The sequence below is a fragment of the Flavobacterium sp. SM15 genome, from assembly GCF_022012335.1.
Taxonomy (GTDB): domain Bacteria; phylum Bacteroidota; class Bacteroidia; order Flavobacteriales; family Flavobacteriaceae; genus Flavobacterium.
The window spans coordinates 1-57,671 of sequence record NZ_JAKLTO010000005.1 but is presented as its reverse complement, the minus strand read 5'-3'; the positions used below and the strand labels follow the sequence as shown (position 1 = coordinate 57,671).

Sequence of the window (57,671 nt, the reverse complement as noted above, 5' to 3'; positions counted from 1 at the left end):
AATTCACGATACGGAAGTTGATCATGAAATTGACAACTATTTACCGGCTATCTATGAAGTTTTCCAAGACTTAACCAAAGAAGAATTGGTAAAAAGAATGGTATCTGTTGAATTCAACCGTTTCTTATCGTACTACAAATCTAAACGCGACTTATCAAGCCAAGGCGGCGACAGAGAAAGAAGTTCAGAACCAAGAGAAATTAGAGCCGGAGACCCGGTTCGTTATTTCATCAACATTGGCGCAAGAGATGATTTCGATTGGATGCAGCTGAAAGATTTCTTGAAAGAAACGTTAGATTTAGGTCGTGACGATGTATTCAAAGTAGATGTTAAAGAAGGATTCTCTTTCTTCAACACCGACGGAGAACACACCGCTAAAGTAATGGAAGTATTAAACGGATACGACTTAAACGGAAGACGCATCAACGTAGAAATTTCTAAAAACGACGGTGGAAGCAACTCAAGTCGTCGTGACCACAATGGTCGCGGTGAAAGAAGAGGCTTCGGTGGAGGAAGAGACAGAGACTCAAGAGGCGGAGACCGTGACAGAGCACCACGTGGAGATAGAGGTTCAAGAGGCGAAAGCCGTTTTGGAGGCGAAAAACGTTCGGACAGAAGAAGTGGTTCGGATGACAGAGCTCCTAGAAACGAAAGACGCAGCAGCTCAGCGCCTCGTCGTTCCGATTCAAACGCACCTAGAGAAAGAAGACCAAGAAGAAGCTAATTCTTTTGTTAATTTTCTTTAAATTCTTATAGAAACTACAAAATATCTAGTACTTTTAGACCATTCTAAAAACAAGTATGAAATATTTTGTAGTTTTTTTATTTGCCTTACTTTCCATTACTGCTTCTGCTCAAGAAGAAGGTTACACAAGAATATCGGGTATCGTTGTAAACGAAGCAAACCTGCTTCCTAAAAAAGACGTGAACATCATCAACCTTAATACCGTAAAAGGAACCACCTCCAATGGTAAAGGAGAGTTTGAAATTGATGCCAAAGTAAACGATACACTTCACTTTTCATTCATCGGGTTTCAATCGATTAAAATTAGGGTTTCTGCCGACTGGATAAAAAACAAAACCGGTTTTAAAGTAAAACTTACTGAAAAAGCTTATGCACTTGAAGAAGTGTTCATTCCAAGATATTTACTTACCGGTTATATCGAAGTAGACACCAAACTACTAGCTTTAAACGAAGCACAACGTTACAGTATTTCCGGTTTACCTTACGGCTACGAATCCGGCGGAAGTTCTTCCTCACAGGTTAGTAAAGTATTGGGTTCACTTTCCAATCCGGCCGATGCGCTCTACAATGTTTTCGGAAAAAAACCAAAGGAGATGAAAAAGCTGCGCGAGTTTAAAAAAGACGAAACCATTCGTAATGTACTGGCCTCAAAATACGACCGTGAAACCGTTTCTGCCATTTTGGGAATCGACAAAAAAGAAATCAAAGATATTTTAAAAGGATGTAATTATTCGGATGCGTTTATCGAAACCGCAAACGATCTTCAGATTATGGATGCCATTAAAGGCTGTTATGAAGATTATAAATTACTTAAGAAAACCAAATAATCTTTGTTAAAACTAAATCGACAACAATCCTCAATCAATTTTATGAAAAAAATCTGTTTGCTTTTTTTAAGCCTTTCCTTGTTTTCTTGCAGTTCAGATTCTGAAAGTAGTAATTCTTCTTCTTCGCAACTGGTAAAAATGGAACAAAAAAGCTATTATGATAACGGAGATCTTGAAGAAACCATTGTGCATGAATACGCCAATCAGAAGCCAACTAAAATGTCGTTTTACGATGAAAACAATAATTTGAGTGGTTACACAGATTTTCAATATAACGCAAATGGGGTACTAAACAAAATAAAGGATTACAGCGCACCGGGAAACCTAATACAGGAGTCCACCATTTCCTATGACAGTCAGAACCGAATTAGCAGCATTATAAAAATCTACACCGCGAGCCCAGGTAACCCTGAAATTTTAAGGTTTACTTATAACCCAGACAACACCATAACCAGTTCTTATGATCCAGCTGGAAGCGATCAAACCAAAATCTTTGAACTAAACAGCAATGGAATAATAGACAAGGAACTTGTAAACGGAACGGTTGTAACAAGTGTTCAATACAATAATTTAAAGCCTTTATCAAAAACAAGTTATTCTACAACTTATACTTACAGTTACAATTCAACAGGAAGTCAGCCGTTTCCTTTACAAAATGTTTTCGGATCTTACCTTCCAAACTCCGTATTGTTTAACAACAGTTTAGACGATGGTTGTGATGAATTGACAACCGAATTAATCTCTGAAATAAGTACTTCAGGCGAAACGCAAGAATTTACTTATACTTTAAATAGTTCGGGTTTCCCACTGACAAAGACAAAAAAACGAAACGGAACTATTTCAGACACTTACACTTATACCTATCAATAAAAAAAGCCCTTAATTGGGCTTTTTTATTGATCTGAACTTTCAGGATATTAAACTTGATCTAAATATTTTTTGGTAATAAAGTCGATGTCTTTGATTGATTTTCGGGTCCAGTCGATGCGCTTTTCAATCAATTCCAATTCGGATAATTTCCAATCGATGTCAGAGTGTCTTAATCGGTTGGTAAGTGCCTGAATTATAATCGCTGCTGATACTGAAATATTCAGACTCTCAGTAAAACCCACCATGGGTATTTTCAGAAAACCATCGGCTTGCTGCATTACTTCTTCTGAAAGACCTAATTTTTCGGTTCCGAAGAAAATCGCGGAAGGCTTTGTTATGTCGAAATCCTCCAACATACAATCGTTTTCGTGCGGGGTTGTTGCAATAATCTGATATCCTCTTAATTTTAAAGCATCGATACAATCCTGATTACTTGAAAAACGATTAATATCCACCCATTTTTCAGCGCCTAAAGCAATTTCCTTGTCAATTTTTTTTCCGTAACGTTCTTCAATTACGTTCAGTTCCTGAATTCCAAACACTTCACAACTGCGCATCACCGCACTGGTGTTATGCAATTGATAAACATCTTCGCAGGCAACAGTAAAATGTCTGGTTCGGTTCTGGAGTACTTTTAAAAAACCTTCTTTGCGGTTTTCGGTTATAAATTCTTCCAAATACTTTAAATAATTGGCATCAGCGAAAAGGTTTTCCATCAAAAAAGCGGATTTATGAAATTTGTTTCTTATTTTTAAGGGATTAATTCCTACTTATGACTCAAGAAGAATTACTGGAGCAAATTTATAAAAAAGACAACAAAGCCTTCACGCTTTTGTATGATATGTATGCTCGAAGTCTTTTCGGTGTGATTTTCAACTTAATTAAAGACAAAGAGGAAGCCGAAGACGTACTACAGGAAGTTTTTATTAAAATCTGGAAAAACATAGACAGTTACAACGAAAACAAAGGCCGTTTTTTTACCTGGATTCTGAATATTGCCCGTAATGCTGCCATTGACAAGTTGCGTTCCAAAAACTTTAACAACAACCAGAAAAACTTATCGGCGGATAATTTCGTACATATCCTTGATGATCCTTCGAAAATCAATAATAAAATAGACACCATTGGTATTCAGGAATTTGTCAAAAAATTAAAACCAAAATGTATCCAGTTAATTGATTTGTTGTTTTTTAAAGGTTACACCCAACAGGAAGTTTCTGATGAGCTTGAAATTCCTTTGGGAACCGTAAAAACGCAAAACAGAAACTGCATAAACGAATTAAGAAACCTTTTGAAAGTGTAATGAACAGTAGAGAATATATAGAAAGTGGTATTTTGGAGCTTTATGTTTTCGGAAAACTTTCGGAGACAGAAATGCAGGATGTGCAACAAATGGCAGCTGACAATCCGGCGATACGAACTGAAATTGCCGCAATTGAAAAAGCGGTGATCAATCTTTCGTATAGTGTTTCCCCAAATATCTCTTCGGAAACGTATGATAAAATACGTGAGGAATTATTAGGCGGCGATCCTAAAGTTATCCAAATGAAATCCAAAACGAATTGGTCACAATATTTGGGATGGGCTGCCTCTTTGGTAATTCTTTTAGGTGCCGGAATGATGTACCTTCAGATGAACAAAAGCATGAACGACACCATCAATGAAGAAATCAAAAAAAACAAAGCCGATTTCAACAAAATGCAGCAAACGATAACCACTTTGGAACAAAAAAACAAAACTACCGTAAACATGATGGACATCCTTAGAGACAAAAACAATAGGATTGTAACCCTCGACGGAATGGCTGCTATGCCGAGCGCTTCTGCAAAAGTATATTGGAACAAAGCCACTCGGGTAGTTTATATCGATGCCAAAGATTTACCCGATGCTCCACAGGGAATGGTCTATCAGGTTTGGTCGGTAAAAATGAACCCGCTTACTCCTACCAGCATCGGTCTATTGGATAAAACAGCTGCAACCTCCTCTAAAATGTATAAAGTTGACAACACCAGCGATGCGGAAGCCTTCGGAATCACCCTCGAACCTGCCGGAGGAAGCGAAAACCCAACGATGGACCGACTCTTTACATTCGGAAAAGTTTAATTCACGCATGAAAAAGAAAATCGTCATACTTTCAGGAGCGGGAATGAGCGCCGAAAGCGGTATTAAAACCTTTCGCGATGCCGACGGGCTTTGGGAAGGACATGATATCATGGAAGTGGCTTCGCCAATCGGTTGGGCCAAAAACCCTGAACTGGTTTTGGATTTCTACAACAAACGCCGTGCTCAACTTTTTGAAGTCCAGCCCAATAAAGGACATTTCCTTGTAGCCGAACTGGAAAAGGAACACGAGGTATTTGTGATTACTCAAAATGTAGACGATTTGCACGAGCGCGCCGGAAGTACCAACGTTTTGCATCTTCATGGCGAATTGCTAAAAGTAAGAAGCACCAAATACCACGACCTGATTTACGACTGGAAAAAAGATTTGCTTTTAAGCGATGTAGATTACGAAGGCAACCAACTGCGCCCGCATATCGTTTGGTTTGGAGAAGAGGTTCCAGCCATAGACCAAGCCATTGAAATTGTACAGGATGCCGATGTTTTAATAGTTATTGGCACTTCGTTACAAGTATATCCCGCAGCGGGTTTAATCAATTATGCAAACGATGAAATCCCGATTTATTATATCGATCCGAAACCCGCTACTATGTACGATATTGTCAATCCAGTAACCTTGATTCCTATGAATGCGAGTGAAGGGATGGAAAAAATTATGAGTTATGAGTTATGAGTTATGAGTTATGAGTTAATAATGAGATTTTTCTTTTGATTCTTTATTACAAAACAAACTGAAAACTATGACTATAACTGATACTGATATTGAAAACCAATTCTAAAAAAATTACAATTCATAATTTATAACTCATAACTTATAACTATTTTTGCAGCTTCAAAAACAACACATACAAACATGCAACTAACTGAACTGAATGCTATTTCACCCATCGACGGTCGTTATAGAAACAAAACGGTTTCCTTATCCCAATATTTTTCTGAAGAAGCACTAATCCGCTACCGTGTTTTGGTGGAAGTGGAATATTTCATTGCGTTATGCGAATTGCCTTTACCGCAACTTTCAGGAGTAGACAAAAATCTATATCCGGAATTGCGCAAAATGTATGAGAACTTCTCCACAGAAGACGCACTTTGGATCAAAGAAACTGAAAAAACGACCAACCACGATGTAAAAGCGGTGGAATATTTCATCAAAGAGGCTTTCGACAAGTTAGGTTTACAACACTACAAGGAGTTCATCCACTTCGGATTAACGTCTCAGGACATCAACAATACCGCGATTCCTCTTTCTACTAAAGAAGCTTTCGAAAAAGTGTATATGCCCTCTTTAATCAGTGTGGTTTCAAAATTAAAGGATTTAAGCATTGAATGGGCAGCTGTTCCGATGTTAGCCCGCACCCACGGACAACCGGCTTCCCCTACCCGTTTAGGAAAAGAAATCCAGGTTTTCGTAGAACGTTTGGAAGAGCAGATGCGTTTGCTTTTCAATGTTCCGTTTGCGGCTAAATTTGGTGGTGCGACAGGAAATTACAATGCACACGCTGTTGCTTATCCGAACAACGACTGGAGAAAATTCGGTAATGATTTCGTAGAAGAGATTTTAGGGTTACACCATTCGTTCCCAACAACACAGATTGAGCATTATGACCATTTTGCAGCCTTCTTCGACGCTTTAAAACGCATCAATACGATTTTAATCGACCTGGATCGTGACATCTGGACGTATGTTTCGATGGATTATTTCAAACAGAAAATCAAAGCGGGAGAAATCGGCTCTTCGGCGATGCCCCATAAAGTAAACCCAATCGATTTTGAAAACTCAGAAGGTAACTTAGGAATTGCCAACGCTATTTTCGAACACCTTTCGGCTAAATTACCTGTTTCCAGATTGCAACGCGATTTGACTGACAGCACCGTTTTAAGAAATATTGGTGTTCCGATGGGACATACTTTGATTGCTTTTGAAGCCACCTTAAAAGGATTGAACAAATTGCTTTTAAACGAATACAAATTCGCGGAAGATTTAGAGAAAAACTGGGCAGTAGTTGCCGAAGCGATCCAAACGATTTTACGTCGCGAAGGCTATCCGAACCCATACGAAGCATTGAAAGACTTAACCCGAACCAATACGGTTATCAATAAAGAAGCGATTCACAATTTCATCAGAACTTTAAATGTTTCGGAGGATATTAAAGCGGAATTGCTGAAGATTACACCTAGTAATTATTTGGGAATTTAATTCTTAACAATAGAAAAACTCTAATCCGCTACTATCTCCAGTTGCGGATTTTTTTTGCAATTTTATTCACAAGCAATAATACCAATACCAAACGTATTAAAAGAGGTTTCCAACACAGTAAAGCACGTTACACAACCTAATAAAAGTGGTTCCAAACGTATTAAAATACGTTATACAACGTGGTAAATGAGGTTCCGAACGTAGTAAAACACGTTACTTAACGTGGTAAATGAGGTTCCGAACATATAAAAACACGCTATTCAACGTGGTAAAAGCAGTTCAGAACGTGGTAAAAAACGTTACTTGACGTGGTAAATTGGGTTCGGAACGTGGTAAAACACACTATCCAACGTGGTAAAAGCAGTTCAGAACGTGGCAAAACACATTACTTAACGTGGTAAATGGGTTTCGGAACGTATAAAAACACGTCCCTCAAGGCATAAAAACCATTAACCCTAAAATGAATTTTTATTCAAAAATACCTCTATTTTCATAAATTCATCTTAAAAAAGCCCGTTTTTAGCGTAAAAACTTGAATAAAACGTCATTTTTTACTATTTTACGCCATATTCATTTTCCCACAATTCAAAAACTTATACGCCTATGTTTTTAACTGTTGCCACTACAACAACCACTCATCTTAAACCCTTAATAAGCGATTTAGGATTAATTTTAATGACGGCCGGAATCGCCGCGCTGCTTTTCCGTAAATTAAAACAACCTCTTGTTCTTGGGTATTTGATTGCCGGGTTTCTTGCCGGTAACCATTTCGATTTTTTTCCATCAGTTAAAGATACCCACAGTGTGGAAGTTTGGGCCGAAATCGGTGTTATTTTCCTGCTGTTTAGTTTGGGGCTAGAGTTCAGTTTCAAAAAACTGGTTAAAGTAGGCGGCACCGCTTCCATAACCGCAGGTACTCAAATTATTACCATGGTGGCTCTCGGGTTCCTGGTTGGAAAACTGATGGGCTGGAAATCCATAGACAGTATCTTCTTGGGAGTAATGCTTTCCATTTCCTCCACTACAATAATCTTAAAAACTTTTGATGAACTGGGAGTAAAAGCCCAGAAATTTGCCGGAAACGTAATCGGGGCACTGATTGTTCAGGATATTTTAGCCATTCTAATGATGGTATTGCTTTCCACCATTGCGGTAAGCCAGCAATTTTCCGGTAGTGAGCTTTTACAATCGGTTTTAAAACTTATATTCTTTCTTACTATTTGGTTTGTGGGTGGTATCTTCTTTGTTCCTACTCTACTTAAAAAAGCAAAGCATTTACTAACCGACGAAATGTTACTCATTCTTTCCCTTGCTTTATGTCTGACAATGGTGATACTGGCTTCCAACGTTGGATTTTCTCCGGCTTTGGGCGCCTTTATCATGGGATCGATCATTGCAGAAACTACTCAGGCCGAACACATTGAACACCTTGTAAAACCGGTTAAAGATTTATTCGGTGCAGTTTTCTTTGTATCGGTAGGAATGCTTATCAATCCGGAAACACTTGTAGAATATACGGTTCCGGTTATTATACTTACACTGGTTACGATATTCGGACAATCCATTAGCGCGACAATTGGCTCCTTGCTTTCGGGCCAACCTTTAAAACAATCGGTGCAGGCCGGAGTGAGTTTATCACAAATTGGGGAATTCTCCTTTATTATTGCCACCTTGGGAATGTCGCTAAATGTTACCAGCGATTTTCTTTATCCGACCATAGTAGCGGTTTCCGCAGTGACTACCTTTACCACGCCGTATATGGTTAAATTAGGAACTCCATTAGCGCTAATTCTGGAAAAAAAGCTACCTAGAAAATGGGTAAAATCCATTGCGAATTACAGTGCTAATGCCGAAGAAATCAAAACCGTCTCGACCTGGCAAATTGTACTGCGCTCTTTCCTGTTTCAGATTGTGTTACATTCTATTATTATTTTAGGAATCATTTTACTTTCCACCCGATATCTTTTACCACTGGTGGAAGGATCAAGGTTCGGGCATGCTTTGGCAGCTTTAGCTACACTTATTGTGGTATCGCCATTCTTATGGGCCTTATCTCTTAGACGAATTGCCATCAAAGAAGTGACCGAATTGTTCGACAACCGAAAATCAAGAGGGCCGATCGTGGTACTTATTTTCATGCGTATGGCACTAGGCTTATTTTTTATCGGATTCATCCTCAACAACTTTTTCTCTCCCGGAATTGCCTTTATTGCCCTTATTGTGGCATTAACAGCATACTTTCTGTTTCCAAAACAGCTTCATGCACGTTACCAACGTATTGAGAGGCATTTTATGAGCAACCTGCACGACAGGGAAATAGCAAAAGAAAAAAGAACCCGTCGCGACCTCACCCCTTGGGACGGGCATATGGCTACTTTCGATATTGCCAAAGAATCCAATTTAGCAGGAAAAACACTTGAGGAATTGCGCATGAGGGAAAAAATGGGGATAAACGTCGCCTTTATCAAACGTGGGGAAATCATCATTAATGTTCCGAGCCGTAACGAACGTTTGTTTCCGAGCGACGAGATTTGCGTAATTGGTACCGATACCCAAGTAAAAAAATTCAAAAAATACCTCGATCAAAATGAAATTGAAGCGCCGGAAGACACCGAGGACAAAGACATTGTATTACAACACCTTCCATTAAAGAATCAGGCGTTCATCGGAAAAAGTATTAGAGACTCTCAAATTCGTGAAAAAACAAACGGGTTGGTTGTAGGCATCGAGCGCGAAGGAAGACGTATGCTCAATCCCGAATCGCATTTAATTTTGGAAGAAGGGGATATCCTTTGGGTAGTAGGCGATAAAAAACTGTTATCGAGTTTGGAACACCGTTAATCATCAAGACACATCATATAAACAAAAAAAGGCAACAGTTGTTTAACTATTGCCTTTTCTATTTTTAGTTTAAAATTATCTTGAATAATTCGGAGCTTCTTTTGTAATGGTAACATTGTGTGGATGGCTTTCTCCAATTCCACTTGTGGTGATTCTTACGAAACGACCCGTAGTTTGAAGGGTTTCGATATCTTTAGCACCACAATAGCCCATTCCTGCGCGAAGACCCCCAATGAATTGCAACATACTTTCGTTTAATTCTCCTTTATAAGGCACACGTCCTACAATTCCTTCCGGAACCAGTTTCTTAACATCGTCTTCTACATCTTGGAAATAACGGTCTTTAGAACCTTCTTTCATCGCTTCTACGGAACCCATTCCACGGTACGATTTGAATTTTCTTCCTTCGAAAATAATCGTTTCCCCCGGAGATTCTTTAGTTCCAGCCAATAACGAACCTAGCATCACACAATCTGCACCGGCTGCAATCGCTTTAGGAATATCTCCTGTATAACGAATTCCTCCGTCTGCAATTACCGGAACACCAGTTCCACGTAAAGCTGCAGCAACTTCTAATACCGCTGAAAACTGAGGAAAACCAACTCCTGCAACCACACGGGTTGTACAAATAGAACCTGGTCCGATTCCTACTTTTACAGCATCTGCACCGTTTTCTGCTAAATATAAAGCGGCTTCCGGAGTAGCGATGTTTCCAACAACTACATCCAATTCTGGGAATTTTGCTTTTACTTCTTTTAAAACCGTTACCACACCTTTGGTATGTCCGTGCGCTGTGTCGATAATAACCGCATCAACACCAGCAGCCACTAAAGCTGAAGCTCTATCTACCGCATCGGCAGTTACTCCTAAAGCAGCGGCTACGCGTAAACGTCCGAACTTGTCTTTATTAGCGTTTGGTTTTTGAGTAAGTTTTGTGATATCTCTGAAAGTAATTAACCCGATTAACTTATAATCAGCGTTTACTACCGGTAATTTTTCAATTTTATTGCCTTGAAGAATTTCTTCTGCCTGAACTAAAGTTGTTCCTTCCGGAGCTGTTACCAAATTTTCAGAAGTCATGACTTCGGTAATCGCTCTGGTATTGTTTTTCTCGAAACGCAAATCTCTGTTGGTCACGATTCCTTTCAATACCTGATTTCCATCCACCACTGGAATTCCTCCAATACTGAATTCACGCATTACTTGTTTTGCATCACCAACTGTTGCAGTCAATGGTAAAGTAACCGGATCGATGATCATTCCGCTTTCGGCACGCTTTACTTTGCGTACTTCAGCAGCCTGCTGTTCGATGGTCATATTTTTATGTAAAACACCAATACCTCCTTCCTGAGCCATAGCAATAGCCATAGCGCTTTCCGTAACGGTATCCATAGCAGCAGATACAACAGGAGTGTTTAGCGTAATGTTTTTTGTGAATTTTGTTTTGATGCTTACTTCGCGCGGAAGTACTTCGGAATAATTTGGAACCAGTAGAACATCGTCGTAGGTTAAACCTTCTCCAACGATTTTAGTTGTGTGTGCGTTCATGTTGCAATTGTAGTTAAATTGCATGCAAATATACTCAATTTATTTTGAGTAACAAATCTTCAAAAACACAAATTAAAGTTAATTAATGGTAAACCGTAAAAATTTTAAGCGCCTCATTATAAGCACTCTCAAAACTCATCGGGCTTAAATTGGTATTTGCTTTCTCAGTAGTAAAATAGGAAAGCATCTTTTCGGTAGGCATATTTCCGGTCAAATCGTCTTTGGCCATAGGACATCCGCCAAAACCTTGAATAGCGCCGTCAAAACGTCTGCAACCTGCTTTATAAGCAGCATCAACCTTCTCAAACCATTTATCCGGCGTAGTGTGCAAGTGTGCTCCAAATTCAACGTTCGGGTACTTCGGAATAAGGTTAGAAAACAAATAATCAATAACTTCCGGAGTAGAACTTCCCACGGTATCGGAAAGCGAAAGGATTTTTACGCCCATGTTTGCCAGTTTTTCAGTCCATTCTCCAACAATTTCCACATTCCAAGGATCTCCGTACGGATTTCCAAAACCCATAGAAATATAAGTAACCACTTCTTTATTGGACTTATCGGCGATGTTTAGAATTTCATCAAGCGTTACTAATGATTCTGCAATCGTTTTATGAGTATTTCGCATCTGAAAATTCTCAGAAATCGAAAACGGAAACCCTAAATACTGAATTTCAGGATGGATGGAAGCATTTTCAGCACCTTGTGTATTGGCAATAATCGCCAACAATTTGCTTTGCGTTTTCGACAAATCCAACTTTGCCAAAACTTCGGCCGTGTCCTGCATTTGCGGGATGGCTTTCGCCGAAACAAAACTTCCGAAATCAATCGTATCAAAACCTACACGAAGCAATGATTGGATATACTGAACTTTTTTTTCTGTTGGAATAAAGTCTTTGATTCCTTGCATGGCATCGCGCGGACATTCGATGATTTTTACCTGTTCTGTTTTCATGGAAGCCAAATGTAAGACTATTTATGCTTTTTCTAAAATCTTTTTATTGATGGCTTTGATAAGCGCCGGACCTTCATAAATAAAGCCTGTGTACAATTGCACCAAACTTGCGCCGGCTTCTAATTTCTCGATAGCGTCTTCAGCGGTATGAATTCCTCCTACCCCAATGATCGGGAATGCTTTATTACTTTTTTCAGAAAGGAAACGAATTACTTCCGTAGAACGTTTCGTCAATGGTTTTCCGGATAATCCTCCCGCTTCAATCTTATTTACCGATTGTAAACCTTCACGCGAAATAGTAGTATTGGTCGCGATTACACCGGCAATTTTGGTTTCTTTTACGATATCGATGATGTCCAAAAGCTGCTCGTCGGTTAAATCGGGAGCGATTTTTAAAAGAATCGGCTTGGGATTTGACTTCGTAAGATTTAGATTCTGAAGCGTTTGCAACAATTGCGTTAACGGTTCTTTATCCTGTAAAGCTCTTAAATTCGGCGTATTTGGCGAGCTTACGTTCACCACAAAATAATCCACATAATCAAACAACGCATTGAAACAGATTTCGTAATCTTTAACAGCATCTTCATTCGGTGTTACTTTATTTTTACCGATGTTTCCACCAATTAGAACGCCTTTATTTTTTTTCAGACGTAAAACTGCTTCTTCTACTCCACCATTATTAAAACCCATACGGTTGATGATGGCCGAATCTTCACGCAAACGAAACAAACGCAGTTTCGGATTTCCGTCTTGTCCTTTTGGTGTAAGTGTTCCGATTTCAATAAAACCGAATCCGAAATTGGAAAGTTCCTGATACAGTTTCGCATCTTTATCAAAACCTGCAGCCAAACCAACCGGGTTTTTGAATTTCAAACCGAAAACTTCGCGCTCCAAACGTTTGTCGTTCACTTCATAAATGGATTTGAAAAGCGACGAAAAACCGGGAATCTTATTCGCAAAACGAACGGCAGAAAAAGTAAAATGATGCACTGCTTCGGGATCGAAACAGAAAAGTATCGGACGGATAAGTTGTTTGTACATGGTTGAGTTGTGTTGTGGTGCAAAATTAGAAATTAGAATTCAGAATTCAGAATTTAGATTCATTATTATTCTGAAAGCATGTTTTATAAAATACAACACATTTAATGTCAGCAATTTACATATAAAACCACAATGAATTAGTACTTTTGTTAGTCACTTTTGTTTCACTTAAATCAACTGATTATGTACATCGTAAGAGAAATTTTCCATTTACAGTTTGGACGTTACAAAGAAGCCAAAGCATTAATAGACGAAGCCAGAACCAAAGGACTGATGACTCAGCCAGAAGGCGGAAGAATATTAACCGATTTTACAGGACCGGGATATCGCTTAATTTTTGAATCGCCATACAAAACCCTTGCTGATTTTGAAGCAGATTTAGCCCGCGAAATGAATGCCGAAGCCTGGAAAGACTGGTACGAGCGCTTCAAACCGTTTGTAAGCCATTCGCAAAGGGAAATCCTGAAACAGGTTGGTTAATCTTCCTTCCCATTTCATCACAATCACTTCTATTTCAAAAGAATAGAAGAAGGTTTTTTTATGCCTACTGCGATTTCAAATAAACCGTATATTTGTTACTCTTAAAATAACACATTTATGCAACACATAATCGACCGTTTCATTAGTTATGTTACTGTAGATACGGAATCTGACCCAAATTCAAACACAACGCCAAGTACTGCTAAACAATGGGATTTAGCCAATAAATTAGTCGAAGAATTAAAAGCGATTGGTTTACAGGATGTTACCATCGACGACAAATCATACATTCAGGCAACCTTACCAAGCAATTTGGATTACGAAGTTCCAACAATCGGTTTCGTAGCCCATTTTGACACTACGCCAGATTTTACAGGAGCTAACGTGAATCCTCAAATCGTTAAAAATTATGATGGTGGCGATATCATCCTAAACAAGGAACAAAACATCGTACTTTCACCAAGTTATTTCGAAGATTTACTTTTATACAAAGGACAAACTTTAATCACTACAGACGGAACCACTTTATTGGGTGCCGATGACAAAGCCGGTGTAACTGAAATTGTTACGGCGATGGAATACCTGATCAAAAATCCGCAAATCAAGCACGGAACGTTGAAAGTTGGTTTTACTCCTGATGAGGAAATCGGACGCGGAGCAGACTTTTTTGATGTGGAAAAATTCGGATGTGAGTGGGCTTACACTATGGACGGAAGTCAAATTGGCGAATTGGAATACGAGAACTTCAACGCAGCTGGTGTGAAATTAAAATTCAAAGGAAAAAGTGTTCACCCGGGTTATGCCAAAGGAAAAATGATCAACTCAATGCTTTTGGCTACCAAGTACATTTCCAAATTACCAAAAGATGAAGTGCCGGAAAGAACTAAAGGTTATGAAGGTTTCTTCCACGTAGTACATTTAGACGGAAGCATTGAAGAGACTAACGTTCAACTAATTATCCGCGATCACGACCGTAAGAAATTTGAAAAACGCAAAAAGTTCGTTCAGAAAATTGCCGATAAACTCAATAAAAAATACGCAAAACAATTTGGTGCAGACATTGTAGAAATCGAAATCAAAGACCAATACTACAACATGCGCGAAAAAGTAGAACCGGTAAAACATATTGTTGATTTGGCGGAACAAGCCATGAAAGATTTGAATATTAAACCAATCATTCGCCCAATTCGCGGTGGAACGGATGGCTCTCGTCTATCGTTCATGGGATTACCTTGCCCGAACATTTTCGCAGGAGGACACAACTTCCACGGAAAATACGAATATGTTCCGGTAGAAAGTATGCAAAAAGCAATCGATGTTATCATTAGAATTGCCGAATTAACCGCAGAGAAATACAAAAAATAGTTTCAGCACTAAATCGTTTGCAACATGGGAATGAGCGAGAAAAACCCTTGGAACAAAACCAACCAGTGGGCCGAAGAACTTGATCTTTTAAAATCCATTATCGATAAAACCGAACTGGAAGAAATGACCAAATGGGGCGGTCCGGTGTACACAATCAACAAAAAAAATGTGGTAGGTGTTGGCGGTTTCAAATCTTATGTTGGGGTATGGTTTTTTAACGGTGTTTTTTTGAAAGACGAGAAAAAAGTTTTAGTAAATGCCAACGAAGGCGTTACCCGAGCATTACGTCAATGGCGCTTTGAATCTAAGGATGAAATTCTGAAAAACGAGAAATTCATTCTGCATTATATCAACGAAGCCATCGCTAATGAAAAAGCCGGTCTTGCGATCAAACCTGAAAAGAAAGAAGAAATTATTTCCGATTTTTGGCTTGCTGAATTAAAAACTGATAAAAAACTAAAAGCAGCTTTTGAAGCGTTTACTCCTTATAAACAAAGGGAATTTTTAGAATACATCGAAAGTGCCAAGCAGGAAAAGACCAAACTTTCCCGTATTGAAAAAATCAGACCAATGGTTTTAGACGGAATCGGTTTGAACGACAAATACAGATAACAAAAAAAGCCTCCAAAATTGGAGGCTTTTTATTTATACTTGAAAACAATTTAACTTGCTTTGTTTGCTTTCTGGCTCAATTCCAATGAAATCGCTGAACGCTCCATTTTAATTTTCCCCGCCATAGTTTCAACAATCACTGAATCTTCGTATAATTCGGCAATTTTACCGTGAATTCCTGATTTAGTGATGATTTTGTCTCCTACTTTTAAAGCAGCTTCAAATTCTTTTTCTTTTTTCTGTCTTTGTTGCTGCGGACGGATCATTAAAAAATAAACCACCACAAACATCAACATAATTGGCAAAAACTGACTGATTTGTTCCATTAAAATTAATTTTAGTGCATAGCCGGAGCTGAAGTAGCACCTGCTTTTGGAGTTATACTTGCTTTGATAGTTATCTTCTCTGAACCTTCTTTAGTGTTGGTTGTCAAAGTAACGGTTTTTTGTTGCTCACCAGATTTTCCATTCGGGTCGAACGTTACTTTCATTGGAGCAGATTCTCCTGGTTTTACAGGCTCTTTCGGATAGTCTGGAACGGTACATCCGCAACTTCCCTGAGCATTGATGATGATTAAATCTGCTTCACCTGTATTTTTAATGGTAAAAGTAGTTTCCACTTTTTCCGCATCCGAAATTTTGCCGAAATCGTGTTCGGTCTTATCAAATTCGATTACAGGTAATTTCCCTGTAGCAGCATTTTCTGCCATGGTTTTTTCAACGTTCTCCTGAGAAATTTTCTCAGAAGCATTTTCTTTTTTGCAAGATACTGACAACACTAAAGCAGCAACAGCCAATACTCCAAATGTTTTTCTAATCATAATTTTTAAAAAAGTTACTTACATTAAACCTCTTCCGGTCTTGATTAATTTATTTTCTTTTTGGTATTCCTTAACCAGATTATCCAAAATTCCGTTGATAAAAATACTACTTTTTGGTGTAGAATATTCTTTTGCCAATTCTAAATATTCGTTAATTGTTACTTTCACCGGAATAGACGGAAATTTCAAGAACTCACAAATAGCCATTTTTAAAATGATGGTATCGATCTCGGCAATTCGCTCTGCATCCCAGTTCGGGGTTTTGTCGATAAATTCTTTTGCTAATTCGGTATTGTTCAGAACGGTTTTTCTAAACAGGTTGCGAACGTATTCTTTATCGTCTGCATCTTTGAAAAGTTTCGGAACAAAAAAATCATCATTAGCCGATCTTATTTGCTTCAACTGTTTCACAATCATAGTATTTACAAGCGGAATATCGTCTACCCAAGTAATTTTATAATCCTCAAGATAGTCGTACAACTTTTCGTTTGGTGCAATAATTTCTGAGAACATAGAAACAACAAACTGTTTGTCTTGTTCGAAATCATTCACAGAATTGCTCATGTAGTTTTCATACAACTCGCTTTTCTTGATTTCCTCCAACAAAAGCAAAATATAATCGTCGTTATTCTTCCAGTTAGTTATTTTACGTTCCTCAATAGCAACGCTGAGCGAATTGTTTTCGTCTAAAAACTGTAATACTTTGTTTTGGATAAATTTTCGGTTGGGATTACGTTCTTCTTTGGTAGCAAGATGTTTTTTACTCGATTTTTCGATGAAATCTTCTTCAGCTTTTCTAATTTCCACTAAGGCAGAAAGCATGATAAGATAAAGATCCTGGACGTTTTCGATACTTTGAAACAGGAACTTTTCTTCCTTTTCCATATTATCTGAATTGTTTTGATGCATTGCGTAGATGGATTGCATCACTTTCACACGGATATGTCTTCTGTTTAACATCTTGGTAAGAACTTTAAAAATTAACGGAGCGAAAGATTGTCTTCCGCTCCGCAAAATTATGAAATATTATTGACAGTGGAAATTACTTTCCAGTGATTTCTTTTTTTCTGGCATCGATACGCTCCTGAGCCATTCTTAAAGCAGCTTGGTGTGTAGTGATGTTGTTTTCTTTTGCATAGTTGAAAATATCCAACGTAGTGTTGTAGATATTTTGTGTTCTGCGCATTGCTTCTTCTTTACCGTAACCAGCAATTTCACCATAAACGTTAATGATTCCACCTGCATTGATTAAGAAATCCGGAGCATATAAAATTCCTCTTTCCTGTAATCTAGCTCCGTGAACCTGTTCTACCGCCAACTGATTGTTTGCAGCTCCAGCAATAACTTTAGCTTTGATTTTCTCGATAGTATCGTCGTTGATGGTTGCTCCTAAAGCACAAGGTGCATAAATATCTACTTCTGCTCCGTATAAATCTCCACCAGAGAAAACTTTAGCTCCGTACTTAGCACCTACTTCTTGTAAACGAGCCTCGTTGATATCTGCAATCTGAACAATCGCTCCTTCTTTAGAGATTAACTCCACCAAAGTTTCACCAACGTGACCGATACCTTGAACCAAAACTTTTTTACCTTCTAAATTATCAGAACCAAACTGATATTTAGCAGCAGCTTTCATTCCCATATAAACACCGTAAGCAGTTACAGGAGAAGGGTTACCAGAACCACCGATTGCTTCAGAAATTCCCGTTACGTGATCAGTATATTTTTTGATCAAATCCATGTCGGCAGTAGTTGTACCAACATCCTCAGCAGTGATATATTTTCCGCTTAAAGAGTTAACAAACTGACCGAATTTAGCGATAAGTTCAGGCGTTTTATCTGCTTTAGAATCTCCGATGATAACGGCTTTACCTCCACCTAAATTCAATCCTGAAATTGCAGATTTGAACGTCATTCCTCGGGAAAGACGCAATACGTCGTTTAATGCTTCCCACTCGTTTGTATATTTCCACATTCTGGTACCTCCCAAAGCAGGTCCTAAAACTGTGTTATGAACACCAATAATTGCTTTTAATCCAGTATCTTTGTCGTGACAAAATACGATTTGCTCATGATTATCAAATGAAACCTGACCGAAAACAGGGTCGATTTTGTGAAGCTCATTCGCTGTAGTAACTTCTGTTATCATGTTTTAAATTGTTTTTATAGGTTGAATAATATTCAAAAACAGGATGCAAAATTACACTTAAATTCAGAATATTTCAACATATTTTCATTATTTTAATTTTTTATTAATAATTGATTTTGAAATTTTACAATCGTTTTTTAAAATAAAATTCATTTTTTTAACATTAAAAGCGATATAATTTTATTTTTTCGAAAAAATCATGAAAGAACTTCAATATTTAAACAAATATTTCATAAAATATAAATATCATTTTCTTATAGGTGTTATAATTACAATTGTAGCGCAATTCTTTACTTTATACACTCCTAAACTGGTTGGTGATTCCATTAAGATTTTAGATCACAGCCAATTAGCTCCGGAAGTCATAAAATCAAAATTAATTCACAACATTGTAATGATATTGGTCACTACTTTGGTTGCCGGGTTTCTAACCTTTTTAATGCGCCAGACTTTAATTGTAATGTCGCGTCATATTGAATTCGACCTAAAAAATGAAGTATTCCAACAATACGAACGCTTAACGCAGAATTTCTACAAGCAAAACCGTACCGGAGATTTAATGAACCGCATCAGCGAAGATGTTGGAAGAGTTAGACAGTATGTTGGACCAGCGGTAATGTATTCAATAAACACCATCATCCGATTTGCCGTGGTGACGGTTCAGATGTATATCGTTTCCCCTAAACTGACTTTGTACTCCCTGTTACCGCTTCCTATTTTGGCGTACAGTATTTTTAAAATCAGTTCCGAAATCAACAAACGAAGTACAGCTTACCAACAAAATCTTTCCAAACTTTCCACTTTTACCCAAGAAATGTTTTCCGGTATCCGTGTGATAAAAGCTTATGCACTGGAAGGTCAGAAACAGGATGACTTTGCCCAATTATCCAAAGAAAGCAAAACCAAGAACCTGGATCTGGCAAAAGTTCAGTCGTTATTTGGTCCGTTCATGATTTTACTTATCGGAATCAGTAACTTAGTTGTAATCTACGTTGGAGGAATGATGTACATTAACGGTTCCATTCCGGATATCGGGGTAATCGCGCAGTTTATTTTATACATCAACATGCTTACCTGGCCGGTTGCTTCTTTAGGATGGGTTTCTTCGATGGTACAGGAAGCAGAAGCTTCACAAAAACGCATCAACGAATTCCTGAAAGTTGTGCCAGAAATTCAGAACACTGTAAAAGAACGCACTGACATCAACGGAAAAATATCCTTTGAAAACGTATCATTCACCTACCAAGACACTAATATAGAGGCACTAAAAAATATTTCTTTTACTCTTAACAAAGGAGAAACCTTAGCAATTTTAGGTAAAACCGGTTCAGGTAAATCTACAGTTCTTTCGTTAATAAGCCGCTTATATGATGTTGAAAACGGACAGGTTAAAATTGATGCCCAGAACATTAAAAACCTTAACCTTTATGATGTACGGGACCACATTGGTTTTGTACCACAGGATGCCTTTTTGTTCTCGGATTCCATCAAAAACAACATCAAATTCGGGAAAGAAGATGCCTCGGATGAAGAAGTAATTGATGCGGCAAAAAAAGCAGTAGTTCATAAAAACATTGTAAAGTTCAAAAACCAATACGACACGGTTTTGGGCGAACGAGGCATTACACTTTCCGGAGGTCAGAAACAAAGGGTTTCCATTGCCCGTGCGATGATTAAAAACGCCCCTATTCTTTTACTAGACGACTGTTTATCAGCAGTTGACACAGAAACCGAAGAAGCAATCTTAAACAATCTTACCGAATTCTGTAAAGACAAAACAACGATAATTGTGAGTCACAGGGTTTCCTCTGCCAAAAATGCCGATCAGATCATTATCCTGGAAGACGGTAAAATAATTCAACAAGGCTCTCATAATCAATTAGTAAACATCGAAGGATATTATAAAGAATTGTATTTCAAACAACTTTCTGAAAAAGAATTACAATAAATTGTTGGTTATTTTAGTTTTTTTTTAGATTTTTGGTTTCACCTAAACACAATTAATTTTGACCGAAGGATTATGAGAGAAAATGAAATGTTAGAAAAAGAGGAAATCTTTTCTAAAGTTTTAAGAGCCGGACGAAGAACATATTTCTTTGATGTAAGAGCTACCAAAGCCGACGATTATTACATCACCATTACTGAAAGTAAAAAATTTACTGAAGAAGATGGTTCGTTCCACTTCAAAAAACACAAAATTTATTTGTACAAAGAAGATTTTGCTGCTTTTAGAGACATTTTAGATGAAATGACCGAATATGTTTTGAATCAGAAGGGTGAAGAAGTAATTTCGGAAAGACATCAAAAAGATTTCAAAAAAGAATTCTTTACGGAAAAAGAAGAAGTTCAAACAACTACAAGCTACACCGATATCGATTTTGACGATATTTAATCGTTACTCAATATAGAAGAAAGTCCAGAATTGTTACGATTCTGGACTTTTTTTATCCAATCCGCAAACCATTTTCAACCTTAAAATCCGGAGTCAGCAAAACAATATCATTGTCTGCTCCGACTGAACCAAGCACCAAACATTCGCTCATAAACTTTCCGATCTGTTTCTTAGGAAAATTTACCACTGCAACTATTTGTCGATTCAGCAACTCCTCTTTATCATAGCGTTTTGTAATTTGTGCCGATGATTTTCGCATTCCAATTTCAGTTCCAAAATCAATGGTTAACTGATACGCTGGTTTTCGTGCTTCGGGGAAATCATTAACTTCAACAATAGTTCCCACACGCATTTCAACCTTTTCAAATTCTTCCCAAGTTAGCATAGTTATTTTTTTGAAGAGAAAACTTTGTCCAGCACCCAAGCCGGACCGATAAGTAAAAATTGAAGGTCTTTAACAAACGAAGGTTTTTTTCCTTCTATTTTATGACCGTAAAACTGTCCAATCCAAGCGAGTACAAAAATTACGACCGAGACCAACCACAATGGAAGATACTCAGAAATCATGCTATTTAAAACCAAACAGAAAAAAGAGAAAAAAGCAACTTTCAAGGCCATTGATACAGACAGTCTAATGTAAAACACCAAAACAAAAAGCAATACCACCACCGCCCAATTTACAATAATCGGGTGGTTAAAAGGAACGAGTCTTTGGAGAAATTCACTTGGAATACTCATCAACAACCCCACAATCGAAAAAAAAATCGCCGGAACACATAGGTAATGTATGGCCTTATTGGTCGGGTTTTTATGACTTTTTCCATATTCATCAAACCATTGCTTGAGTGTTTTCATCGCTTTTAAATTGACACTACTAAGTTAAAGATTTATTTTCGGATGGAAATTTTTTGCAGTACTTTAGTACAAACAATTCAAACGATGGCACGCACTCCCTCCAATATGATTCCCTTAGGCACTGTTGCTCCAACTTTTTATTTAAAAGACACTAATTCCAGCAGTATCTTTTCTTTTGAAGATTTAAAAGGCAATAAAGGAACTTTAGTGATGTTTATTTGTAACCATTGCCCGTTTGTGCACCATGTAATTGAAGAAGTGGTAAGAGTAGCCAACGACTATCGTGTTCAAGGCCTTGGAATCATAGCTATTTCCAGTAACGACATCGTAAATTATCCGCAAGATTCCCCAGAATTAATGCAGGATTTTGCCTTAAAACATCATTTTGAATTTCCTTATCTGTATGATGAAACTCAGGAAGTTGCCAAGGCTTATGATGCGGCCTGTACACCAGACTTTTATCTTTTTGATAAATTTGACAAGCTTGTATATCGTGGTCAATTAGATGATAGTCGTCCCGGAAACGGTATTCCTTTAAGCGGAAGTGATTTACGAAGTGCTATAGATGGCGTAATTTACAACCGAAGCATTAACCCAAACCAAAAACCAAGTATTGGCTGTAATATTAAATGGAAGTTAAATTCTTGAGCATTAACTTTTCTTTCCCTAAATTTGAAACACAAATAACATCTACTTGAATCATAATAGCACATACAGAATTACAACAGCTTGCAGAAAATGCAGGCTTGCGGTGCTATTTTCACACAACAAGGCCTTCATCAATTAGGCCTCCGTCTTACTTTATCTATTTTCTCAGACGGAGGATTTCTTTACTACACTCCAAAATTTATTTTGCTAACGAAGCGGCTTCTTTTTGAGGTTTGCTTACTTACACTTTATATTTATGTCATCAAAAAAAGTTTTTGGCAAACTTGTAGCGCGTCAGATTATCTGGTGCATCGCTGTAGTCTTTTTGATAAGTGTCTCCGTTTCCGTTTTTTTCCATAAAGACTATTTTCCTTTTCTGATAGCTCCTTTGGTTATCATTTCGATTGTTGCGCTCGACAGCCTGCAAACCAAGCATACAATCCTGAAAAACTATCCATTTGTAGGCAGGTTGCGGTATTTTTTTGAATCAGTTCGACCGGAATTTCGTCAGTATTTCTTTGAAGGTGAATTGGATGGAAAACCCTTTAACCGAAGACAACGTTCCATTGTTTATCAACGGGCAAAAAACGAAAAACAAACCATTTCTTTTGGTATGCAGGATGATCCGAACCGAATTGGTTATGAATGGGCCACACATTCCGTCTATCCGAAAAAAGCTAATAAAGATCATTTCAGAACAACCATTGGTAATAAGCAATGTTCACAACTCTATAATATCAGTATTTTCAACATCAGTGCGATGAGTTACGGTGCTTTGAGCAAAACTGCCGTAATGTCTTTAAACAAAGGCGCTGCGTTAGGAAATTTTGCCCACAACACCGGTGAAGGGGGTATCAGTGAGTATCATTTGCAGGGTGGCGATTTAATCTGGCAGATCGGAACCGGATATTTTGGCTGCCGAAATGAAGAAGGTGCTTTTTCTGAAGAACTTTTTGCCGAAAGAGCCAATTACCAACAAGTAAAAATGATTGAGCTGAAACTCTCACAAGGTGCAAAACCCGGTCATGGAGGCTTACTTCCGGCAGAAAAAAACACAGCTGAAATTGCCAAAATCCGAAGCATCAAACCTCATACAGCCGTTCACTCTCCAGCCGCGCACACTGCTTTTACAGACGCGGAAGGACTAATGCTGTTTCTGGCAAAGCTTCGAAAATTATCTAACGGAAAACCGGTAGGCTTCAAAATCTGTATTGGTCGAAAAGATGAATTCATCGAAATTGTGGAAGCAATGTTCACTACAGGAATTTATCCGGATTTCATTACCATCGACGGTGCTGAAGGCGGAACCGGTGCCGCCCCCTTAGAATTTATCGATTATATGGGCATGGCGCTTTCAGATGCAATTGTTTTTGTAAACCGAACATTAACGCAATTTGGTATTCGGGAACATGTTAAAATTATGGCTTCCGGAAAGATCATTTCGGCATTTGATATTTCAAAAACGATGGCTTTGGGTGCCGATGCGTGTTACAGCGCCCGCGGAATGATGTTTGCTTTAGGCTGTATTCAGGCATTGCAATGCGATAGCGGTAAATGTCCCGTCGGAATTGCTACACAGAATAAATCACTGTACAAAGGTTTGGATGTTACAGACAAAAGTGTTCGTATTACTAACTTCCACAAAAACACGCTCAAAGCTTTAGCTGAATTTATTGGGGCTTGCGGCTTCACAAATCCCAAAGAGGTAAAACCAGATATTTTTTTCAGAAGAACGGCACACAACAGCAACCAAAGTTTTTCGGAAATCTATTTTTCAAGCCCAACTCAAAATTCTAAAAAAGAAACTATTAACTTAAATTAATATACTTATGAAACCTATTCCAACATTCTCAAAAACAGAGCATCACTTACTTAAAGAACTGGCCAAAAAAAATGTCAATACAGCAAATTCCAAAGACATTATGCTTTTAAATCAGGAACTTGACCGCGCCGTCATCATAAAGGATACTTTTACAGGAGAAAACTTTATCCGATTAAATTCTGAGGTAACGGTTGAAGATCTTTCTGCAAAACGAAAAGTGACGTTTCAAATTGTACTGCCTTCGATGGCAAACGTAAAGGAAAACAAAATTTCCGTTTTAGCACCATTAAGCATAGCCATTATCGGATTCAAAGAAAACGACCAGATTGATTGGGAATTGCCCACCGGAACCAAAACATTCAAAGTAATTTCTGTTAAAAATGAAGTTCAGAAGTAACCTTCCTTAAAAACACCTCATCTGAAATGACGGTGTTTTTTATTTGTTTTTCTCCAACACTATATCAATCGGACGGTTGGTTTTCCTTCCAAACTGAACCGCTTTCTCACTTTGCGTGGCACACAACACATACATATTGAAAGCAAAAAGCTGGACAATTTGTGTTTTGTATTTTTTGGACAGGTCTTCAACTTTCAAACTGAATTTATCCGCCTCAAAAGTATTAGCAATCGATAAGAGATAGGTGTCTTTTGAATAAGGGAAAAACCATCTAGCATTCGGGTTTGGCGTTGTTAGCTTCTCTCCTTTTTCATCAATCTGATAATTTAAGGAGAAAACCATAGGCTGGTTACTGTTTTTCCAGCTATAGATATTGTTAACATTAATTACATCTTTGCCTAAACTATCAACAACGGTAATTCTCAGGTTCTTGATATTTTCCTTTTTCCCTTCCTCATGAACATCCAAAACAAGGTAGGAAGTAAAATCATAACCGCAGTGCATTGCAGGAGTCTGTGCTTTAACAGCAACAGACAAGAAGACCAACAGTAAAACTAAAAATCTCATCATTTTAAAATTGAATGGTCAAAAATAATCTATTTCAATAAAAAAAGCCCTCAAAAGAGAGCTTTTCCATAATTTATACTTTTAAATTACATTCCCGCAGTAAGGTAACCGTAAATACTTGCAGTATCTTCATCGGAAATTTTAGCTTTTTTTTGCATTCTTGCCAAAGTAACTTTCCATTCCTCTGCATTATGTTTTGAAGGTTCGAACAATTTATGGCATTTCGCGCAGTTTTGTTCGTACAATCCTTTTCCGTGTTGTTGTGCTGCTGTTAACTCAATAGCTTTTGGAGCTTCAGTAGTAGTTTGAACTACCTGTTTTGAGGCACAGGAATAAATTAAAAGGGATGCAATAGCTAACCCAAACAGTTTAAGTTTCATAATTTATCGGTTTTAGAAGGTAAATCTAATAAAAAAAGCCCTTCAAAAATAAGGGCTTTTCTAATTTATATAAAATCTGAATTACTTCACATCCATTAATTCCACGTCGAAAATTAAAGTTGCATCCGGTGGAATAACCCCTCCAGCACCGCGTGAACCATATCCTAAATAAGACGGAATCACAAAACGCGCTTTATCTCCAACCTGTAACAAAGCGATACCTTCGTCCCAACCTTCAATCACATGACCTTTCCCTAAAGGAAATTCAATCGGTTGTTTTCTTTTATACGAAGAATCAAAAACCATTCCATTATCTAAAGAACCTTGGTAGTGAACCGAAACTGTTTTTCCTTTTTCGGCTTGTTTACCATTTCCTTTTTGGATGATTTGATAACGTAAACCACTCTCCGTTTTTTGGAAACCAGCTGCTAATTTTTCAAGCGCTTCTTCCGCTAAACGTTTTTGTTCTGCTAATCTTTTTTCTCTTGAACCTTCGAAAGTCCTGAAAGCTTCCACAGCATTCCACTTTTGAGCTTCTTCACCAACTCTAACAATTTCGATACTTTCGATGATATCACCCTGAACAATATCATTAACGATGTCCTGCCCTTCAACTACATGTCCAAAAACTGTATGTTTGTTATCCAACCAGTCTGTTGGTACGTGAGTTATAAAAAACTGAGAACCGTTTGTTCCCGGTCCGGCATTTGCCATAGACAATACTCCTGGCCTGTCGTGTCTTAATTCCGGGTGGAACTCATCATCAAATTTATAACCGGCATCACCCGTTCCTGTTCCTAAAGGACAACCTCCCTGAATCATAAAATCAGGAATAACTCGGTGGAATTTTAATCCGTCGTAGTAGGGTTTTCCTTGTGGTTTTACATCGTTTTCCAATTTCCCTTCAGCCAAACCTACAAAGTTTCCAACTGTTCCGGGGGTTTTATCATGAGTTAATTTCACCAAAATCACTCCTTTTGAAGTATTGAATTTTGCGTAAATTCCGTCTTGCATTGTATTGATTTTTTTAAATTTCGAATTGCAAATATAAAGCTAATTTGTGAATTTATCTTTCCTTTTCATATTCTACTTCCGCTTATAAGTAGCAAGATAAACCAATAGAGAAGCTACAGAAAGAGCAGCGCCACCAATGGAAAACACTTCCCATTGACCAAGCTTCCAAAGCCACAATCCAAAAGCAGAACCTAAAGCCGTACCTAAAAAACTGAAAGACATATAAACCGTATTCATTCTGTTTCGTGCCTCTGGCAAAAGAGCATACACCCTTGTTTGATTGGAAATATGAACCGATTGCAATCCAACATCGATAAAAACAATTCCGATTAAAATACCAATGACACTTTTCGAAGAAAAATAAAAAACAATAAAACTGAGCAGCAAAAACAAAAGACCATAGCCGATTACCTTTCTCGGATTGCCTTTATCACCCATTTTTCCAACCAGTGGTGCCGCCAAAGCTCCCGAAGCACCGACAATCCCAAACAAGCCTATAGTTGCACTGTTAAAATTAAACGGCTCGCCGGAAAGCAACAACACCATTGTAGTCCAGAAAGCACCGAATTGAGCAAAACTCAACGCATTGATAAGTGTTGCTTCTCTTAACATAGGCTGTTCTTTTATCAGTGTAAATAATGACGACAACAACTGCCCGTAAGTTCCCTGAAAATCCGGTTTATTGACTGGAAATTTTCTCTGAATTACAATAGCTATCAACAAACAAAGCCCGGCAGCAATCCAGAACATCCCGCGCCAACCCAGCCATTCGCCAACGAAACCACTTATTGTTCGTGATAAAAGAATCCCAAGCAAAAGACCACTCATAATCGTACCAATCACTTTCCCCCTTTGTTCGGGAGAAGCCATGGTGGCCGACAAGGGCAAAATAAGTTGTGGTACTATTGAGAATGCCCCAATTAAAAAACTGGCAATCTGAAGCATCAAGAAATTAGTTGCAGTAGCTGCCAAAAAAAGTGCTAAAACAGCTGCCAATGTTGTGAGCAGGATTTGTTTTTTGCGTTCGAGTTTGTCGCCTAAAGGAACCATAAAAAACATTCCGACCGCATAACCCGCCTGTGTAAGATAGGTCACTCGTCCGGCCATGCTTTCGGCTACGGAAAATTCTTTTGCAATTAAAACAATAAGGGGCTGGCAATAGTATAAGTTCGCTACAATCAGTCCCGTACATGCGGCCATAAAGCCGACATCGGTTCTGGATAAATTCATGGTGCAAAATTACAGGAGAGCCTTCTTAATTAAATCATAAATATTTTTGAAAATTATCACAAGACTGAGGCCTTTTCATGCAATACAAGTATATTTGTTGTGTAGTAAAATTATCATGGAACCCAAAATGATCACTTATCAACCCCAATACAAACAGCGTTTTATCGACTTAAACACCGCTTGGCTGGAAGAATATTTCTTTGTGGAACAACACGATAAAGACGTTTTCGAAAACATTGAAAAAGTGATATTGGAACCCGGTGGCGAAATCTTTTTCTGTTTACTTGATGATGAAGTGGTTGGAACGGTTGCTATGCAAAAAGTAAACGATTCAGTGATTGAAATGGCAAAACTGGCCGTAGACAAAAAGCATCAGGGCAAAAAACTCGGCAATTTGTTAGTGGATGCCTGTATCGATTTCACCAAATCCCACAACTACAAAACTTTAATGCTGGTTTCCAGTACGAAATTGGATACTGCGTTGAACCTTTATAGAAAATATGGTTTTACAGAAACTCCTCTGGCTGAAACCGACTACCATCGTGCAGACATTCAAATGGAATTAAATCTTTAACAAATCATGGAAATCCCGAAAAATTATCTGGAAATTAATAAAGCAAGCTGGAATCAGAAAACGGCGGTTCATGTTACTTCCGATTTTTATGACATGGAGCGATTTCTAAATGGAAAATCAACCTTAAAAGATATTGAACTTTCAATATTAGGTGATGTTTCCGGAAAAAAAATACTGCATCTGCAATGTCATTTTGGTCAGGATACGATTTCTTTGGCTCGATTGGGCGCAAGTACAACCGGTGTTGATTTATCTGACAAGGCTATTGAAAAAGCAACCGAATTAGCCGTTCAACTCAATGCTGATGCAAAATTCATTTGTTCTGATGTTTATGATTTACCGAATTATTTACACGAAAAATTCGACATCGTTTTTACCAGTTACGGCACAATTGGCTGGCTACCTGATTTGGACAAATGGGCAAAAGTAATTTCGCATTTTTTAAAGCCTGATGGAAAATTTGTTTTTGCAGAATTTCATCCGGTAGTATGGATGTTTGATTACGATTTTAAAAAAGTCCAGTATTCTTATTTCAACATAGAAACCATCCTAGAGACCGAAGAAGGTACCTATGCCGATAAAAACGCCCCAATAAAAAACCAAACCGCGAGTTGGAATCATTCGTTAAGCGAGGTGTTTTCCGCTCTATTAAACAACGGAATGGCAATCGAAACCTTTGAAGAATTCGATTATTCTCCTTATAATTGTTTCAACAATACCGAAGAATTCGAACCTAATAAATTCAGAATACAACATTTGGAAAATAAAATCCCGATGGTATATTCGTTAACAGCAATCAAAAAATAAACATATAAATAGTTCATGGAAAGCTTATTTACACCCCAAGGCAATCAAAACATTATCGATCGTATCAACAAATTACAGCCCACTACCCTTTCCCAATGGGGAAAAATGACGGTTGACCAAATGATGTCACACTGTATTGCACCTTTAGATGTTGTATTTGGAAATCTTCACTTGAAAATAAATCCGATCATGGCTTTTTTTGGAAGAACCTTCATTAGAAAAAAAGTTATGGGTGCTGCTCAATTTAAAAAAGACAGCCCGACAGCGCCGGCTTTTATTCGCACTGGTTCCTACGATTTTGAAGCTACAAGATCCGAATTAATTGAAAAAGTTAAAAAATTCACTGAAGGCCCTCAGGTTATTAAAACCAACCTACATCCATTTTTTGGCCCAATGACCAATCAGGAATGGGACAACCTGCAATGGAAACATTTGGACCATCATTTAAGACAGTTCGGAGTTTAATATTTTAGTAATAAGTAAAAAGGGAGAAGAGATAAGCAACACTGGTCCTTTTCCCTTTTCCCTTTTCCCTCAAAACCACTACCTTTGCAACTTTCAACTTTATAACTGAAAGAAATGCGCATTGACATCATAACCGTTTTACCCGATTTAATCCGAAGTCCGTTTGAAGCTTCCATCCTCAAAAGAGCCATTGCCAAAGGTTTGGTGGAAGTTCATATGCACAACCTTCGCGATTACAGCACCAACAAACACAAAAATGTGGACGACTACCAGTTTGGTGGCGGAGCGGGAATGGTTATGAGTATCGAACCGATTGATGCCTGTATTTCAAAGTTAAAAAGCGAACGTGACTACGACGAAGTGATTTACATGACGCCGGACGGAGCGACTTTGAACCAACAAATGGCGAATTCCATGTCATTATTAAAGAACATCATCATTCTTTGTGGACATTACAAAGGTGTAGACCAACGGGTTCGCGATCAATTCATTACCAAAGAAATTTCTATTGGAGATTATGTTTTGTCTGGTGGAGAATTGGGTGCCGCTGTTTTATGTGACGCGATTATCCGATTGATTCCCGGTGTTTTAAGTAATGAGACTTCGGCATTAACAGACAGCTTTCAGGACAATTTGCTTTCTCCTCCTATTTATACAAGACCAGCGGAATACAAAGGATGGAAAGTTCCCGACATCTTATTAAGCGGAAACACACCTGAAATTGAAAAATGGCGTGAAAATATGGCGTATGAGCATACTAAAAACAGAAGACCGGATTTGTTGGAGGAATAATTCCGTATAACCAACAGTTCTTATAAAAACAGAACCTGAAAACTGCGACTGCGACTGAAAACTTTACAAAGAAATTTGTGATTTAAAATAAAATTCGTAATTTCGCAGCCACATTCAGCCCAACCTCTGACGATAACCGTGTATGTTGCTCTGATTCAAACATTTAACTTAAAAGATCATGTCAAGTTTATTAAAATTTGTTCAAGACGAATTCGTAACTAAAAAAGATTTCCCTGATTTCGCAGCGGGTGATACTATCACTGTGTACTACGAAATTAAAGAGGGTGAAAAAACAAGAACTCAGTTCTTCAAAGGAGTTGTTATCCAAAGAAGAGGTGCTGGTAACACTGAAACTTTTACTATCCGTAAAATGTCTGGTGCTGTTGGTGTAGAGCGTATCTTCCCAGTTAATATGCCGGCTTTACAGAAAATTGAATTGAACCAAAGAGGTAAAGTTCGTAGAGCTCGTATCTTCTACTTCAGAGAACTTACTGGTAAAAAAGCAAAAATCAAAGAAAGAAGAAGATAATTCCCTTTCTGACGTTTATAAAATCAGCCTCGATAACCTCGGGGCTTTTTTTATGCAAAAAATTCACCTCTAAATTATCATTTTGACAAATTAAAACTTCCAAAATAACAATCTGATAATTCGTTCATTTCCTGACAATTTCCCGACGATTTCCCAACCGCTTTTCGGTATGATTTTCTTATATTTGCTTCGCTTTTTTTAAGCATCTTTCAATAAATACTTGTAAAAACACAGCTATAGCATTTAAAATTCAACCCAATGGCACAAAAATCAAAAATCCATTACACTTTGACTGATGAGGCTCCAATGTTGGCCACTCACTCATTCTTACCAATTGTACAAGCTTTTACAGCGCCTGCAAACATCGATATCGAATTGAGAGACATCTCATTGGCAGGGCGCATCTTGGCAAACTTTCCTGAATTTTTAAAAGACGATCAGAAAATTGGTGATGCCTTAACGGAACTTGGTCAATTGGCTAATACTCCGGAAGCGAACATCATCAAATTACCTAATATCTCTGCTTCGGTTATCCAATTAAAAGAAGCGATTGCAGAATTACAATCCCATGGTTTTGCAGTACCAAACTTTCCAGAGGAGCCTCAAACCGAGGAAGAGAAAAACATCAAAGCTAAATATTCAAAAGTTTTAGGATCTGCAGTTAACCCGGTGTTACGTGAAGGAAACTCAGACCGTCGCGCTCCAAAAGCGGTTAAAAATTACGCGAAAGCAAACCCACACCGAATGGGCACTTGGGCTTCAGACAGCAAAACAGAAGTAGCACACATGACTTCAGGTGATTTTTACGGAACTGAAACTTCAACAACGGTTGAAAAAGAAGGTAAATTCAGAATTGTTTTTACAGACAATACTGGTTCAACAACTGTTTTAAAAGATTTCGGAGCTTTAAAAGCTGGTGAAGTTATTGACAGTTCGGTAATGAACTTAAAAGCTTTAAAACAATTTGCTGCAGCAACTATCGCAGATGCAAAAGCTAAAAACGTAATGCTTTCCGCTCACTTAAAAGCAACGATGATGAAAGTTTCGGATCCAATTATTTTTGGAGCCATCGTAGATACTTTCTTTGCTGATGTTTACACAAAATATGCAGAGGTATTCAAATCGTTAGACATTAATGCCAATAACGGTTTACAAGATATTTACGATAAAATTGCAGGAATTCCTCAAGAAGCAGAAATCAAACAAGCCATTACAGATGCGCTAGCAAACGGTCCAAAAGTTGCGATGGTAAATTCTGATAAAGGAATTACGAACTTCCACGTTTCTTCTGATGTTATTGTGGATGCTTCTATGGCTGCTTTAGCGCGTAGTGGCGGTAAAATGTGGAACAAAGAAGGAAAAGAAGAAGACACAATTTGTATTATTCCGGATAGAACTTATGCTGGATTTTACTCCGCTGTTGTTGACGATATGAAAAAGAATGGTGCGTTAGATCCTAAAACTATGGGCTCAGTTCCTAACGTTGGATTAATGGCACAAAAAGCAGAAGAATACGGATCACACGACAAAACTTTCCAAGTAACTGCGGACGGAACTGTTACTGTTGAAGACGAAAATGGAACTGTATTGTTATCTCAAAATGTAGAAGCCGGTGACATCTTCAGAATGTGTCAGACTAAAGATGCTCCTATTCAGGACTGGGTTAAACTAGCGGTGAACAGAGCGCGTTTGTCTGACACCCCTGCTATTTTCTGGCTAGACAAAGACAGAGCACACGATAGAGAAATCATCAAAAAAGTAGAGAAATATTTAAAAGATTTCGATACTACAGGTCTAGACATCCGTATCATGGATGTAAAAGACGCGATGACAGAAACCTTGCGAAGAATCCGTGAAGGGAAAGACACGATTTCAGTTTCCGGAAACGTTTTACGTGACTATTTAACCGATTTATTCCCAATTTTAGAATTAGGAACATCAGCAAAAATGTTGTCCATTGTTCCTTTAATGAACGGTGGCGGACTATTCGAAACCGGCGCTGGTGGATCAGCTCCTAAACACGTGGAGCAATTTACTGAAGAAGGTTATTTACGTTGGGATTCTCTTGGTGAGTTCTTAGCACTTCAGGCTTCTTTAGAGCATTTGGCACAAACACAAAACAATCCAAAAGCACAGGTTTTAGCAGATACTTTAGATGAAGCCAATGCTAAATTCTTGGCAACTGATAAATCTCCGGCACGTAAAGTTGGGGAAATAGACAACAGAGGCTCTCACTTCTACTTGGCTTTATATTGGGCTCAGGCTTTGGCAAACCAAACTAAAGATGCAGAATTACAAGCTAAATTTGCTCCAATTGCCGCAGAATTAACTGCAAACGAAGCAAAAATCGATGCAGAATTAATTGCTGCACAAGGAAAAGAGCAAAACATCGGAGGTTACTACCAACCCTCTGAAAGTTTAACTGCAAAAGCAATGCGCCCTAGTGAAACTTTCAACAAAATCTTAGCCCAATTAGCTTAATTACAATTTTCAATACCACCAAAAGACAGCTCAAAAGGCTGTCTTTTTTATTTTAAAACTCAATACATTAACCAAACCTTAACAATCATTCTCTTTCAAAATCACGAAATTTGCATCTTAATATCAAACACCTTTTTCCAATACTATTATGCAAAAATTTCTACTGGTAGTTTTGACCGTTTTTTATTTTTCCAGCATGCATTCGCAGGAGAAATTCACTATTAGTGGCACAATTTCAGATAAAAACACCAATGAAAGCTTAATTGGGGCTAACATTCAGATTCGAAATACAAAAATAAATTCCATAACCAATGAATATGGATTTTATTCCTTGACCCTTCCCAAAGGCGAATACACTTTACAGATTACCATGGTTGGGTATCAGGCGGTAGAAGAAACTATTTCACTAACAGAAAACCGTACCAAAAATTTTAAACTAACCGAAGAAAACAAACAGCTCGAAGAAATCGTTATTTACAACAAACCTAAAGCTAACATCCGAAAACCGGAAATGAGCGTTAATAAATTATCCATTGCCACCATAAAGCAAATGCCGGTGGTTTTAGGTGAAGTCGACATCATTAAATCACTTTTATTTTTGCCCGGAGTTACCAATGCCGGAGAAGGTCAATCGGGTTTTAATGTTCGTGGTGGTGGTGCCGATCAGAATTTGATACTTTTAGATGAAGCCACGATTTACAATTCTTCTCACGTTTTTGGAATGTTTTCGGTGTTCAATCCCGACGCTATTAAAGATTTAAAACTTTACAAAGGCGGAATTCCGGCACGTTACGGCGGTCGTGCCTCATCGGTTTTGGATATTTATCAGAAAGACGGAAACAGCAATAAATTCAGCATAAACGGTGGAATCGGTTTAATTTCCAGTAGATTATTAGCTGAAGGACCCATCGTAAAAGAAAAAGGTTCGTTTTTGTTTGGCGGACGGGCTTCCTACGCGCATCTTTTTCTGAAATTATCCGACAATAAAAACTCGGCCTATTTTTATGATTTAAATACCAAACTCAATTACAAACTCAACAAAAACAACAACTTGTATCTTTCCGGTTACTTCGGAAGGGACATTTTTTCTTTGAACGAAACCTTCACAAATACTTACGGAAATGCCACGATCAACACTAGGTGGAACCATTTATTTTCCGACAAACTTTTCTCGAATCTATCCCTGATTTACAGTGATTATTACTATGGACTCGTTTTGGATTTCGTGGGTTTCAACTGGAAGTCGGGAATCAAAAATTATAATTTAAAGTACGATTTCAAGCATTATCTATCCGACAAATTAAAACTGAATTACGGAGCCAATGCCAATTACTATGACTTCAATCCGGGAACTATTAAACCTTTGAATGATGAATCCTCAATTAATTACAGGCAATTAGAAAAAAAATTCGCAATCGAACCTGCCGCATATATTGATATCGAACAAACCATCACAAACAAACTCAACGTTTCTTACGGAATCAGATACAGTCAATTTTATCGTTTGGGAGCCTCTACAATAAATCACTATGCAAACACACAGCCTGTAGATTATGATGAAGATCTGAAAATTTATGAAAAAGGAACTCCTATAGCAACAAAATATTATGGCAGAAACAAAAAAATAGCCAGCTATGATAATTTCGAACCTCGTTTAGCTATTGCATACGAAATCAATGAAAACCAATCCGTTAAAGGAAGTTATCATCGAATGACACAATACCTGCAACTCATTTCCAACACAGCCTCACCTACTCCTTTGGATGTTTGGACGCCAAGCGATATGTACATTAAGCCGCAAATTGCCGATCAGTTCGCTTTGGGGTATTTCAACAATTTTAAAGAAGAGAAATACACACTGGAAACGGAAGTTTTCTATAAAAAAGTTAAAAACCGAATGGATTACATCGACGGTGCGGATTTAATCGCCAACGAAGCCATCGAACAGGTAATCTTAAACGGACGAATGCGCTCTTATGGTTTGGAAGTTTTACTGCGAAAAAACACCGGAACCTTAAACGGATGGATTGCTTACACACTTTCCAAATCACAACAGCAAACCCCAGGAAGAACCCCAACCGAAGTTGGAATCAACAACGGAAACTGGTACAATTCTGCCTACGACAAAACCCATAATTTAGCCATCACCGGAAGTTATAAACTCAATAAAAAATGGAATTTTGGAGCGAATTTTACTTTACAAACCGGGCAACCCGTAACTTATCCTACCGGAAAATATGTTTATCAGGGAATTACCGTTCCTAGTTACAATTCCAGAAATGCCGACCGTTTGCCTTTGTACCATCATTTGGATGTTTCGGCTACCTTGACCACCAAACAAAAAAGAGAAAAACGTTTCAAAAGTGAATGGGTATTCAGTATCTATAATTTATACAGTCGAAAAAATGCAGCTTCCATCAGTTTCCGTCAGAATTACGAAACCGGAGCCAACGAAGCCGTTCGGTTGTCCATATTCGGTATAGTGCCTTCCGTTACTTATAATTTCAAGTTTTAAAAAATGAAAAATATCCTAATATACCTGTCGTTATTTATTTCCTTTATCCTGATAACCGGATGCGAAGACGTTGTGAATGTTGATTTGAAAGACGATCAGCCCAAATTGGTAATAGACGCTGCGATTAAATGGCAAAAAGGAACAACAGGCGAAAATCAGATTATAAAGCTGAGCCTGACCAATAATTTTTACACCAATGAAATTGTTCCTGCTTCCGGAGCTACGGTAACCGTTACCAACAGTTCAAACACTGTTTTTGATTTCATTGAAAGCGGTACAACCGGAAATTACCTCTGCACCAACTTTGTTCCGGTAGTTAATGAAAGTTACACGCTGACAGTTCAGTACAACGGAGCTATTTACACCTCAACCAGTAAACTTTATGCCACGCCACCAATTATAAATGTGCAACAGGAAACAGTAACCGGTATTGACGGAAGTGATTTGATTCAGATCAAATTTTTCTATCAGGACAACGGAGCTGAAGAGAATTATTACTTAATTACAGTAGTCAATCCTAATAAAGTAATTCCGGAATACGGTGCTTTAAGTGATGAATTTTTCCAAGGAAATGTGATGTTCGGGTTTTACGCCAGCGACAAAACCAATCCCGGAATCACACTTTTATTACAGGTGCAGGGCATTTCCAAATCGTATTACAATTACATGAACAAACTCATCACGATTGCCTCAACTAATTCCGGTAATCCGTTTGCTACGCCACCGGTAACTTTACGTGGTAACATCATCAACCAAACCAACCAAAACGATTTTCCCTTGGGGTATTTCAGTTTAGGGGAAACCGACACTCGGAATTATCTGGTACAATAGTTATCTTTGAGAAAATATTTTCACAGATGTCTTCACACCATATAGTACGCGACGATCAAGAACCCGCATTAATCATTGCCAACGGAGCCGAATGCAGTTCCGAATTATTAGGTCAGCTGCTGGAATGGTCTCCTTTGGTTATTGTCTTAGATTCTGCTATAGAACGTGTCTTTAGTTTAGGAATCAAAGTCGATGTACTTTTGGGAGATTTCGACCGAGGTTTCGACCCCGAGTACTATCGTGAAAAACAATATCCGCTGGAAATTGTACATACTCCCGATCAGGAAAAAACCGATTTGGAGAAAGCTTTTGATTTTTTAATTGATAAAGGTCATAAAGCTGTAAATGTCGTGTGGGCTACGGGAAAACGTGCCGATCATACTTTTGCCAACATTACTAATATTGTCCGCTACCGTCACCAACTGAAAATTGTTATACTGGATGATCATTCCAAAATCTTTCTCTTGCCGAAACACTTTCAAAAATGGTACACTAAAGACAGTATTATTTCATTGATTCCGATAGGACATGTAACGGGAATTCATTCGGAAAATCTGTTTTATCCACTTAGAAATGATACACTTACCATCGGTTTTAGAACTGGAAACAGTAACCATGCCGCACAAGATGGTTTGGTTACCATAAACCACGATGAAGGAGACTTAATCTTAATCGAATCTTTAGATTAGAGCAATACTTTTCTTTTCAAATATTCGTTATTTTGTTGTAATTTAATTGACTATTAAACTGTTAAAAAGTAAACCTAATAAAAACAGTATTTGTAATGAAGTGGAAATTAATGACATTTTTGCTGTTGTTCAGCCTTTTAATGACAGCACAGGCAACCAAACACTTAACCTTTAAGGAATCCTTAGAAAAATCCAAAACGGAAAACAAAAACCTATTGCTTTATTTTTCGGGTTCCGATTGGTGCGCACCTTGTGTAAAATTCAAAAAGCAATTTATACTAACGGATGCCTTCGCAAAATTCAGTGAAGAATCGTTAATTCTTTTTAACGCCGATTTTCCAAGATTAAAGAAAAACCAATTACCGGAAACGGAAGCAAAAGAAAATGACATTCTTGCCGAGAAATACAACAGTAAAGGGTATTTCCCAATGATCCTGCTTTTGAATCCGAAAGGAGAAATCTTGAAAAAATGGGAACAACTTCCAACGGAAACCCTTGAGGAATTCATTGCCAAATTAAAATAAAGCATGCTTTTAAAAAAGACGGATAAATTAATGGGAAACCGTTTCGAGTTTACCGTTTTAGGCCCCGATGAAAATTGGTGTTCCGATAAAATTGATACGGCTATTGAGGAGATCAGAAGGATCGAAAAACTTCTTACCACATTTTCGGAAGAAAGCATTACGTTTAAAATCAACGAAATGGCAGGGATACAGCCTATTGCGGTTCCTGAAGAAGTTTTTTCATTAATCCAACGATGCCAGATGATTTCACAAATGACTCAAGGGGCTTTCGATATCAGTTACGGCGGCTTGGACAAGAAATTCTGGAATTTCGACACAAAAATGACTGCTTTACCCGATTCGGAACTGGCAAAAAAATCGGTAAGCCTGATTAATTATCAGAACATCCTTTTAGACGAAAAAAACAAAACCGTTTTTTTAAAAGAAAAAGGAATGCGCATTGGATTTGGAGGAATCGGTAAAGGATACGCTGCAGAAATGGCAAAAAAGAAGTTACTTGAAAACGGTGTAGAAAGTGGAATTGTAAATGCTTCCGGTGATTTATCCGCATGGGGTGTTCAAGAAAACGGACAACCTTGGACTATCGGTATTGCAGACCCAAACCATCAGAACGAAATTTTTTCTTCCTTTCGCATTACCAACACAGCTGTTGCAACTTCCGGAAATTATGAAAAATTCGTAATTATTGACGGGAAAAAGTATTCTCACACCATCGACCCAAAAACAGGTTTTCCGGTACGAGGTATCAAAAGTGTAACTATTATTGCCGAAAACGCAGAAATCGCAGATGCTTTGGCCACACCGGTTACTGTAATGGGTATTGAAGTGGGATTGGATTTTATCAATCAGTTGCGGGGCATCGGGTGCATCATCATAGACGATAACAACAAAAAACACTACTCAAACAATATTAGACTAACCTAACAGTACGACAATGAAAAAAATAATTTGTGTGCTTTTAATAGCGGGGAGCGCTATACATTGCAAATCGGTAAAAGAGTATCAAAAGTCGAAAATTAACGACTCGGAAATGGAATTGGCAGCAAAAAAAACGGAAAAATTTGAGAACACTTTTCAATTGTACCGTGAAGGAAGTTCGGGTGCCAATGGTGGAAAAACAGGCGGTGGCTGCGGTTGCAACTAATTAAAATGTATTGAAATGAAACGTAAGATATTTGCAGCTTCCATTTTAGCTTTCTTATTTGGAAATCACGCCAAAGCACAGGATACCACTACCGATTCTTCTGCCTATAAAAAGCAGAAACTTAAAATCGAGGAAATAAATTTTATATCGAGTTACTATTCTCAAAACGGGGATAATTCTGCCGTAACCGGTGGAAAAGGAACCGAAAAACTAACCGATATTGCCACAACTTTCGATATCAAAGCTTCTAAAAGAGACAAAAACAACAACAAACATAATTTTGCTTTCGAATTGGGAATCGATTCCTATACTTCGGCATCATCCGATAAAATCGATCCGAATACTGTAAGTTCTGCTTCTTATCAGGATGTAAGGGTTTATCCTTCTTTGAATTATGCATTCCAAAACGAAGAAAAAAACTATGGCTTAAACGGTGGTTTGTCGTTTTCTGGAGAATTTGATTATACTTCAATTGGGGGAAATTTAGGTTATACCAAAATCTCAAAAGATAAAAACCGGGAATTCTCCGTAAAAGGAATGGCTTTTTTCGATACATGGAAAGTGATTTTACCAGTAGAACTGAGGAATACTCCATCCGATAACGATGCCAAACATGGCGATATGAAACCGCGAACGTCTTATAATTTAGGGCTTACGCTTTCGCAGGTTATCAATCAAAATTTCCAGATGGCATTCTTAACAGATTTTGGTTATCAGCAAGGATTATTAGCTACGAAATTTAACCGTGTCTATTTTAATAATGCTTCGGTACGTTCTGAAAAACTTCCCGATACCCGTTTCAAATTACCGGTGGGAGTACGAGCCAGTTATTTTCTGGGCGACAACATCGTTTTAAGAGGCTTTTATCGTTATTACTGGGACAACTGGAACCTGCAATCGCACACGTTCAGCATTGAACCGAGTTATAAGCTTAATGCTTTTACCTCGATTTCCCTACCCTATCGTTTTTACACACAAAGTGCTGCAAAATACTTCCAACCGATTTTCCTGCATGGTACTGCAGAAGAGTTTTACACCAGTGATTTCGACTTGTCAAAATTCAACAGTAACATGATCGGTTTAAGCTTTAAAAAGACCGATGCAGACAAAGGTATTTTTCACGTAAAACGCATCAATAGCCTTGAGCTAAGGTACGGATTCTACACCCGAAACAATGGTTTAGATTCCCACATTATTACTTTGGCTCTGCGATTTAAATAACACTAAAGGGTTGTTTTTCTTTGTATCTTTACAGCAAAGATTTACAGCCCTTTTTATATGAAATTCGAAGTTGTTTCCAATTTTGCCCCAATGGGCGACCAACCACAGGCTATTGAGAAATTAGCCAATGGCATTGTTAATAACGAAAAATACCAGACCCTTTTGGGGGTGACCGGTTCCGGAAAGACTTTTACCGTTGCCAATGTAATTCAGGAAGTGCAGCGTCCTACATTGGTTTTGGCGCACAATAAAACACTTGCGGCTCAGTTATATTCGGAGTTCAAACAGTTTTTTCCGAACAATTCCGTTCAGTATTTTGTTTCTTATTACGACTATTACCAGCCCGAAGCGTTTATTCCGGTAACAGGAACGTATATCGAAAAAGATTTGTCTATTAACGACGAATTGGAAAAACTTCGTTTGAGCACTACTTCTGCCCTGCTTTCAGGACGTCGTGATGTTTTGGTGGTAGCTTCAGTTTCGTGTTTGTACGGTATTGGAAACCCCGTGGAATTTCAAAAGAACGTGATTTCTATTGAACGCGATCAAACCATTTCACGCACTAAATTATTACATCGATTAGTTCAAAGTTTATATTCGAGAACTGAAGGCGAATTCACTCCGGGAACTTTTAGAATCAAAGGCGATACCGTGGAAATTTTTCCAAGTTATGCTGATGAGCCATTTCGCGTGCACTTCTTTGGAGATGACATTGAAGAAATTGAAGCCTTTGATCCTAAAACCGCACAGGTAATTGAAAAATACGAAAAGCTGAATATTTATCCGGCCAATATGTTTGTGACTTCGCCTGATGTGTTACAGAATGCTATTTGGGAAATTCAGCAGGATTTGGTAAAACAAGTCGATTATTTCAAAGAAATAGGCAAGCATTTAGAAGCCAAGCGATTAGAAGAACGCACCAATTTCGATTTAGAAATGATTCGCGAATTAGGCTATTGCTCAGGAATTGAAAACTATTCAAGATATTTAGACGGAAGACAACCAGGCACGCGTCCATTCTGTTTATTGGATTATTTTCCGGATGATTATTTAATGGTAGTGGATGAAAGTCACGTAACCATTTCGCAAGTACACGCAATGTATGGAGGCGACCGCAGCCGTAAAGAGAATTTGGTGGAATACGGTTTCCGATTACCCGCAGCGATGGACAACCGTCCACTTAAATTTGAAGAGTTTGAAAGCCTTCAGAATCAGGTAATTTATGTTTCGGCAACTCCAGCGGATTATGAATTACAAAAATCAGAAGGTATTTATGTAGAACAAGTAATTCGACCTACAGGATTACTTGATCCGATAATAGAAATTCGTCCGAGCCAGAATCAGATTGACGATTTAATCGAAGAAATTCAGCTACGTTGCGAAGCCGATGAACGCGTTTTGGTAACTACTTTAACCAAACGTATGGCCGAAGAACTTACCAAATATTTAACCAAAGTTTCAATCCGTTGTCGATATATTCACAGTGATGTGGATACCTTGGAGCGTGTTGAGATCATGCAGGATTTAAGAAAAGGAGTTTTTGATGTTTTAATCGGGGTAAATCTATTACGTGAAGGTTTAGACTTACCTGAAGTTTCCTTGGTAGCCATTTTAGATGCCGATAAAGAAGGGTTCTTAAGAAGTCATCGCTCCCTTACCCAAACCGTTGGTCGTGCTGCGCGTAACGTAAATGGTAAAGCCATCATGTATGCTGATAAAATTACCGCATCGATGCAAAAAACCATTGATGAAACTACTTACCGTCGTGAAAAACAGATGAATTACAACAAAGCAAACAACTTGGTTCCGAAAGCGTTGAACAAAAGTTTAGGTAATGCTTTGGCTGGAAATTCGGTATCCACGCAATATTTTGAAGACAAAGCTTATAAAGAATCTTTATCAGAGAATTTGTATTTGTCCAAACCGGAAATCGAAAAGAAAATCCGTGAGCTACGAAAATCAATGGAAAAAGCAGCAAAAGATTTAGACTTTATGCAAGCGGCCAAATTGCGTGATGAAATAAAACATCTTCAGGAAAAAATATAACAAAAATATAATTAATTGAATTTTAACATTTTACACGTTTAATTCGTAAATTTATATACTCCTTTCTACCTAGTTTTTCAACCGAGTATCCACTCAAAAACCGTAAAGATTTATGAAAACTAGTTACGCTCTTTCAATCGGGCTCCTTCTTTGTTCGATTGCCGCCGTTCAGGCACAACTCAAACCCCAAACAGCTCCCGAAAAAGTTACCACCGATGAGTATTTCGGGGTAAAACTTGAAGACCCCTACCGCTATCTTGAAAATCTTAACGATCCGAAAGTAGTGGAATGGATGAAATCGAACGCAAATTATGCCCGAACCAAACTCAACGAAGTTCCTGAACGGGAAAACATTATTAAAAAGATGGTCGAGTTCGACAAACGCAAGGAATTCGTGGTGTATTTTGTTCAAATAACGGAAAACGACAAGTATTTTTATCTGAAAAGAAAAGCCAATGAAGAAAACGGAAAATTGTATTACCGCACGGGCTATAAAGGAACTGAAACATTATTGTTCGATCCTAATACCTATCAAAAGGAAAAAGGAGTGAATTATACAATAAGTGCATATTATCCTAATTTAGACGGAAGTAAAGTGGCTGTTGAAGTAGCTCCCAATGGATCAGAAAGCTCCGAATTAATGATCATGGATGTTGCCGGAAAAATGTATCCTGAAAAAATTGACCGTTGTTGGTATGCTTCGGCAAGCTGGTTAAACGATGGAAACTCATTTTATTACAGCCGTTTAAATTCTGCAGATGTTACCGATAAAAACAGGTTGATTAACACTAAAATTTATTACCACAAATTAGGAGACGATCCCTCAAAAGATGTAGAATTCTTCTCGAGTAGAACCAATCCGGAACTGGGAATTAAACCTGAAGAAATCCCGATAGTTTTCTATCATAAAAACTCAAACAGCCTTTTTGGTTTGATTTTTACTGTAAACAGCAATTTTAAACTTTACATGGCTCCGTTAAACAATCCGGCAAGTAAACCATCGTGGAGAAAAATTTTCGATCTGGATGATAAAATAGTGAACTTTGCCCTAGACGATAAGAATACTAATTTTTATTTTCTAACCTTTAAAGATGCGCCAAATTACAAGGTAATTAAAACTTCGTTTGCCAATCCCGATTTGCGTTCTTCCGAAACTGTAATTCCGGAATCGAAAAACAATACCATAACCGGTATTGCAATGAACAAAGACGGTTTGTATTACACCGCGTCTGAAAACGGTATAAAAGCAAAAGCATACTTTCTGGCAAAAGGGAAAAATCAACCAATAGAACTCAAACTACCCATAGAAGCAGGCAGCATTGAAATGCAAATGAAAACCGAAAAATTCAGCGACGTTTGGTTTTCCATGGAAGGATGGACTTCACCCTTAAAGCGTTATATGTATAATCCTGCAACCAATACTTTTGCTTTTCAGCCGATGAGCAAAGCACCGGAATATCCGGAATTGAAGAACATTGTATCCAAAGAAGTAATGGTTCCTTCCCATGACGGTGTGATGGTACCCGTTTCTATCATTTACAATAAAAACACCAAGCTTAATGGAGACAATCCGGTTTTGATGACTGGTTACGGTGCTTATGGCTATTCGTATAATCCACATTTTAGTACTGCAATGCTCACTTACTGTTCTTATGGTGGGGTTTATGTTGTGCCTCATGTTCGTGGTGGTGGTGAATTAGGAAGAGCTTGGCATGAAGCAGGACGCAAAACTACCAAACCAAACACTTGGAAAGATTTGATTGCTTCTGCGGAATATCTGATAAAAGAAAAATTCACCAACCCAAAACGCATTGCCATTAACGGTGGAAGCGCCGGCGGAATTTTAATAGGACGTGCCATAACCGAACGTCCGGATTTATTTGCAGCAGCCATTCCTGAAGTAGGGGCATTAAATACCGTTCGAATGGAAACCACTCCCGGTGGCCCAGTGAATACACCAGAATTTGGAACAATACAAAAAGAAGATGAATTTAAAGCGCTCTTGGAAATGGATTCGTTCCATCACATCAAAAAAGGAACTTCCTATCCTGCGGTTTTAGTAACTGCTGGCATGAACGATCCTAGAGTAACCGCTTGGGAACCGGCAAAATTTGCTGCAAAATTACAAGCCGCCAACACTTCGGAAAACCCAATATTATTCTTCACAGATTTTGAAGCCGGTCATGGGTTAGGTGATAATAAAACGAAGGTATTTGAAGGTTATGCCGACACCTATTCGTTTGCATATCAACATACCGGACATCCAAAATTCCAGCCTTCGAAAAAAATTAAAAACTATTAATTGTGCTGTTCCATAAAGGCATATAGCAAAAATTCCGGCTCAATCATTTGGTTTGGTGATTGGGCCATTGCTTTTAAGGTTTTTTTAATTCCCATTGGGTTAAGTCCCATGGTGATTCCGATTTCGTTTATCGCTTTGATTTCTCTTTCATGCAATACACCATCACAGTGCATTAACAGTGCTAAACGGTAGAATTGCATAATACGATGATGCTCGTCTTTTATAACCCTAACAGAATTACGTTTACCGAACAATTCAAGAAAAATGTCTTTTTTTATTCCCAACTCCTGAGCGATAATCCATAAGAAATCGTATTCCCGGTCGTGAAGTTCACCATCAACTACCGCAAAGGCAATCATTTCGGAAAGAAGACTAATTTTTTCGTCGTATGTATTCATTGTATTATTTTTTGCTAAAGTAAAACTAAATTCCCATTTGTGAAAACAGTATCTTTGCTTAACGAATTTTGAACACTATGAACAATAACGATATATTAAAAAAACTACGCGTTGCTTTACAGTTACGTGACGAGCAGATAGTTGAAATTTTAGAATTGGTAGATTTCAGGATTTCCAAAGGGGAATTGGGGAATTTTTTCCGCAATGAAGACCATCCGAAGTACATGGATTGTGGCGATCAGGTTTTACGCAATTTCCTAAATGGATTGGTACTTCATCTTAGAGGAACTAAAGAAAACCCAAAGAATCCTACTGAGGTTTTAAAGGGACACAAAGCCGAAGCGCAAAAAAACGATTCGGAAAAAGCAAAAGCGACAAGCCAAAAACCAAAAGCTGATTTTAAAAAACCGGCTCCAAAGGGTAAAGGCAAGCCAGCTCCTAAAAAAGAACCCGTGGTTCAGAATGTGAAGTTTAAGAACGGTAAGAATAAAAAATAAAAAAGGGTGCTTTCAAGCACCCTTTTTCAATCATTAAATAACGCTACTGTTGTAGAGCATTTGGTGAAAATTTGGGACAACCTTAATCCGGACTACAACAATCTAATCAGCGAAGTTGAACAGTTTACTCGAAAAGTTACCGCAATCTAGAAACTAATAATAAAAAAATCCCGAGTAAATCGGGATTTTTTTTTGATTCAGCCTTTATTACAACGTTGGTTTGAACGTGACATAAAATGCATACTCGCTCCCTTGTTTTAATTGACCCGCTTCAATTTTTTTATAATTAAGATTGTCTGCGATAAACCTTTTAATACTTGCATTTTCTGTCCCAACGCGTAGCACCACGATTTCGTTATCTGCATTTACTTTAACCTCTACTTTTACCACTACTTCTTTTTCAAGTTCCTCGTCAAATCGTGTTGCCGCCAGCAACTTCACCACTTTTTTTACGGCTTTTGGTAAGTCTTCTGCCGAATTAAAATTTTTTGCCGACATAATTGTTGTGTTCATCAATAAAGCAACAACTACAACGATTAAATTTTTCATGTTTTTTGATTTAAGATTACATTCCAAAATTAGAAAACAATCGAATTCAAAAAACTGTATTTCAACAACTTAACCAATATTTAAAACTGTAATTTGTGCGTATTTTAGGATACACAAAAAATTCATCAATTAACTACAGATTTCATACGATAAAGCATAAAAACAATGCAGATTTCAGAAAAAAGAAACCATTTTCAGGAAACACTAACTTAAAACTAAAACGCTTGTTGTAAAAACTTTACATTGGACTAACAAAAAAGCCTCAGTAAATACTGAGGCTCTTTCTATGATTTGATAAAAATCTTCTCTGATTAGCTTAATGCAGCTTTAACTTGGTCTGCAGCTTCTTGGAATTGTACTGCTGATAAGATTGGCATTCCTGAATTATCGATTAATTCTTTAGCGATTTCAGCATTAGTTCCTTGTAAACGAACAATGATTGGCACTTTAATAGCATCTCCCATGTTTTTATAAGCATCTACAACACCTTGAGCAACACGGTCACAACGAACAATTCCTCCAAAGATATTGATTAAGATTGCTTTTACGTTTGGATCTTTTAAGATGATACGGAACGCTGTTTCAACACGTTTAGCATCTGCAGTACCACCTACGTCTAAGAAGTTTGCCGGCTCATAACCTGCATACTTAATTAAATCCATAGTTGCCATTGCAAGACCTGCACCGTTTACCATACATCCTACAGTTCCGTCTAAGTCTACGTAGTTTAATCCTGCTTCTTTAGCTTCAACTTCGATTGGACGCTCTTCAGTGATGTCTCTCATCTCCGCTAAATCTGCGTGACGGTATAAAGCGTTGTCGTCTAAAGTTACTTTAGCGTCAACGGCCATGATTTTATTGTCTGAAGTTTTCAATACCGGGTTGATTTCAAACATAGAAGAATCAGAACCGATATAAGCTTTATATAAAGCATCAACGAATTTTACCATTTCTTTGAATGCCTCACCGGATAATCCTAAGTTGAAAGCAATTCTTCTAGCTTGGAAACCTTGTAATCCAACAGCAGGATCAACTTCCTCAGTGAAGATTTTCTCCGGAGTGTGTTCTGCCACTTCTTCGATATCCATTCCACCTTCTGTAGAATACATGATCATATTACGACCTTTACCACGGTTTAATAAAACCGACATGTAAAACTCTTTGGTTTCACTCTCACCTGGATAATAAACATCCTCAGCAACTAATACTTTGTGAACTCTCTTTCCAGTTGGAGGTGTTTGAGGCGTAATCAAATCCATACCGATGATTTGACCTGCAATTTCCTGAACCTGATCTAAGTTTTTAGCCAATTTCACTCCACCGCCTTTTCCACGACCACCTGCGTGAATTTGAGCTTTAATTACATGCCATCCTGTACCTGTTTCAGCAGTAAGCTGTTTTGCTTTTGCCACCGCTTCTTCAGCATTATTGGCTACATAACCACGTTGTACACGCACGCCGTAGCTTGCTAATATTTGTTTTCCCTGATATTCGTGTAAATTCATAATAGATGTGTTTTGCTTTAAATAAAGTACCACAAAAATAACAAAGTATATTGAATGTGCCTAATATTTATTTTTAAAGTTTTATTCTTTACAAACACACTATTCAGATTTATTGACAAATAAGTTTATGACAGCGTGTTTAAGTATTTCATTGAAAAATTTTCGTCCTCAGTTTACTTGATTATTCCAATATCAAAACAACTAGAGAATAAATGTTTTGAAAATTTATTATAACATTATCAAGTCTTAATGTTATGATTGAAAGCAGAAACCATAAAATGAAAATGATGTACTTGAAAGTTAACTTTTAAATCCCTTATATTTACGAAAATTAATACAAGTATAGTTCCAAATGTTCAGAATTACGAGATTATCTGTCTTATTTGCTTTTTTTATCATTGCCTCAGCTGGTTACTCCCAAGACAAAACCATTGATTCGTTAAAATTACTCCTCCAAAATCCAAAAATACACGATACTGTTAAGCTCTATTCATTATTAACTGCAAAGTCTCAAAAGTACGTTGGAGCAGATAAAGAATATCATATCCTCAACCGCATGCAGGGCGATTATGCCATAAAATGTCTGAAGAAAAAAGTTTCACCAGAAGTACATAAAGCCTACGTGCAATGCCTTGCCGATTATTATCAAGGGTTAATGACCGAATATAAAGAAAAAGGCGACACACCGAGAGCATTGGCCGCTATTGATAAAAGTATTGCACTTTTTAAATCGGAAAATCTATACAACGATATGTATTTTGCGGTAATGACCAAAGGACGTTTTTATGCTAAAATCAAAGAATATCAAAAGGCTACCGATTGCCTTTTTGCGGCCTTACGTTATTTTGAAAAAAATCCCGGTGAAAATCCAGTTGTAGAAATAGGAAGTGTATGCTCCCTATTGGCCGATCTCTATGTAAATCAGAACAATTATGAAAAGGCTATAGAATACAGCAAAAGAGTTATTGCCTGTTGTGATGCTAATAAAAGTTTGGAGTATGAAGATGGTACTGATCATACCCGATTTGTTTCCTATTCAGTTATCGGTGTATCTTATCGCAACCTGAAAAAATACAATGAGGCTCTTTATTACTTGAATAAAGCACTTGAACTTGCAAAAAAATCAAATAATTCGTTTAAGATTAGCTATGTGCTGACCCGAATCGGCAGTGTTAAATTGGCACAACAAAAATATGATGAAGCCGAATCAATTTTAAAAGAAGCACTCCAAGGCGAGCTTGACCAAAAAAGTCTTGCAAACGGCTATACCAGCATGGCTCAACTTTACTTTGAGAAAAAGGATTATGATAAAGCCTATTCTTTTATAACCAAAGGATTAGATCTAAGTATAGAAACGGAAAACATCGATCTTCAGGAAACCGGAAGCGAGCTTTTATACGAATTAAGTCTAAAGAGAAACGATTACAAAAAGGCTCTTGAAATGTACCAGCTGCACGATAGTATAGTTGACTATAAAAAAAGAGAGACTTCAAAAAATGTGTTGGAAAAACAACAGCTCAAATACGATTTCGAGAAAAAAGAATTAAAATTAAAACTGGATGCAGAAAAGAAAAATGCCGTTAAAAACAATTGGCTTATCACGCTTTCAGGACTTCTTTTGTTATTGCTATTAGGAATTTATTTTTATTATCGAAACAGCAAGCAAAAACAAGCCATTACTGTACTTGAAAAAGAGCAGATCAAGCAGAAACTTTTGGTTACGCAAATGAACCCGCATTTCATATTCAACTCTATTGATAATATTCAGGGGCTGATTTATGATAAAAAAGATACCGAAGCAGTAAATTATTTAACCAAATTCTCGAAACTGACGCGCCAAATCCTTGAAAATTCAAATGAAAATTACATTTCGCTTGCCGAAGAAATAGAGATGACACAAAACTATATGGCAATACAGCAACTTTTATATGATAACAAATTTAGCTTCAACATTACTATTGAAGAAGAAGTTGATCAAGAAGCCATCTTTTTGCCACCAATGCTAACACAACCTTTCATTGAAAATGCCATTAAACACGGTTTAAGCACTACCGATAGCAACGGAAAAATTGATATTCGTTTTTATCTCAAGGAAAACAAATTATTTTTTGAAGTTACCGATAACGGCAAAGGATTTGAGACGGCTCAAAAAATAAACGGACACAAATCTTTAGCGATGACCATTACTAAAGAACGATTGGTTAGCTATACTAAAAATCAGGATTTTGTGGTACACACCGATAATATTTTAGACCAAGACACAAAGGTTGTGGGTGCCAAAGTAAGTTTTGAAATTCCTTATATTTACGAAAATTAAGAAGTTATGTTACGAGCCATTGTCGTTGATGACATTGAAACTATCCGAAAAAAAAATACCGCTATCATAAAAGCGACTTGCCCAAATATTTCAATAATTGGAGAAGCCGATTCTGTAGAATCCGGAATAAAAATTATCCGACAATTATCGCCCGATCTTGTTTTTTTAGATGTGGAAATGCCCGACGGAACCGGTTTTGATTTACTTCAAAAGCTAAAGCCATTCAATTTCAAAGTCATTTTCATTACTGGTTACGAAGATTTTGCTGTTAAGGCATTTCGCTTTTCCGCAATTGATTATTTGCTAAAACCACTTGATTCTGATGATTTGATAGAAGCAGTAAAAAAAGCAGAAAGTTCACTTAGCAAGGAAGTCTTTGATATGAAACTAAGTAATTTATTTGCCAATCTTGAACGTCCTAAAAACCTTCAAAATCTTATTCTCAAAACGGCTGACAGAATTTATTCGGTTAATATACAGGATATTGTAAACTGTGAATCGGATAAGAACTATACTACGTTTCATTTTATCAATGCTCCTAAATTGGTAGTTTCCACAAACCTTAAAGAGTATGAAACCTTATTAAATCCTTACAATTTTTTCAGGACTCATCAGTCGCATCTTATCAATATGTCTTATTTTGACCATTTCATTAAAACCGAAGGAGGAAACACGATTGTGATGAAAAACAAAACTGCCATTCCCCTATCCGTTCGAAAAAAAGAAGAATTTCTTGTTTTACTGGAAAACCTTCAGGTGTAATTTTACCTAAAACGAATTTCCCTTGATCTTCTACGAATTTCCTTTAAAAGGAAACAGATATTCATTGCCCGAAATTCCCGTTTTCTTTTGATTTATGTTTGGCCTGTAATTAAGAAAACTAAGTACGATTAACTTCAAAAAACAGTAAAACATGAAACAAATTAGAACGGGTGCACTGATTATTGCATTATTATTTTCCTTTACGGGTACTAATGCACAATTATTGAATAAACTCAAAAAAGGAACTAATGATGCCGGAACGGTTATCGAAACTACAAAAGCCGCAGACAAGGTAATAAAATCTGCAAAAGGAAAAGCAGGAAAAGGCGGAAAAGCTGGTGATTTTGGAGGTCTGAAATTAGATTGGACCACTTTCAAACAAACGCCAGCAGTAACATTCAATTCACTACTTTACGGAACCACTGCCGGAATTATTAACAGTTATACGGCAACTTTTATTCCTAATAAAACGGTTGACGGAAGAACAGTTCATGCCTTTTCGGATCAGTCGCAGTATTTAAGAATCAAGGTGTTCAAAGACAATCAATACATGAACTATTTTGAGTATTCAGGAGATCAGGTTTTTGATGACGGTAAGAAAACAAAATTCAATGAACCAAGCAGCCGTTACCAACGTGATGGCGAATGGGTTGGACATTCAGAATCATTTATAACAGACTGGGGGCCGGGTAATTACAGATTGGATTTTTATGCAGGAGACAAAATGTTTTATTCTTTTGATTTTGAGTTGGCTAAACTAACCAATTCGGATCCTTATGCCGCTATGAATGAAATGTATGTTGTACGAGGACCATGGAATAATTTTGCTTATTTAAATCATGCCAATACAGGCAATCTTCTTTTCGGTTTCTATATTACTCATGAAGAATTTATGCCAAATCCTTCCAACAGCAGAAAAACCACCAAGAGTGTGAAATGGTCGGTAAATATGTTCAAAGACAATAAATTGTATGCACAACATTATGGTAATGGACCCAATACCGCTCAAGTAGAACAAGCAAAATGGAACGAAGTTTCATGTGCCTTTAAATTGGTTAACAAACCTGGTGAGATTAAATTTGCAGACCTTACCGACGGTGCGTACAAAATTGAACTTACCATTGAAGGCGAAAACGATCCAAGAACCTACAATTTTACTGTTAAAGATAAAAAGATTGTATTAATTCCAGAACAAGACAGAACCAAAAACACCGATCCGACAAGATTAATCGAAGGATGGAATGATTATTTCTGGCTTAAAAAAGTAAAATAACAAACGATTTTATATGTAGCCTAAAAAGCCAGTCGATCGACTGGCTTTATTTTAACTCACAAAACCTTAAAATTTCTAACCTTATCATAAAAAATTCCTAAACGAATTTCCATTCAACAGCAACGAATATCAATCCAAAACGAACGAATATTCATTAAACAAAATCTTCATTTTTCTTTGCTGTACTATTGTAGTATAATTTTTAAAAAACAATGTTAAAGAACTAATCTTACATAAAATATATTTATATGTTTGCACGGCAACTTCTGAGTAAGACTTTGTAAGAAAAACTTATAGATAAAAATTAAATTCTATAACTATTTTATTAACTAAAAACCCCAAAAAAAATTAAGACAAAAAATGAAAAAACAATTACTTTTTATGGCTGTCGCCGGTTTGTTTACCACAATTGCTTCAGCAGCCGATTTATATGTTAGGGAAAACGATGCTAATGCATTTTCCACTGTAAGTGCAGCAATTGCCCAAGCGTCTAATGGAGACCGAATCATTATCCGACCTAAAACAAACGGATCTGCTTATGTTGAAAACCTGACCATCAACAAATCGCTAACCTTTGTTTCAGAATACAACTACAACAAATATTTCATAAAGGGAACCATTAACATCAATCCGGCAGCAGGAAGGGTGGTTACTATAAGCAACTTAAGCTCTGGTGATTTCACCATCTATAACATTGTTGTGAATGGAGCAACAACTGGTGGAAGAACAACCATTAACCTGATGAACTGCTATTTGAACAATGTTGATGCAGACTCTGAGAACACTACTACAAACATGTCAGGTTGTACGGTTAGCGGCTATGTATATTTTTCACACGGAAGAATGACCGGAAACAACGCGCAGAGAATGACGGCCTACAACACTTCTGCTGATACTTCCCTTGCAGCTAATGATATTGAAATTATAGGAAATGCCGTGTCTTCCTGGATTGGGAATCAACAGAGCAGCTATAATTTTAAGTTCTACAATAACTTTACGCCCGGATTTGGAGTATACGCCGCCAAAACAAGCGGATCCAACGAAATTGTAAACAATACGGTTTACCAACCTCTTGGTGGAGACGTAGCGCCTATCTACATCAGCATAAATGGAGATCCGGGCACTGGCGGAAACATTGCAATCATGAACAATGCGATTTCTTTTGCTGTTGCTCAAACCAATGCTTGTATCCAAAATGAGAATAGTGTTGCAATAGTAACGGCTAGCTATAACGTATCTACAAATCCTTTTGTAACAGAAGGATCAATCACGCAAAACAACAATACGGGAGCTGCCAACATGAACTTCAATGATACGGCTTATACTGTTACAGGTGCCAATGTAAATGCAGGAAATCCAGCAGTTAGCTACACCGATTTAGATTTATCAAGAAACGATGCCGGACATTACGGCGGTTCCAACAGCTGGGAAAATTACTTTCCTGCGGACAATGGCGGAAAACCGCAAGCTACCCATTTTATCGTACCAAGAGTAGTTTTAAACACAGGGACACTTAATGTTTCAGGAGCTGCATATTCTAAATAATTTAACGCATAAAATAAAATGAAAAAAATCATATTCACTATAACGGCAATGTTGTCCGTATTCATCGCTTCGGCGCAATCTTCATTAACTCAGGCCGAATATTTTTGGGATACCGATCCAGGGCAAGGTCTGGCCACTCCAATTTTGGCAACAGACGGAAGTTTTAACAGCGCGTTTGAGCAACTCTCAAAAACAGGAATTGCATTGCCTTCTGTCGGGCTTCATGTTTTCAATGTTCGTGTGAAAGATAATGTGGGCACCTGGGGACCTGTTTTCAAGAGTGTCGTAAGTGTTCAAACAACTTTAGGCAACACCGATTTTGAGTTGAGCGGATTAACCGTTTATCCAAACCCGGTAAAAAACACCTTAAATTTTTCGTATTCTCATGACATTACAGCGGTAACGGTTTATAATTTTTTAGGCCAGCAGGTATTGTCAAAATCATTGCAGACTAATGAATCGGGAATTGATTTATCTGAATTAACATCAGGGACTTATTACGTAAAGGTCCAATCTCAGGACAAGGCTAAGACGATAAAGATTATTAAAGAGTAGTCAAAATCATTTTTTTAAATAAACCCAAACTTCTTAAAACGAGGTTTGGGTTTTTATTTTTATGAATTTTCTTCAAAACTTAAACGTGAAATTACTTCCACTAATACTCTTTAAAAAATAAAAAACCTCCGCTAAAACTAACGGAGGTACCAACAAACAAATATAAACTAAATCTAAAAAGAAAGCCTGATTACACTTCCTAATCTTAACTAATTTATGAAAATGACGTTATATTATGTTGTTGAACGAAGCAAGTAACTTGCTCCACTTTTTTATGATTAATACTGCAAAATTAACCATCCCGAAGGACACTAAAAAAAGAGGTTATTTCGAATTTACCGAATTTTGAAAATGAAAAAAACATCCCAATCAACTGAAAAACAAAGTAATTCGAATTTCAGATTTTAAAAGGCCTTTTTAGAGGTCTTTAGTTTCCATTTTTGATGCCATTATCGGAAGTGTCATTTTGAAGAAAGCTTATTTTCTGCTCAAGTTTAGCAATAGCAACTTTTGTCTTTTTTATTGACAAGACAAAAAACAGTATCACAAAAACTAAAACCAAGACTAAAAGTGTAATGCCTCCCCAAAATTTAGAAGTACAGTTTTCTATATTTTTCTGTTCCTGATTCTCTTTTTCATTTAACGATTCACTTACCGATTTGCGTTCTCTTTTCATTAAATCGGTCTGGTTTTTAAGATATTTTAAACGCGTATCCTGATATTGGTCCCATTTGTTCAATGCCAGATAATTTACAGACAATAAGCGGTACAGCTCTTCATTAAGTACCAGGTCATCAACATCTTTTGATATTCTTAGTGCATCATTTAAAATAGTGATGGCACCATTGTAATTTCCTTCCGAAGAATATACCTGTGAAAGTCCTTTCTGTGCAAAAGCCTGAAGACTATTGGCCTTGATAACTTTGGCATAATAAATCGATTCTTCAAAATTCTTGATCGCCAGTTTATTGTCGGACATCATCAAATAACAATTTCCTTTATTGTACTTGGCAATACTCAAACTGCTTGCATGATTGGATAGGTTTTTATGAATCTTGGACGCAGTCAAAAGTTCGTTAATCCCTTTATCAAAAAAGCTGATTGCGATATCACAGTTGAGTTTGTCTTTATAGATAAATCCTCTTACAATATAATTGACGCCTAAACTTCCGTGAATAGAGTCTTTGTGTGGAAATTCCATACATAACTGCTCAGCCTCATCCAGATATTTGATCGCTTTATCATAAATTTTTAACTGATGGTATTGAATCCCGGTTTTCGCAACAATTGATATTTTCAGCAACTTATTGTTAGTTCGTGGCAGTAATTCATTGGCTTTAATCACATATTCCAACGATTTTTCATAATCCCTTTTAGAAGAATAACCATCCGAAACCAATTTATAAGCACGGATTTTCGCATCGATGTTATCTCCCGTTGCTTTTATAAGTTCCAATCCCGTAGCAATTGCTTTATCAGGATTTTTATACATCAAAGCGGTATTCGCCTTAATTATACTGTCAAAATTTTGTTTCTTTTGAGCATAAGCAGCCTCACTTATTGAAAGAACAGCAATAAGAAACAAACAAACCATGATAAGATATTTATTCCTTCTCATAACTATCATTTTTGGGAGCCATTGCCTCACGCTCGTTCTTTAATAAATCAATAAATGTGATGGGGGTAATCCCTGTGATCGATTTGAACACGGTAGCAAAACTACTGTGGGAAGAAAACCCTGAAACTTCGGCCAGATAACTGATCTTATAATTCATGAAATTAGGATCCGACTTTAGTTTTTCCACTATAAAATTAATACGAAGCCTGTTGATATAAGTATTAAAGTTGATGTTATAATGCTTGTTGATAATTTCCGACAAATACTTCGTATTGGTTTCAAACTGACCGGCAAGCACCGCCAAAGAGATATCATTATTAGTAAAACGTGTTGAATTCTCAAAACGTTTCAACTTATTGAGCAGGATTTGTTCGGTTTCCTGAGGAATAAATATTTTTTTGGTTTCCTTCTCTTCTTTTTTCTCAATTTGTTTGATAATGCTGTTGCTTCTTGTAACTTCCAGATAGTTGATGATTTCGTTGAGTCTTTTTCTTTTCAACACATATTTCAGCCAAAAAAACACAACGCCTAAAGCTATTAAAAAAGCCAAAGTAAGTACCAAGTAAAATTTATTCAGGCTGGCCTGACGTGCTTTTTGGAAATTCGTTTCAAATTGCTGAGCGAATAAATTATAAGCCGTATTAACCGATTCCTGCTCCTGATTATCAATTTGAGAATGATTTTTAAGATAGAGCGAGTTGTATTTTTTATAATTCAGGCGATCGTTTAAGGCAATATAATTTATAGACAATTGTTTGTTGATACTTTCTGTCAGATAAAGGTTTTCCAAAGGCTGCGAAATTGTTTCGGCTTCCAAAAGCGTTTCAATGGCTTTAGCATGTTCTTTTTTATAGAAATACACATTCGACAAACCTAGCAAAACATGGATTTTCCCAAGATCGTTCTTTATTTTTGATTTCTTCAGAATGACATCAGCCTGGTCAAAATATGATTGCGCTTCTTTAAGATTTCCCAATCCTGTATAAATTTTCCCTTTAGTTGTTGAAGCTAACAACGTAAGTTCTTTGTTGTCTTTTAAGGCCGATTGGAATTTCGGATCAGCTTTTTCAAACACCTCTAAAGCTGTTTTATAATCCTGACGATCAAGACTCATCGATGCTTTTTCAATCACGATCCTTGCATAACCGTAAGCAGCTTTCTTTTCGTCTTTTTTAGAAACATGTTTTTCGGCTTCTTCAAGGCTCATTTTAGCTTGCTTGTCTAAAAACAGTATCCTTAAAACCTTTGATTTCATGATTGAAATTTCAAAAGACAAATTGGAATCTATTTCTGTTTTTTCAGCTTCAAACAAATAATTTAAAGCATTATTATAATCGCCTTTTACGGCATATATTTTTGCAATAAGAAAATTGATCTTCGCCTTGTCCTGATCGGTAGAACTATTTTTAAGCAAATGCAAACCTACCTTCATTGCCTCATTAGGTTTTGAAAGCATTAATCCTTCCGATTCATTGAACAAGATATCTCTTTTAGACTCCACCTGAGCAAATACAGGGTTTGAGCATAAGGTCAACGAAAAGATGGTAAGGATAAAAAAGTAAAATTGTATAATTTTATAGTTCATTTTACATTGATGTAATAAGCTTGAATTCAATTAATAAGAACAACAATTCTAATGCAAAGCTATCAATAATTAAATAAATCGATTTTATGTAATTTTCACTTTATTACTCTATTTATCCTGATTTATTTTCTTCTTAAGAACCAGAACGTTACATTATTTACATTTTTTTACAACTTTAATAAAAGAATTTCAACAAAAAGTTAGAAAAAGTAAAAATGAAATATTTTTAATCATAATGAGTTGCAATTTTTCTCAGTGAAAACAAGTCATAACA

55 protein-coding genes and 1 pseudogene (1 of these 56 running past the window's edge) are annotated in these 57,671 nt (G+C 37.3%); 37 read left to right on the top strand and 19 right to left on the bottom strand.

The annotated features are described in order from the left end of the window. The 3 genes from LZZ90_RS09735 to LZZ90_RS09725 form a co-directional block, all read left to right on the top strand. On the top strand, window positions 1–724 hold the 3' portion of the coding sequence (locus LZZ90_RS09735) for a DEAD/DEAH box helicase (RefSeq protein ID WP_237790504.1). 1,160 nt of this gene lie to the left of the window's left edge; the window shows 724 of its 1,884 coding nt (coding positions 1,161–1,884); the start codon falls outside the window, past its left edge; the stop codon is at window positions 722–724. Between the two features lie 77 nt (window positions 725–801). After that, window positions 802–1,572, top strand: a complete 771-nt coding sequence (locus LZZ90_RS09730; RefSeq protein ID WP_237790503.1) for a carboxypeptidase-like regulatory domain-containing protein — start codon at window positions 802–804, stop codon at window positions 1,570–1,572. A gap of 42 nt (window positions 1,573–1,614) precedes the next feature. Beyond that, window positions 1,615–2,442: a hypothetical protein gene (locus tag LZZ90_RS09725; RefSeq protein ID WP_237790502.1), complete on the top strand. Its 828-nt coding sequence runs from the start codon at window positions 1,615–1,617 to the stop codon at window positions 2,440–2,442. 47 nt (window positions 2,443–2,489) lie between these two features. Here the strand turns inward: LZZ90_RS09725 and LZZ90_RS09720 are convergent, their stop codons facing one another. Then, on the bottom strand, window positions 2,490–3,158 hold the full coding sequence (locus LZZ90_RS09720; RefSeq protein WP_237790501.1) for an RNA methyltransferase: 669 nt from the start codon (window positions 3,156–3,158) through the stop codon (window positions 2,490–2,492). A gap of 56 nt (window positions 3,159–3,214) precedes the next feature. On the opposite strand from LZZ90_RS09720, the gene LZZ90_RS09715 reads away from it, so the two are divergent. The 5 genes from LZZ90_RS09715 (at window position 3,215) to LZZ90_RS09695 (ending at window position 9,601) form a co-directional block, all read left to right on the top strand. Then, window positions 3,215–3,745, top strand: a complete 531-nt coding sequence (locus LZZ90_RS09715; protein ID WP_237790500.1) for an RNA polymerase sigma factor — start codon at window positions 3,215–3,217, stop codon at window positions 3,743–3,745. Beyond that, window positions 3,745–4,545, top strand: coding sequence for an anti-sigma factor domain-containing protein (locus LZZ90_RS09710; protein WP_237790499.1), 801 nt, complete (start codon window positions 3,745–3,747; stop codon window positions 4,543–4,545). Before LZZ90_RS09715 ends, LZZ90_RS09710 begins: the two co-directional genes overlap by 1 nt. Window positions 4,546–4,552: 7 nt before the next feature. Continuing rightward, on the top strand, window positions 4,553–5,236 hold the full coding sequence (locus LZZ90_RS09705; protein ID WP_237790498.1) for an NAD-dependent deacylase: 684 nt from the start codon (window positions 4,553–4,555) through the stop codon (window positions 5,234–5,236). 180 nt (window positions 5,237–5,416) lie between these two features. Beyond that, the gene (gene purB / locus LZZ90_RS09700) at window positions 5,417–6,760 is read left to right on the top strand and encodes an adenylosuccinate lyase (protein ID WP_237790497.1); all 1,344 of its coding nucleotides are present in this window, start codon (window positions 5,417–5,419) and stop codon (window positions 6,758–6,760) included. Window positions 6,761–7,363: 603 nt separating this feature from the next. Continuing rightward, entirely contained in the window at window positions 7,364–9,601 is a 2,238-nt protein-coding gene (locus LZZ90_RS09695) for a cation:proton antiporter (RefSeq protein ID WP_237790496.1), read from the top strand. 75 nt (window positions 9,602–9,676) lie between these two features. Here the strand turns inward: LZZ90_RS09695 and guaB are convergent, their stop codons facing one another. The 3 genes from guaB to LZZ90_RS09680 form a co-directional block, all read right to left on the bottom strand. Beyond that, complete coding sequence (gene guaB, locus LZZ90_RS09690) at window positions 9,677–11,149, bottom strand: IMP dehydrogenase (RefSeq protein ID WP_237790495.1); 1,473 nt, start codon at window positions 11,147–11,149, stop codon at window positions 9,677–9,679. 82 nt (window positions 11,150–11,231) lie between these two features. Beyond that, the gene (locus tag LZZ90_RS09685) at window positions 11,232–12,101 is read right to left on the bottom strand and encodes a hydroxymethylglutaryl-CoA lyase (protein ID WP_237790494.1); all 870 of its coding nucleotides are present in this window, start codon (window positions 12,099–12,101) and stop codon (window positions 11,232–11,234) included. A 21-nt stretch (window positions 12,102–12,122) separates the two neighbouring features. Next, the gene (locus tag LZZ90_RS09680; protein WP_237790493.1) at window positions 12,123–13,142 is read right to left on the bottom strand and encodes a quinone-dependent dihydroorotate dehydrogenase; all 1,020 of its coding nucleotides are present in this window, start codon (window positions 13,140–13,142) and stop codon (window positions 12,123–12,125) included. A gap of 183 nt (window positions 13,143–13,325) precedes the next feature. Between LZZ90_RS09680 and LZZ90_RS09675 the strand changes: the two genes are divergently transcribed. The 3 genes from LZZ90_RS09675 (at window position 13,326) to LZZ90_RS09665 (ending at window position 15,599) form a co-directional block, all read left to right on the top strand. Next, window positions 13,326–13,622, top strand: coding sequence for a hypothetical protein (locus LZZ90_RS09675; RefSeq protein ID WP_237790492.1), 297 nt, complete (start codon window positions 13,326–13,328; stop codon window positions 13,620–13,622). 117 nt (window positions 13,623–13,739) lie between these two features. Beyond that, window positions 13,740–14,987 carry a peptidase T gene (gene pepT / locus LZZ90_RS09670; protein ID WP_237790491.1) on the top strand — a complete coding sequence of 416 codons (1,248 nt, stop codon included), beginning with the start codon at window positions 13,740–13,742 and terminating at the stop codon, window positions 14,985–14,987. A gap of 30 nt (window positions 14,988–15,017) precedes the next feature. Beyond that, window positions 15,018–15,599, top strand: a complete 582-nt coding sequence (locus tag LZZ90_RS09665; RefSeq protein WP_237790490.1) for a YdeI family protein — start codon at window positions 15,018–15,020, stop codon at window positions 15,597–15,599. 50 nt (window positions 15,600–15,649) lie between these two features. On the opposite strand, the gene yajC is transcribed toward LZZ90_RS09665, so the two are convergent. The 4 genes from yajC to LZZ90_RS09645 form a co-directional block, all read right to left on the bottom strand. Continuing rightward, on the bottom strand, window positions 15,650–15,925 hold the full coding sequence (gene yajC, locus LZZ90_RS09660; RefSeq protein WP_237790489.1) for a preprotein translocase subunit YajC: 276 nt from the start codon (window positions 15,923–15,925) through the stop codon (window positions 15,650–15,652). 11 nt (window positions 15,926–15,936) lie between these two features. Then, window positions 15,937–16,419, bottom strand: a complete 483-nt coding sequence (locus LZZ90_RS09655) for a DUF1573 domain-containing protein (RefSeq protein WP_237790488.1) — start codon at window positions 16,417–16,419, stop codon at window positions 15,937–15,939. 18 nt (window positions 16,420–16,437) lie between these two features. Then, a complete protein-coding gene (gene nusB / locus LZZ90_RS09650) occupies window positions 16,438–17,379 on the bottom strand; it encodes a transcription antitermination factor NusB (protein WP_237790487.1) in 942 nt (313 codons plus the stop codon). Window positions 17,380–17,461: 82 nt separating this feature from the next. Continuing rightward, window positions 17,462–18,568 carry a Glu/Leu/Phe/Val dehydrogenase dimerization domain-containing protein gene (locus LZZ90_RS09645; protein WP_237790486.1) on the bottom strand — a complete coding sequence of 369 codons (1,107 nt, stop codon included), beginning with the start codon at window positions 18,566–18,568 and terminating at the stop codon, window positions 17,462–17,464. Between the two features lie 199 nt (window positions 18,569–18,767). Between LZZ90_RS09645 and LZZ90_RS09640 the strand changes: the two genes are divergently transcribed. Further along, window positions 18,768–20,516 carry an ABC transporter ATP-binding protein gene (locus LZZ90_RS09640; protein ID WP_237790485.1) on the top strand — a complete coding sequence of 583 codons (1,749 nt, stop codon included), beginning with the start codon at window positions 18,768–18,770 and terminating at the stop codon, window positions 20,514–20,516. A 72-nt stretch (window positions 20,517–20,588) separates the two neighbouring features. Then, complete coding sequence (locus LZZ90_RS09635) at window positions 20,589–20,960, top strand: PUR family DNA/RNA-binding protein (RefSeq protein ID WP_237790484.1); 372 nt, start codon at window positions 20,589–20,591, stop codon at window positions 20,958–20,960. 52 nt (window positions 20,961–21,012) lie between these two features. On the opposite strand, the gene LZZ90_RS09630 is transcribed toward LZZ90_RS09635, so the two are convergent. Further along, a complete protein-coding gene (locus LZZ90_RS09630) occupies window positions 21,013–21,345 on the bottom strand; it encodes a tRNA-binding protein (RefSeq protein ID WP_237790483.1) in 333 nt (110 codons plus the stop codon). Between the two features lie 2 nt (window positions 21,346–21,347). Beyond that, entirely contained in the window at window positions 21,348–21,815 is a 468-nt protein-coding gene (locus LZZ90_RS09625; protein ID WP_237790482.1) for a DUF962 domain-containing protein, read from the bottom strand. Window positions 21,816–21,899: 84 nt separating this feature from the next. Here LZZ90_RS09625 and LZZ90_RS09620 point away from each other — a divergent pair, with 84 nt between their 5' ends. The 3 genes from LZZ90_RS09620 to LZZ90_RS09610 all read left to right on the top strand — a co-directional run bounded on the left by LZZ90_RS09620 (window position 21,900) and on the right by LZZ90_RS09610 (window position 24,682). Continuing rightward, on the top strand, window positions 21,900–22,463 hold the full coding sequence (locus LZZ90_RS09620; protein WP_237790481.1) for a thioredoxin family protein: 564 nt from the start codon (window positions 21,900–21,902) through the stop codon (window positions 22,461–22,463). Window positions 22,464–22,719: 256 nt separating this feature from the next. After that, entirely contained in the window at window positions 22,720–24,285 is a 1,566-nt protein-coding gene (locus tag LZZ90_RS09615; RefSeq protein ID WP_237790480.1) for an FMN-binding glutamate synthase family protein, read from the top strand. A 7-nt stretch (window positions 24,286–24,292) separates the two neighbouring features. Then, window positions 24,293–24,682, top strand: coding sequence for a GreA/GreB family elongation factor (locus tag LZZ90_RS09610; RefSeq protein ID WP_237790479.1), 390 nt, complete (start codon window positions 24,293–24,295; stop codon window positions 24,680–24,682). A 39-nt stretch (window positions 24,683–24,721) separates the two neighbouring features. On the opposite strand, the gene LZZ90_RS09605 is transcribed toward LZZ90_RS09610, so the two are convergent. The 4 genes from LZZ90_RS09605 to LZZ90_RS09590 form a co-directional block, all read right to left on the bottom strand. Continuing rightward, window positions 24,722–25,252: a hypothetical protein gene (locus tag LZZ90_RS09605; RefSeq protein ID WP_237790478.1), complete on the bottom strand. Its 531-nt coding sequence runs from the start codon at window positions 25,250–25,252 to the stop codon at window positions 24,722–24,724. Window positions 25,253–25,335: 83 nt separating this feature from the next. Continuing rightward, window positions 25,336–25,629, bottom strand: coding sequence for a cytochrome c (locus LZZ90_RS09600; protein WP_237790477.1), 294 nt, complete (start codon window positions 25,627–25,629; stop codon window positions 25,336–25,338). 81 nt (window positions 25,630–25,710) lie between these two features. Then, the gene (locus LZZ90_RS09595; protein WP_237790476.1) at window positions 25,711–26,643 is read right to left on the bottom strand and encodes a peptidylprolyl isomerase; all 933 of its coding nucleotides are present in this window, start codon (window positions 26,641–26,643) and stop codon (window positions 25,711–25,713) included. Between the two features lie 72 nt (window positions 26,644–26,715). Continuing rightward, the gene (locus LZZ90_RS09590; RefSeq protein ID WP_237790475.1) at window positions 26,716–27,873 is read right to left on the bottom strand and encodes an MFS transporter; all 1,158 of its coding nucleotides are present in this window, start codon (window positions 27,871–27,873) and stop codon (window positions 26,716–26,718) included. Window positions 27,874–27,988: 115 nt separating this feature from the next. On the opposite strand from LZZ90_RS09590, the gene LZZ90_RS09585 reads away from it, so the two are divergent. The 15 genes from LZZ90_RS09585 (at window position 27,989) to LZZ90_RS09515 (ending at window position 44,793) form a co-directional block, all read left to right on the top strand. Further along, on the top strand, window positions 27,989–28,447 hold the full coding sequence (locus LZZ90_RS09585; RefSeq protein WP_237790474.1) for a GNAT family N-acetyltransferase: 459 nt from the start codon (window positions 27,989–27,991) through the stop codon (window positions 28,445–28,447). 6 nt (window positions 28,448–28,453) lie between these two features. Further along, complete coding sequence (locus LZZ90_RS09580) at window positions 28,454–29,254, top strand: bifunctional 2-polyprenyl-6-hydroxyphenol methylase/3-demethylubiquinol 3-O-methyltransferase UbiG (RefSeq protein WP_237790473.1); 801 nt, start codon at window positions 28,454–28,456, stop codon at window positions 29,252–29,254. Window positions 29,255–29,269: 15 nt separating this feature from the next. Beyond that, window positions 29,270–29,719 (top strand): DUF1569 domain-containing protein, encoded by a 450-nt coding sequence (locus tag LZZ90_RS09575; RefSeq protein WP_237790472.1) that lies wholly within the window; start codon window positions 29,270–29,272, stop codon window positions 29,717–29,719. Between the two features lie 114 nt (window positions 29,720–29,833). Next, a complete protein-coding gene (trmD, locus tag LZZ90_RS09570) occupies window positions 29,834–30,511 on the top strand; it encodes a tRNA (guanosine(37)-N1)-methyltransferase TrmD (RefSeq protein ID WP_237790471.1) in 678 nt (225 codons plus the stop codon). Window positions 30,512–30,689: 178 nt separating this feature from the next. After that, window positions 30,690–31,040: a 50S ribosomal protein L19 gene (rplS, locus tag LZZ90_RS09565; RefSeq protein ID WP_237790470.1), complete on the top strand. Its 351-nt coding sequence runs from the start codon at window positions 30,690–30,692 to the stop codon at window positions 31,038–31,040. Between the two features lie 258 nt (window positions 31,041–31,298). Beyond that, on the top strand, window positions 31,299–33,521 hold the full coding sequence (locus LZZ90_RS09560) for an NADP-dependent isocitrate dehydrogenase (RefSeq protein ID WP_237790469.1): 2,223 nt from the start codon (window positions 31,299–31,301) through the stop codon (window positions 33,519–33,521). A gap of 148 nt (window positions 33,522–33,669) precedes the next feature. Then, window positions 33,670–36,036: a TonB-dependent receptor gene (locus LZZ90_RS09555; RefSeq protein WP_237790468.1), complete on the top strand. Its 2,367-nt coding sequence runs from the start codon at window positions 33,670–33,672 to the stop codon at window positions 36,034–36,036. 3 nt (window positions 36,037–36,039) lie between these two features. After that, a complete protein-coding gene (locus LZZ90_RS09550; RefSeq protein WP_237790467.1) occupies window positions 36,040–36,867 on the top strand; it encodes a DUF4249 domain-containing protein in 828 nt (275 codons plus the stop codon). 26 nt (window positions 36,868–36,893) lie between these two features. Continuing rightward, window positions 36,894–37,556: a thiamine diphosphokinase gene (locus LZZ90_RS09545; RefSeq protein ID WP_237790466.1), complete on the top strand. Its 663-nt coding sequence runs from the start codon at window positions 36,894–36,896 to the stop codon at window positions 37,554–37,556. Between the two features lie 95 nt (window positions 37,557–37,651). After that, window positions 37,652–38,080: a thioredoxin family protein gene (locus tag LZZ90_RS09540; protein ID WP_237790465.1), complete on the top strand. Its 429-nt coding sequence runs from the start codon at window positions 37,652–37,654 to the stop codon at window positions 38,078–38,080. 3 nt (window positions 38,081–38,083) lie between these two features. Then, a complete protein-coding gene (locus LZZ90_RS09535; protein ID WP_237790464.1) occupies window positions 38,084–39,004 on the top strand; it encodes an FAD:protein FMN transferase in 921 nt (306 codons plus the stop codon). Window positions 39,005–39,014: 10 nt separating this feature from the next. Beyond that, a complete protein-coding gene (locus LZZ90_RS09530) occupies window positions 39,015–39,224 on the top strand; it encodes a DUF4266 domain-containing protein (protein WP_237790463.1) in 210 nt (69 codons plus the stop codon). 15 nt (window positions 39,225–39,239) lie between these two features. Further along, complete coding sequence (locus LZZ90_RS09525; protein WP_237790462.1) at window positions 39,240–40,445, top strand: DUF3570 domain-containing protein; 1,206 nt, start codon at window positions 39,240–39,242, stop codon at window positions 40,443–40,445. A 57-nt stretch (window positions 40,446–40,502) separates the two neighbouring features. Further along, entirely contained in the window at window positions 40,503–42,491 is a 1,989-nt protein-coding gene (gene uvrB, locus LZZ90_RS09520) for an excinuclease ABC subunit UvrB (protein ID WP_237790461.1), read from the top strand. Window positions 42,492–42,603: 112 nt separating this feature from the next. After that, window positions 42,604–44,793 (top strand): prolyl oligopeptidase family serine peptidase, encoded by a 2,190-nt coding sequence (locus LZZ90_RS09515; RefSeq protein ID WP_237790460.1) that lies wholly within the window; start codon window positions 42,604–42,606, stop codon window positions 44,791–44,793. Here the strand turns inward: LZZ90_RS09515 and LZZ90_RS09510 are convergent. Then, window positions 44,790–45,194 (bottom strand): annotated as a pseudogene (locus LZZ90_RS09510) (TerB family tellurite resistance protein); the annotation flags it as partial. The gene LZZ90_RS09515 and the pseudogene LZZ90_RS09510 sit on opposite strands and share 4 nt — an antisense overlap. Window positions 45,195–45,268: 74 nt before the next feature. Between LZZ90_RS09510 and LZZ90_RS09505 the strand changes: the two are divergent. Beyond that, a complete protein-coding gene (locus tag LZZ90_RS09505; protein WP_237790458.1) occupies window positions 45,269–45,688 on the top strand; it encodes a DUF1456 family protein in 420 nt (139 codons plus the stop codon). Window positions 45,689–45,895: 207 nt separating this feature from the next. On the opposite strand, the gene LZZ90_RS09500 is transcribed toward LZZ90_RS09505, so the two are convergent. Then, a complete protein-coding gene (locus tag LZZ90_RS09500) occupies window positions 45,896–46,237 on the bottom strand; it encodes a hypothetical protein (RefSeq protein WP_237790457.1) in 342 nt (113 codons plus the stop codon). A gap of 311 nt (window positions 46,238–46,548) precedes the next feature. Beyond that, window positions 46,549–47,742, bottom strand: coding sequence for an ADP-forming succinate--CoA ligase subunit beta (sucC, locus tag LZZ90_RS09495; protein WP_237790456.1), 1,194 nt, complete (start codon window positions 47,740–47,742; stop codon window positions 46,549–46,551). Window positions 47,743–48,094: 352 nt separating this feature from the next. Between sucC and LZZ90_RS09490 the strand changes: the two genes are divergently transcribed. From LZZ90_RS09490 to LZZ90_RS09470, 5 genes are all read left to right on the top strand, one after another. Beyond that, complete coding sequence (locus LZZ90_RS09490; protein WP_237790455.1) at window positions 48,095–50,059, top strand: histidine kinase; 1,965 nt, start codon at window positions 48,095–48,097, stop codon at window positions 50,057–50,059. Window positions 50,060–50,065: 6 nt separating this feature from the next. Next, window positions 50,066–50,821 (top strand): LytTR family DNA-binding domain-containing protein, encoded by a 756-nt coding sequence (locus tag LZZ90_RS09485; RefSeq protein ID WP_237790454.1) that lies wholly within the window; start codon window positions 50,066–50,068, stop codon window positions 50,819–50,821. Window positions 50,822–50,972: 151 nt separating this feature from the next. After that, window positions 50,973–52,094 (top strand): hypothetical protein, encoded by a 1,122-nt coding sequence (locus LZZ90_RS09480; RefSeq protein WP_237790453.1) that lies wholly within the window; start codon window positions 50,973–50,975, stop codon window positions 52,092–52,094. A gap of 360 nt (window positions 52,095–52,454) precedes the next feature. Then, window positions 52,455–53,639 (top strand): hypothetical protein, encoded by a 1,185-nt coding sequence (locus tag LZZ90_RS09475; protein WP_237790452.1) that lies wholly within the window; start codon window positions 52,455–52,457, stop codon window positions 53,637–53,639. Between the two features lie 18 nt (window positions 53,640–53,657). Beyond that, the gene (locus tag LZZ90_RS09470; protein WP_237790451.1) at window positions 53,658–54,194 is read left to right on the top strand and encodes a T9SS type A sorting domain-containing protein; all 537 of its coding nucleotides are present in this window, start codon (window positions 53,658–53,660) and stop codon (window positions 54,192–54,194) included. Between the two features lie 427 nt (window positions 54,195–54,621). On the opposite strand, the gene LZZ90_RS09465 is transcribed toward LZZ90_RS09470, so the two are convergent. Both LZZ90_RS09465 and LZZ90_RS09460 read right to left on the bottom strand, forming a co-directional pair. After that, complete coding sequence (locus tag LZZ90_RS09465; RefSeq protein ID WP_237790450.1) at window positions 54,622–55,812, bottom strand: lipopolysaccharide assembly protein LapB; 1,191 nt, start codon at window positions 55,810–55,812, stop codon at window positions 54,622–54,624. After that, window positions 55,799–57,397 carry a helix-turn-helix domain-containing protein gene (locus LZZ90_RS09460; RefSeq protein WP_237790449.1) on the bottom strand — a complete coding sequence of 533 codons (1,599 nt, stop codon included), beginning with the start codon at window positions 57,395–57,397 and terminating at the stop codon, window positions 55,799–55,801. The genes LZZ90_RS09465 and LZZ90_RS09460 overlap by 14 nt, the downstream gene beginning before the upstream one ends. Between the last annotated feature and the right edge of the window lie 274 nt (window positions 57,398–57,671).

Bases quoted from the DNA above. Each gene is read 5' to 3' on its own strand.
- LZZ90_RS09655 (WP_237790488.1), bottom strand. From the start codon at position 16,419: ATGATTAGAAAAACATTTGGAGTATTGGCTGTTGCTGCTTTAGTGTTG.
- guaB (WP_237790495.1), bottom strand. From the start codon at position 11,149: ATGAACGCACACACAACTAAAATCGTTGGAGAAGGTTTAACCTACGAC.
- LZZ90_RS09705 (WP_237790498.1), top strand. From the start codon at position 4,553: ATGAAAAAGAAAATCGTCATACTTTCAGGAGCGGGAATGAGCGCCGAA.
- LZZ90_RS09460 (WP_237790449.1), bottom strand. From the start codon at position 57,397: ATGAACTATAAAATTATACAATTTTACTTTTTTATCCTTACCATCTTT.
- LZZ90_RS09635 (WP_237790484.1), top strand. From the start codon at position 20,589: ATGAGAGAAAATGAAATGTTAGAAAAAGAGGAAATCTTTTCTAAAGTT.
- LZZ90_RS09720 (WP_237790501.1), bottom strand. From the start codon at position 3,158: ATGGAAAACCTTTTCGCTGATGCCAATTATTTAAAGTATTTGGAAGAA.
- LZZ90_RS09680 (WP_237790493.1), bottom strand. From the start codon at position 13,142: ATGTACAAACAACTTATCCGTCCGATACTTTTCTGTTTCGATCCCGAA.
- LZZ90_RS09490 (WP_237790455.1), top strand. From the start codon at position 48,095: ATGTTCAGAATTACGAGATTATCTGTCTTATTTGCTTTTTTTATCATT.
- LZZ90_RS09695 (WP_237790496.1), top strand. From the start codon at position 7,364: ATGTTTTTAACTGTTGCCACTACAACAACCACTCATCTTAAACCCTTA.
- LZZ90_RS09485 (WP_237790454.1), top strand. From the start codon at position 50,066: ATGTTACGAGCCATTGTCGTTGATGACATTGAAACTATCCGAAAAAAA.
- LZZ90_RS09465 (WP_237790450.1), bottom strand. From the start codon at position 55,812: ATGAGAAGGAATAAATATCTTATCATGGTTTGTTTGTTTCTTATTGCT.
- LZZ90_RS09615 (WP_237790480.1), top strand. From the start codon at position 22,720: ATGTCATCAAAAAAAGTTTTTGGCAAACTTGTAGCGCGTCAGATTATC.
- LZZ90_RS09535 (WP_237790464.1), top strand. From the start codon at position 38,084: ATGCTTTTAAAAAAGACGGATAAATTAATGGGAAACCGTTTCGAGTTT.
- LZZ90_RS09530 (WP_237790463.1), top strand. From the start codon at position 39,015: ATGAAAAAAATAATTTGTGTGCTTTTAATAGCGGGGAGCGCTATACAT.
- LZZ90_RS09470 (WP_237790451.1), top strand. From the start codon at position 53,658: ATGAAAAAAATCATATTCACTATAACGGCAATGTTGTCCGTATTCATC.
- yajC (WP_237790489.1), bottom strand. From the start codon at position 15,925: ATGGAACAAATCAGTCAGTTTTTGCCAATTATGTTGATGTTTGTGGTG.
- LZZ90_RS09580 (WP_237790473.1), top strand. From the start codon at position 28,454: ATGGAAATCCCGAAAAATTATCTGGAAATTAATAAAGCAAGCTGGAAT.
- LZZ90_RS09645 (WP_237790486.1), bottom strand. From the start codon at position 18,568: ATGATAACAGAAGTTACTACAGCGAATGAGCTTCACAAAATCGACCCT.
- uvrB (WP_237790461.1), top strand. From the start codon at position 40,503: ATGAAATTCGAAGTTGTTTCCAATTTTGCCCCAATGGGCGACCAACCA.
- LZZ90_RS09600 (WP_237790477.1), bottom strand. From the start codon at position 25,629: ATGAAACTTAAACTGTTTGGGTTAGCTATTGCATCCCTTTTAATTTAT.
- sucC (WP_237790456.1), bottom strand. From the start codon at position 47,742: ATGAATTTACACGAATATCAGGGAAAACAAATATTAGCAAGCTACGGC.
- LZZ90_RS09480 (WP_237790453.1), top strand. From the start codon at position 50,973: ATGAAACAAATTAGAACGGGTGCACTGATTATTGCATTATTATTTTCC.
- LZZ90_RS09675 (WP_237790492.1), top strand. From the start codon at position 13,326: ATGTACATCGTAAGAGAAATTTTCCATTTACAGTTTGGACGTTACAAA.
- LZZ90_RS09710 (WP_237790499.1), top strand. From the start codon at position 3,745: ATGAACAGTAGAGAATATATAGAAAGTGGTATTTTGGAGCTTTATGTT.
- LZZ90_RS09545 (WP_237790466.1), top strand. From the start codon at position 36,894: ATGTCTTCACACCATATAGTACGCGACGATCAAGAACCCGCATTAATC.
- LZZ90_RS09730 (WP_237790503.1), top strand. From the start codon at position 802: ATGAAATATTTTGTAGTTTTTTTATTTGCCTTACTTTCCATTACTGCT.
- LZZ90_RS09630 (WP_237790483.1), bottom strand. From the start codon at position 21,345: ATGCTAACTTGGGAAGAATTTGAAAAGGTTGAAATGCGTGTGGGAACT.
- LZZ90_RS09725 (WP_237790502.1), top strand. From the start codon at position 1,615: ATGAAAAAAATCTGTTTGCTTTTTTTAAGCCTTTCCTTGTTTTCTTGC.
- LZZ90_RS09555 (WP_237790468.1), top strand. From the start codon at position 33,670: ATGCAAAAATTTCTACTGGTAGTTTTGACCGTTTTTTATTTTTCCAGC.
- LZZ90_RS09575 (WP_237790472.1), top strand. From the start codon at position 29,270: ATGGAAAGCTTATTTACACCCCAAGGCAATCAAAACATTATCGATCGT.
- LZZ90_RS09640 (WP_237790485.1), top strand. From the start codon at position 18,768: ATGAAAGAACTTCAATATTTAAACAAATATTTCATAAAATATAAATAT.
- LZZ90_RS09475 (WP_237790452.1), top strand. From the start codon at position 52,455: ATGAAAAAACAATTACTTTTTATGGCTGTCGCCGGTTTGTTTACCACA.
- LZZ90_RS09500 (WP_237790457.1), bottom strand. From the start codon at position 46,237: ATGAAAAATTTAATCGTTGTAGTTGTTGCTTTATTGATGAACACAACA.
- LZZ90_RS09610 (WP_237790479.1), top strand. From the start codon at position 24,293: ATGAAACCTATTCCAACATTCTCAAAAACAGAGCATCACTTACTTAAA.
- LZZ90_RS09550 (WP_237790467.1), top strand. From the start codon at position 36,040: ATGAAAAATATCCTAATATACCTGTCGTTATTTATTTCCTTTATCCTG.
- LZZ90_RS09625 (WP_237790482.1), bottom strand. From the start codon at position 21,815: ATGAAAACACTCAAGCAATGGTTTGATGAATATGGAAAAAGTCATAAA.
- nusB (WP_237790487.1), bottom strand. From the start codon at position 17,379: ATGTTAAACAGAAGACATATCCGTGTGAAAGTGATGCAATCCATCTAC.
- LZZ90_RS09685 (WP_237790494.1), bottom strand. From the start codon at position 12,101: ATGAAAACAGAACAGGTAAAAATCATCGAATGTCCGCGCGATGCCATG.
- rplS (WP_237790470.1), top strand. From the start codon at position 30,690: ATGTCAAGTTTATTAAAATTTGTTCAAGACGAATTCGTAACTAAAAAA.
- LZZ90_RS09585 (WP_237790474.1), top strand. From the start codon at position 27,989: ATGGAACCCAAAATGATCACTTATCAACCCCAATACAAACAGCGTTTT.
- LZZ90_RS09515 (WP_237790460.1), top strand. From the start codon at position 42,604: ATGAAAACTAGTTACGCTCTTTCAATCGGGCTCCTTCTTTGTTCGATT.
- LZZ90_RS09525 (WP_237790462.1), top strand. From the start codon at position 39,240: ATGAAACGTAAGATATTTGCAGCTTCCATTTTAGCTTTCTTATTTGGA.
- LZZ90_RS09595 (WP_237790476.1), bottom strand. From the start codon at position 26,643: ATGCAAGACGGAATTTACGCAAAATTCAATACTTCAAAAGGAGTGATT.
- LZZ90_RS09665 (WP_237790490.1), top strand. From the start codon at position 15,018: ATGAGCGAGAAAAACCCTTGGAACAAAACCAACCAGTGGGCCGAAGAA.
- trmD (WP_237790471.1), top strand. From the start codon at position 29,834: ATGCGCATTGACATCATAACCGTTTTACCCGATTTAATCCGAAGTCCG.
- LZZ90_RS09505 (WP_237790458.1), top strand. From the start codon at position 45,269: ATGAACAATAACGATATATTAAAAAAACTACGCGTTGCTTTACAGTTA.
- LZZ90_RS09590 (WP_237790475.1), bottom strand. From the start codon at position 27,873: ATGAATTTATCCAGAACCGATGTCGGCTTTATGGCCGCATGTACGGGA.
- LZZ90_RS09540 (WP_237790465.1), top strand. From the start codon at position 37,652: ATGAAGTGGAAATTAATGACATTTTTGCTGTTGTTCAGCCTTTTAATG.
- purB (WP_237790497.1), top strand. From the start codon at position 5,417: ATGCAACTAACTGAACTGAATGCTATTTCACCCATCGACGGTCGTTAT.
- LZZ90_RS09605 (WP_237790478.1), bottom strand. From the start codon at position 25,252: ATGATGAGATTTTTAGTTTTACTGTTGGTCTTCTTGTCTGTTGCTGTT.
- LZZ90_RS09715 (WP_237790500.1), top strand. From the start codon at position 3,215: ATGACTCAAGAAGAATTACTGGAGCAAATTTATAAAAAAGACAACAAA.
- pepT (WP_237790491.1), top strand. From the start codon at position 13,740: ATGCAACACATAATCGACCGTTTCATTAGTTATGTTACTGTAGATACG.
- LZZ90_RS09560 (WP_237790469.1), top strand. From the start codon at position 31,299: ATGGCACAAAAATCAAAAATCCATTACACTTTGACTGATGAGGCTCCA.
- LZZ90_RS09620 (WP_237790481.1), top strand. From the start codon at position 21,900: ATGGCACGCACTCCCTCCAATATGATTCCCTTAGGCACTGTTGCTCCA.